The organism is Amycolatopsis sp. NPDC114484 (genome assembly GCF_055633755.1).
Genome location: NZ_JBVKDQ010000037.1, coordinates 1 through 57,671, shown reverse-complemented (window position 1 = coordinate 57,671; position 57,671 = coordinate 1). Strand labels below are relative to the sequence as shown.

49 protein-coding genes and 1 riboswitch (1 of these 50 running past the window's edge) are annotated in these 57,671 nt (G+C 70.1%); of the genes, 31 read left to right on the top strand and 18 right to left on the bottom strand.

Annotation, left to right across the window (positions count from 1 at the left end; all coding sequences use genetic code 11):
• Positions 1-80, bottom strand: the 5' end (the start) of a protein-coding gene (locus ACZ7SW_RS43200) for a MarR family winged helix-turn-helix transcriptional regulator (protein ID WP_470236173.1). It extends 433 nt beyond the left edge of the window; only the first 80 of its 513 coding nucleotides appear in the window; the start codon lies at positions 78-80; its stop codon lies off the left edge, out of view.
• 91 nt (positions 81-171) lie between these two features.
• Here ACZ7SW_RS43200 and ACZ7SW_RS43195 point away from each other — a divergent pair, with 91 nt between their 5' ends.
• From ACZ7SW_RS43195 to ACZ7SW_RS43170, 6 genes are all read left to right on the top strand, one after another.
• Entirely contained in the window at positions 172-1,611 is a 1,440-nt protein-coding gene (locus ACZ7SW_RS43195; protein WP_470236172.1) for an FAD-dependent monooxygenase, read from the top strand.
• Positions 1,612-3,030 (top strand): MFS transporter, encoded by a 1,419-nt coding sequence (locus tag ACZ7SW_RS43190; RefSeq protein WP_470236171.1) that lies wholly within the window; start codon positions 1,612-1,614, stop codon positions 3,028-3,030.
• 126 nt (positions 3,031-3,156) lie between these two features.
• On the top strand, positions 3,157-4,389 hold the full coding sequence (locus ACZ7SW_RS43185; RefSeq protein WP_470236170.1) for a cytochrome P450: 1,233 nt from the start codon (positions 3,157-3,159) through the stop codon (positions 4,387-4,389).
• A 72-nt stretch (positions 4,390-4,461) separates the two neighbouring features.
• A complete protein-coding gene (locus ACZ7SW_RS43180) occupies positions 4,462-5,028 on the top strand; it encodes a TetR family transcriptional regulator (RefSeq protein WP_470236169.1) in 567 nt (188 codons plus the stop codon).
• 40 nt (positions 5,029-5,068) lie between these two features.
• Positions 5,069-5,995, top strand: coding sequence for an aminoglycoside phosphotransferase family protein (locus tag ACZ7SW_RS43175; protein ID WP_470236168.1), 927 nt, complete (start codon positions 5,069-5,071; stop codon positions 5,993-5,995).
• A 130-nt stretch (positions 5,996-6,125) separates the two neighbouring features.
• Complete coding sequence (locus tag ACZ7SW_RS43170; RefSeq protein ID WP_470236167.1) at positions 6,126-6,380, top strand: hypothetical protein; 255 nt, start codon at positions 6,126-6,128, stop codon at positions 6,378-6,380.
• Between the two features lie 19 nt (positions 6,381-6,399).
• Here ACZ7SW_RS43170 and ACZ7SW_RS43165 read toward each other — a convergent pair whose 3' ends face one another.
• Positions 6,400-7,026, bottom strand: coding sequence for a YigZ family protein (locus ACZ7SW_RS43165; protein ID WP_470236166.1), 627 nt, complete (start codon positions 7,024-7,026; stop codon positions 6,400-6,402).
• Positions 7,027-7,588: 562 nt separating this feature from the next.
• Between ACZ7SW_RS43165 and gltB the strand changes: the two genes are divergently transcribed.
• The 4 genes from gltB (at position 7,589) to ACZ7SW_RS43145 (ending at position 15,585) form a co-directional block, all read left to right on the top strand.
• Positions 7,589-12,121, top strand: coding sequence for a glutamate synthase large subunit (gene gltB / locus ACZ7SW_RS43160; RefSeq protein WP_470236165.1), 4,533 nt, complete (start codon positions 7,589-7,591; stop codon positions 12,119-12,121).
• Positions 12,114-13,565 carry a glutamate synthase subunit beta gene (locus tag ACZ7SW_RS43155; RefSeq protein WP_470236164.1) on the top strand — a complete coding sequence of 484 codons (1,452 nt, stop codon included), beginning with the start codon at positions 12,114-12,116 and terminating at the stop codon, positions 13,563-13,565. The genes gltB and ACZ7SW_RS43155 overlap by 8 nt, the downstream gene beginning before the upstream one ends.
• Before the next feature lie 287 nt (positions 13,566-13,852).
• The gene (locus tag ACZ7SW_RS43150; RefSeq protein ID WP_470236163.1) at positions 13,853-14,287 is read left to right on the top strand and encodes a hypothetical protein; all 435 of its coding nucleotides are present in this window, start codon (positions 13,853-13,855) and stop codon (positions 14,285-14,287) included.
• Between the two features lie 137 nt (positions 14,288-14,424).
• Positions 14,425-15,585, top strand: a complete 1,161-nt coding sequence (locus ACZ7SW_RS43145; RefSeq protein ID WP_470236162.1) for a hypothetical protein — start codon at positions 14,425-14,427, stop codon at positions 15,583-15,585.
• On the opposite strand, the gene ACZ7SW_RS43140 is transcribed toward ACZ7SW_RS43145, so the two are convergent.
• Positions 15,569-16,033, bottom strand: coding sequence for a phage tail protein (locus ACZ7SW_RS43140; protein WP_470236161.1), 465 nt, complete (start codon positions 16,031-16,033; stop codon positions 15,569-15,571). The two genes, ACZ7SW_RS43145 and ACZ7SW_RS43140, sit on opposite strands and share 17 nt — an antisense overlap.
• A 366-nt stretch (positions 16,034-16,399) precedes the next feature.
• On the opposite strand from ACZ7SW_RS43140, the gene ACZ7SW_RS43135 reads away from it, so the two are divergent.
• From ACZ7SW_RS43135 to ACZ7SW_RS43125, 3 genes are all read left to right on the top strand, one after another.
• Positions 16,400-17,488 (top strand): sensor histidine kinase, encoded by a 1,089-nt coding sequence (locus tag ACZ7SW_RS43135; protein ID WP_470236160.1) that lies wholly within the window; start codon positions 16,400-16,402, stop codon positions 17,486-17,488.
• On the top strand, positions 17,482-18,123 hold the full coding sequence (locus ACZ7SW_RS43130; RefSeq protein WP_470236159.1) for a response regulator: 642 nt from the start codon (positions 17,482-17,484) through the stop codon (positions 18,121-18,123). Before ACZ7SW_RS43135 ends, ACZ7SW_RS43130 begins: the two co-directional genes overlap by 7 nt.
• A gap of 73 nt (positions 18,124-18,196) precedes the next feature.
• Positions 18,197-18,769, top strand: a complete 573-nt coding sequence (locus ACZ7SW_RS43125) for a DUF4190 domain-containing protein (protein WP_470236158.1) — start codon at positions 18,197-18,199, stop codon at positions 18,767-18,769.
• Between the two features lie 4 nt (positions 18,770-18,773).
• Here ACZ7SW_RS43125 and ACZ7SW_RS43120 read toward each other — a convergent pair whose 3' ends face one another.
• The gene (locus ACZ7SW_RS43120; RefSeq protein ID WP_470236157.1) at positions 18,774-20,252 is read right to left on the bottom strand and encodes a cobyric acid synthase; all 1,479 of its coding nucleotides are present in this window, start codon (positions 20,250-20,252) and stop codon (positions 18,774-18,776) included.
• A 61-nt stretch (positions 20,253-20,313) separates the two neighbouring features.
• Complete coding sequence (locus ACZ7SW_RS43115) at positions 20,314-21,252, bottom strand: cobalamin biosynthesis protein (protein ID WP_470236156.1); 939 nt, start codon at positions 21,250-21,252, stop codon at positions 20,314-20,316.
• Positions 21,253-21,288: 36 nt separating this feature from the next.
• Between ACZ7SW_RS43115 and ACZ7SW_RS43110 the strand changes: the two genes are divergently transcribed.
• From ACZ7SW_RS43110 to ACZ7SW_RS43100, 3 genes are all read left to right on the top strand, one after another.
• On the top strand, positions 21,289-21,894 hold the full coding sequence (locus tag ACZ7SW_RS43110) for a bifunctional adenosylcobinamide kinase/adenosylcobinamide-phosphate guanylyltransferase (RefSeq protein ID WP_470236155.1): 606 nt from the start codon (positions 21,289-21,291) through the stop codon (positions 21,892-21,894).
• 10 nt (positions 21,895-21,904) lie between these two features.
• Complete coding sequence (gene cobT, locus ACZ7SW_RS43105; RefSeq protein WP_470236154.1) at positions 21,905-22,918, top strand: nicotinate-nucleotide--dimethylbenzimidazole phosphoribosyltransferase; 1,014 nt, start codon at positions 21,905-21,907, stop codon at positions 22,916-22,918.
• Positions 22,919-23,510: 592 nt separating this feature from the next.
• The gene (locus ACZ7SW_RS43100; RefSeq protein WP_470236153.1) at positions 23,511-24,266 is read left to right on the top strand and encodes an adenosylcobinamide-GDP ribazoletransferase; all 756 of its coding nucleotides are present in this window, start codon (positions 23,511-23,513) and stop codon (positions 24,264-24,266) included.
• Between the two features lie 24 nt (positions 24,267-24,290).
• On the opposite strand, the gene ACZ7SW_RS43095 is transcribed toward ACZ7SW_RS43100, so the two are convergent.
• The gene (locus ACZ7SW_RS43095; protein WP_470236152.1) at positions 24,291-24,602 is read right to left on the bottom strand and encodes a hypothetical protein; all 312 of its coding nucleotides are present in this window, start codon (positions 24,600-24,602) and stop codon (positions 24,291-24,293) included.
• Positions 24,599-25,030, bottom strand: coding sequence for a DUF7878 domain-containing protein (locus ACZ7SW_RS43090; RefSeq protein WP_470236151.1), 432 nt, complete (start codon positions 25,028-25,030; stop codon positions 24,599-24,601). Before ACZ7SW_RS43090 ends, ACZ7SW_RS43095 begins: the two co-directional genes overlap by 4 nt.
• Before the next feature lie 163 nt (positions 25,031-25,193).
• Between ACZ7SW_RS43090 and ACZ7SW_RS43085 the strand changes: the two genes are divergently transcribed.
• The gene (locus ACZ7SW_RS43085; protein ID WP_470236150.1) at positions 25,194-26,402 is read left to right on the top strand and encodes a hypothetical protein; all 1,209 of its coding nucleotides are present in this window, start codon (positions 25,194-25,196) and stop codon (positions 26,400-26,402) included.
• On the opposite strand, the gene cobC is transcribed toward ACZ7SW_RS43085, so the two are convergent.
• The 4 genes from cobC to ACZ7SW_RS43065 are packed head-to-tail and all read right to left on the bottom strand — an operon-like array spanning position 26,399 to position 31,341.
• Complete coding sequence (gene cobC / locus ACZ7SW_RS43080) at positions 26,399-27,409, bottom strand: Rv2231c family pyridoxal phosphate-dependent protein CobC (protein ID WP_470236149.1); 1,011 nt, start codon at positions 27,407-27,409, stop codon at positions 26,399-26,401. The genes ACZ7SW_RS43085 and cobC overlap by 4 nt on opposite strands.
• Positions 27,402-28,754, bottom strand: a complete 1,353-nt coding sequence (locus ACZ7SW_RS43075; protein WP_470236148.1) for a cobyrinate a,c-diamide synthase — start codon at positions 28,752-28,754, stop codon at positions 27,402-27,404. The genes cobC and ACZ7SW_RS43075 overlap by 8 nt, the downstream gene beginning before the upstream one ends.
• Positions 28,748-29,362, bottom strand: a complete 615-nt coding sequence (gene cobO, locus ACZ7SW_RS43070) for a cob(I)yrinic acid a,c-diamide adenosyltransferase (RefSeq protein ID WP_470236147.1) — start codon at positions 29,360-29,362, stop codon at positions 28,748-28,750. The genes ACZ7SW_RS43075 and cobO overlap by 7 nt, the downstream gene beginning before the upstream one ends.
• On the bottom strand, positions 29,362-31,341 hold the full coding sequence (locus ACZ7SW_RS43065) for a putative cobaltochelatase (protein ID WP_470236146.1): 1,980 nt from the start codon (positions 31,339-31,341) through the stop codon (positions 29,362-29,364). Before ACZ7SW_RS43065 ends, cobO begins: the two co-directional genes overlap by 1 nt.
• Before the next feature lie 70 nt (positions 31,342-31,411).
• Here ACZ7SW_RS43065 and cbiE point away from each other — a divergent pair, with 70 nt between their 5' ends.
• The 7 genes from cbiE to ACZ7SW_RS43030 all read left to right on the top strand — a co-directional run bounded on the left by cbiE (position 31,412) and on the right by ACZ7SW_RS43030 (position 39,266).
• Entirely contained in the window at positions 31,412-32,560 is a 1,149-nt protein-coding gene (cbiE, locus tag ACZ7SW_RS43060; protein ID WP_470236145.1) for a precorrin-6y C5,15-methyltransferase (decarboxylating) subunit CbiE, read from the top strand.
• Positions 32,557-33,318, top strand: coding sequence for a precorrin-4 C(11)-methyltransferase (gene cobM, locus ACZ7SW_RS43055; protein WP_470236144.1), 762 nt, complete (start codon positions 32,557-32,559; stop codon positions 33,316-33,318). Before cbiE ends, cobM begins: the two co-directional genes overlap by 4 nt.
• On the top strand, positions 33,315-34,325 hold the full coding sequence (locus ACZ7SW_RS43050; protein WP_470236143.1) for a Gfo/Idh/MocA family protein: 1,011 nt from the start codon (positions 33,315-33,317) through the stop codon (positions 34,323-34,325). Before cobM ends, ACZ7SW_RS43050 begins: the two co-directional genes overlap by 4 nt.
• On the top strand, positions 34,322-35,050 hold the full coding sequence (locus ACZ7SW_RS43045; protein ID WP_470236142.1) for a cobalt-precorrin-6A reductase: 729 nt from the start codon (positions 34,322-34,324) through the stop codon (positions 35,048-35,050). Before ACZ7SW_RS43050 ends, ACZ7SW_RS43045 begins: the two co-directional genes overlap by 4 nt.
• Positions 35,047-35,706 (top strand): 5,6-dimethylbenzimidazole synthase, encoded by a 660-nt coding sequence (gene bluB, locus ACZ7SW_RS43040; protein ID WP_470236141.1) that lies wholly within the window; start codon positions 35,047-35,049, stop codon positions 35,704-35,706. The genes ACZ7SW_RS43045 and bluB overlap by 4 nt, the downstream gene beginning before the upstream one ends.
• A gap of 18 nt (positions 35,707-35,724) precedes the next feature.
• Positions 35,725-38,814: an arabinosyltransferase domain-containing protein gene (locus tag ACZ7SW_RS43035; RefSeq protein ID WP_470236140.1), complete on the top strand. Its 3,090-nt coding sequence runs from the start codon at positions 35,725-35,727 to the stop codon at positions 38,812-38,814.
• 80 nt (positions 38,815-38,894) lie between these two features.
• Complete coding sequence (locus ACZ7SW_RS43030) at positions 38,895-39,266, top strand: hypothetical protein (RefSeq protein ID WP_470236139.1); 372 nt, start codon at positions 38,895-38,897, stop codon at positions 39,264-39,266.
• On the opposite strand, the gene ACZ7SW_RS43025 is transcribed toward ACZ7SW_RS43030, so the two are convergent.
• The 3 genes from ACZ7SW_RS43025 to ACZ7SW_RS43015 are packed head-to-tail and all read right to left on the bottom strand — an operon-like array spanning position 39,257 to position 42,512.
• Positions 39,257-40,771, bottom strand: coding sequence for a precorrin-2 C(20)-methyltransferase (locus tag ACZ7SW_RS43025; protein WP_470236138.1), 1,515 nt, complete (start codon positions 40,769-40,771; stop codon positions 39,257-39,259). The two genes, ACZ7SW_RS43030 and ACZ7SW_RS43025, sit on opposite strands and share 10 nt — an antisense overlap.
• Complete coding sequence (locus ACZ7SW_RS43020) at positions 40,768-41,391, bottom strand: precorrin-8X methylmutase (RefSeq protein WP_043839036.1); 624 nt, start codon at positions 41,389-41,391, stop codon at positions 40,768-40,770. The genes ACZ7SW_RS43025 and ACZ7SW_RS43020 overlap by 4 nt, the downstream gene beginning before the upstream one ends.
• A complete protein-coding gene (locus tag ACZ7SW_RS43015) occupies positions 41,388-42,512 on the bottom strand; it encodes a precorrin-3B synthase (RefSeq protein WP_470236137.1) in 1,125 nt (374 codons plus the stop codon). Before ACZ7SW_RS43015 ends, ACZ7SW_RS43020 begins: the two co-directional genes overlap by 4 nt.
• A gap of 96 nt (positions 42,513-42,608) precedes the next feature.
• Here ACZ7SW_RS43015 and ACZ7SW_RS43010 point away from each other — a divergent pair, with 96 nt between their 5' ends.
• The 5 genes from ACZ7SW_RS43010 to ACZ7SW_RS42990 all read left to right on the top strand — a co-directional run bounded on the left by ACZ7SW_RS43010 (position 42,609) and on the right by ACZ7SW_RS42990 (position 50,193).
• Complete coding sequence (locus ACZ7SW_RS43010; protein WP_470236136.1) at positions 42,609-43,514, top strand: ABC transporter ATP-binding protein; 906 nt, start codon at positions 42,609-42,611, stop codon at positions 43,512-43,514.
• A gap of 2 nt (positions 43,515-43,516) precedes the next feature.
• Entirely contained in the window at positions 43,517-44,365 is an 849-nt protein-coding gene (locus tag ACZ7SW_RS43005) for an ABC transporter permease (protein ID WP_470236184.1), read from the top strand.
• 6 nt (positions 44,366-44,371) lie between these two features.
• Positions 44,372-44,611 (top strand): helix-turn-helix transcriptional regulator, encoded by a 240-nt coding sequence (locus ACZ7SW_RS43000; RefSeq protein ID WP_470236135.1) that lies wholly within the window; start codon positions 44,372-44,374, stop codon positions 44,609-44,611.
• A 67-nt stretch (positions 44,612-44,678) separates the two neighbouring features.
• A riboswitch (cobalamin riboswitch) is annotated at positions 44,679-44,754 on the top strand.
• Between the two features lie 52 nt (positions 44,755-44,806).
• The gene (cobN, locus tag ACZ7SW_RS42995; RefSeq protein WP_470236183.1) at positions 44,807-48,412 is read left to right on the top strand and encodes a cobaltochelatase subunit CobN; all 3,606 of its coding nucleotides are present in this window, start codon (positions 44,807-44,809) and stop codon (positions 48,410-48,412) included.
• Between the two features lie 560 nt (positions 48,413-48,972).
• Complete coding sequence (locus tag ACZ7SW_RS42990; RefSeq protein ID WP_470236134.1) at positions 48,973-50,193, top strand: chitinase; 1,221 nt, start codon at positions 48,973-48,975, stop codon at positions 50,191-50,193.
• Positions 50,194-50,264: 71 nt separating this feature from the next.
• On the opposite strand, the gene ACZ7SW_RS42985 is transcribed toward ACZ7SW_RS42990, so the two are convergent.
• The 4 genes from ACZ7SW_RS42985 to ACZ7SW_RS42970 form a co-directional block, all read right to left on the bottom strand.
• Positions 50,265-51,371, bottom strand: a complete 1,107-nt coding sequence (locus tag ACZ7SW_RS42985; protein WP_470236182.1) for a dihydrofolate reductase family protein — start codon at positions 51,369-51,371, stop codon at positions 50,265-50,267.
• A 32-nt stretch (positions 51,372-51,403) separates the two neighbouring features.
• Entirely contained in the window at positions 51,404-52,636 is a 1,233-nt protein-coding gene (locus ACZ7SW_RS42980; protein WP_470236133.1) for an aldehyde dehydrogenase family protein, read from the bottom strand.
• A 662-nt stretch (positions 52,637-53,298) separates the two neighbouring features.
• Positions 53,299-54,015, bottom strand: a complete 717-nt coding sequence (locus ACZ7SW_RS42975) for a M50 family metallopeptidase (RefSeq protein ID WP_470236181.1) — start codon at positions 54,013-54,015, stop codon at positions 53,299-53,301.
• A 208-nt stretch (positions 54,016-54,223) separates the two neighbouring features.
• Positions 54,224-55,150: a DNA-3-methyladenine glycosylase family protein gene (locus ACZ7SW_RS42970; protein ID WP_470236132.1), complete on the bottom strand. Its 927-nt coding sequence runs from the start codon at positions 55,148-55,150 to the stop codon at positions 54,224-54,226.
• 167 nt (positions 55,151-55,317) lie between these two features.
• On the opposite strand from ACZ7SW_RS42970, the gene ACZ7SW_RS42965 reads away from it, so the two are divergent.
• Both ACZ7SW_RS42965 and ACZ7SW_RS42960 read left to right on the top strand, forming a co-directional pair.
• Complete coding sequence (locus tag ACZ7SW_RS42965; RefSeq protein WP_470236131.1) at positions 55,318-56,079, top strand: class I SAM-dependent methyltransferase; 762 nt, start codon at positions 55,318-55,320, stop codon at positions 56,077-56,079.
• 37 nt (positions 56,080-56,116) lie between these two features.
• Positions 56,117-57,439, top strand: coding sequence for a M20 family metallopeptidase (locus tag ACZ7SW_RS42960; protein WP_470236130.1), 1,323 nt, complete (start codon positions 56,117-56,119; stop codon positions 57,437-57,439).
• Positions 57,440-57,671 lie beyond the last annotated feature (232 nt).

Sequence of the window (57,671 nt, the reverse complement as noted above, 5' to 3'; positions counted from 1 at the left end):
GCCAGCACGCTCTCGTCGCCGCCGCCGCGCCGGACGGCGTCCACCAGGTCGTCGACCGCGTCCCGCGGCGCTGCGTTCACCGGCACGGACCTTTCTCTCGACATCAAGACAGTGAGAGAATACCTTGACGTCAAGACAGTTCGCTCGGCGAACCTGGACCAAGGGGGAAAAATGGACATCGAGGTCGCGGTGATCGGCGCCGGACCCGTCGGAATGGCGGCGGCGGCGTTCCTGCACCACGCCGGGGTCGCGGTCCGGGTCTTCGAAGCGAATCCGGACCGCGCGGGACAATCGAGGGCGACGACGATCCACCCGCGCACCCTCGAAATCCTCGATTCGCTGCCAGATGCGCGGGGCTCGCTGGCCGCGCGGATGGTCGCGGCGGGAAATCCGGTGCCTGCCACGCATTTCGCGACCCTGCCGAACCGGTTGGACTACACCGGACTCGACACCTCGTTCCCGTTCGTGCTGCTGCTCCCGCAGCCGGAAACCGAACGACTGCTCGCCGAGCATCTCGCCGGCCAAGGCGTCGTGATCGAGCAGGGGTGGAAACTCGCCGACCTGACACAGGACGAGCAAGGCGTCACCATTGTCTCCGAAACCGGCGACACCCAGCGAGCCGGTTACGTCATCGGCGCGGACGGCGCGCACAGCGCGACCCGGCACGCGCTCGGCCTCGCCTTTCCCGGAACTCCCGCTTCCACCATGGGTTTCCTCGCCGACGTCCGCCTGGAACGCCCGCCAGCGCAGCCGCACAACTGGGACTACGAACGCGGCTCGTACAGCGCGCTTCCGCTTCCCGGCGGCATTTACCGCATCTTCGGCCACGAACCCGGCGACACCGGCCTCACGCCCGAGGAAGCCGCGCGCCGCCAGGCGCTGATCCCCGACGAGACCGAACTGCGCGCGACGCTCAAACGGCTCGCCGACGACGATTTCGGCATCACCGAAGTGCTCTGGGCCTCGCGGACCGGCGACGTCACGCGCCACGTCGAGCAGTACCGCGCCGGCCGGGTGTTCCTCGCCGGAGACGCCGCGCACGTCCACCTTCCGGCGGGCGGCCAGGGTCTCAACGTCGGCGTGCAGGACGCGGCGAACCTCGCGTGGAAGCTCGCCGCGGAGGTGCGAGGCCGCGCGCCCCGGCGGATCATCGACGGCCCGCAGTCCTACGACGCCGAACGCCGTCCCATCGCGGCCCGGCTCGCGGCGAACACGCTCGCCCAGGCCGCGCTCATGGTCACCTTCACTCCAGGCGGAAAAGCGTTGCGGGACTTGATGTCCGACCTGATTGGCCGTAACGGCGACACCGCGGACGAACTGCGCGGCTGGCTGTCCGGACTGGACGTTTCCTACGCCGAAGACGGCAGCCTCGTCGGCCGTCGCGTGCCCAACCTTCCGCTCGCCGACGGTCGCACGCTCCACCGCTCGCTGCGGCCAGACCAGTTCACTCTCGTCGCCTTCGGCACCACCAGCGTCCCGGATGAAGAGAACGTCGTGCGCTCAACCCAAGATTGGCAAGGGCTGGCCGCCGTGCTCGTCCGCCCGGACGGTTACGCCGCCGAAGTGTGGACAGCGGGCGAGAAGGTCACCGTCGGCTGGACGGAGCGCTGAATGGGCGTCGACACCGCACGCGGGCGCTTCGGCATTCTCGCGATCCTGTGCTCCAGCATCCTCGTGGTCGCGATGGACAACACCATCGTCAATGTCGCGCTCCCGGTCATCCGCACCGATCTCGACGCGTCGATCAACGGTCTGCAATGGACGATCGACTCCTACACCCTCGTGATCGCCTGCTTCCTGATGCTCGCCGGCGCCACCGGAGACCGGTTGGGGCGCAAGCGAACCTTTATGGCCGGATTGGTCCTTTTCGGACTCGGCTCGCTGCTGTGCAGCGTGGCCCCGTCGATCGGCTGGCTGGTCGCCGCGCGGATCGTGCAGGCGCTCGGCGGCGCGATGCTGAACCCGGTGGCGATGTCGATCATCACGAACGTCTTCGCCGACCCGGGCGAGCGGGCGCGGGCGATCGGGGTGTGGGGCTCGATCGTCGGGATCTCGCTGGGCGTCGGCCCGGTGCTCGGGGGCGTGCTCACCGAAAGCATCGGCTGGCGGGCGATATTCTGGGTCAACGTCCCGGTGGTCGTCGCGGCTCTCGCTTTGACCGCACGTTACGTGCCGGAATCGCGGGCCCCGCACCCGCGCCGCCCGGATCCGGCAGGCCAGGCGCTGGTCGTGGTGCTGCTCGGTTCGGTGGTGACCGCGGCGATCGAAGGCCAGCGGCTCGGCTGGGGTTCGCCGGTGATCCTCAGCCTGGCCGGGCTCGGCGTGCTCGCCTTGATCGCGCTGATCCGCTGGGAGATCCGCCGCCGGGAGCCCTTGGTCGAACTGCGGTTTTTCGGGAGCGCGCCGTTCTCGTCGGCCACGATCAGCGCGGTGTGCGGGCTCGCCGCGTTCGGCACGTTCCTGTTCCTGACGCCGCTGTACCTGCAGGACGTGCGCGGGCTGTCGGCGCTGCAGTCCGGCCTGATGCTGCTGCCGGCCGCCGTGGCCGTGACGATCGCAGCGCCGCTGGCCGGGCGTCTCGTCGCCACGCGCGGCGCGCGGATTCCACTGCTGACCGCTGGGATCTCAATGACCGTCGTTGCCGTCGTGCTGACCACCGCGTCGGACACCACGCCGCTGTGGGTGCTCGCGATCGCGTACGGCGTGTTCGGGATGGGCTTCGGCCTGCTGAACCCGCCCATCACCAACGCGGCGGTGAGCGGCATGCCGCGCTCCCAGGCCGGAGTCGCCGCCGCGGTCGCGTCCACCTCCCGGCAAGTCGGGCAAACCCTCGGTGTCGCCGTCGCGGGCACGATTCTCGCCGCCGCGGCCACCCCGCTCGACGGTTACGCCACCGCCTGGTGGGCGGTCGCGGGCGGGACCACGCTCATCATCGCGCTCGCCGTCCTCGCCACCACCGCCTGGGCACGAGCCGGAGCCGAACGGGTAGCCCGCCGTTTCGCCGACGAGCCGATCGCCGAACCGGCCTAACCGCGGCAGGTGAATCGGGCAGAGCTGTGGTCCTTCCGTCGCCTATCTTGATCGATCGCCCCGCGACGGTGCGGGCGTCTCCAGAGTGGAGGACGCCCGCACCGTCGGAGGAAAGGCGCCATCCGCATGCCCACCCCGCCCGAGACCCCGGCCCTCCCGACCGCCCGCACCCCAGACCTCCCGACCACCCGCCCGGCGGACTGCCCGTTCGACCCGCCCGCCGAGTACGCCGCGTTGCGGGAGAGCGCGCCGGTGTCGCGGATCCGCTGCCCGGCCGGGTTCGAGAGCTGGCTGGTCACCCGCTACGACGACGTCCGCGCCGTGCTCGCCGACCCGGCGCTCAGCTCGCGCGGCGCCTCGTCGGTGCACGTCAAAGCCGATCAGGACCCGTACGCCGAGGTCGACCCGGGTTCGATCATCCAGCTCGACGGGGCGGAGCATTCCCGGCTGCGCAAGATGGTCGTCGCCGAGTTCACCGTCCGCCGGGTGGAGAAGCTGCGCGACTACGTCCGCGAGCAGGTCGACCAGCATCTCGACGCCATGCTCGCCAAACCCGGCCGCGCCGACCTGGTGCGGGACTTCGCGCTGCCGATCCCGTCGCTGGCGATCTGCGAACTGCTCGGCGTCCCGTACGCCGACCGCGGGCTGTTCCAGCGCCAGAGCAGCGTGCTGGTCAGCACCGACCAGGAGACCGAAACCGTCGAGCAGGCGTTTCACGAGCTGTCCGGCTACCTCGGGAAACTGTTCGCCGGCAAGCAGCAGGCCCCCCAGGACGACCTGTTCAGCAAGCTCATCGTCCGGGCCGAGGCCTCCGGGGAGGCGCTCGATCTGGAAGAGCTGATCATGCTCGGGCTCAGCCTCCTGGTCGCCGGGCACGAGACCACCGCCAACATGATCGCGCTCAGTGCCCTGGTGCTGCTGGAGAACCCGGGCCAGCGCTCGCAGGCCCTCGCCGATCCGCCGCGCACGGTCGAAGAGCTGCTGCGGTACCTGTCGGTGGTGCAGTTCGGCGTGCTGCGGTACGCCACCGAAGAGGTCGAGGTCGGCGGCCGAACGGTCGCCGCGGGTGACTGGCTGGTCGCCGCGCTGAACTCGGCCAATCGCGACGAGGACCGGTATCCGCACGCCGACCGGCTGGACTTCGCCCGCGAATCGCCGCGCACCCACGTCGCCTTCGGGTTCGGCGCGCACCAATGCGTCGGCCAGCAGCTCGCGCGGGTCGAAATGCAGGAGGCGCTCACCGCGTTGTTCCGCCGCGTGCCGGACCTGCGGCTGGCGGTGCCGAAGGAATCCCTGGCCTACAAACACAACACGCTCGTCTATGGCCCCGAGGAGCTGCCGGTCGCCTGGTCCGCGTAGTTCGTCCGGCCGATCCGGGACCGTCCGGGTTAACCTCGTCGCGCACCACCGGCGCACACCAGGGGGAACCGAATGGCCGCGGACCAGCCTTCGCGCAAACGCGACGCGACGGCGACGAAGGCCGCGCTGCTGGACGCCGCGGCCGAGCTGTTCGCCGACCGCGGCTTCGACCGCACGACCGTGCGCGACATCGCGAACCGCGCGGGCGTCAACCAGGCGCTGCTGTTCCGGTACTTCGGCAGCAAGGACGCGTTGTTCGAGCACGTGATGGCGCGCGGCGGCCTGGCCCAGGTCGAGACGACCCCGCCGGAGCGGCTGTTCTCCGCCGCGCTGCGGAGCCTCCTCGAACGCGACGACTCGGCGTCGCGCTCCATCGAGACCTACCTGCGGTCGTCCGGCACCGATCGGGCCGACGAGGCGCTGCGCGCGCAGCTGGACGCCGAGTACACCCGCGCGCTGTCCGGGCTCACCGACGAGCCGGACGCCGAACTCCGCGCCGACCTCGCGATGGCCTGGCTGCTCGGCATCGGGCTGGTCCGCTCGATCACCCGCAAGGAGCCGCTCGCCACCGCGCCCGCCGACGAGATCGAACGCCTCATCGGCCCGGCTGTGCGGACCCTGCTCGAACGCAGCAAATAATTCGCTACAGCGGTGGAACACGCGCCGATACGGTCACCGCATGTTCCCGCCCGCCGCCACCGCGGCCGAGTCCGACCAGCTGACCCGCGAAGGCCTGCTGCCCGCCGTACGAGAGCTTCTCCGTTCGCTCGGCGAGCCCGGCGAACCCGTGCCCTTCGACGACGGTTCACTGCCGGTGTACGCCGTCGGCGACCAGCTCGTCCTGAAGCTCTATCCGCCGGTGGACCTCGACGAGCTGACCACCGAGCGCACCATGCTGGAAGTCCTGCACGGCAAGCTCCCCGTCCCGACGCCGGGCGTCGTGCACGCCGGAACGCGCGACGGGTGGGGCTACGTCGTGATGGAACGGCTTCCCGGGCGCACGCTCAAACAGGTCTGGCCGGAACTGTCCACAGCGGACAAACTCGCGCTCGCCCCGAAGATCGGCGAGGCGCTGTCCGCTTTGCACTCCGTGCGCGACCCGGCGTTGTCCGTGCTCGCTCCCCCGGACTGGACCGCGTTCCTCGCCGGGCAACGGGAAAAGCTGGTCGAGCACCATCGCAAGACCACATTGGACGAACACTGGCTCGCCCAGCTGCCGGGGTTCGTCGACGCGGTCGACCTGGGAACGCCGGAAACCGTCCCGTTGCACACCGAGGTCATGCGCGACCACCTGATGGTCACCCGCGAAGGGGACGGCTGGCGGCTGTCCGGCCTGTTCGATTTCGAACCGGCCATGCGCGGTGCGGCGGAATACGAGTTCGCCGCGGTCGGCCTGTTCGTTTCCAGCGGCGACTCGGCATTTCTGCGCGGCCTTCTGCTCGCTTACGGTTACCGTCCGGCCGACCTCGGCCCGGATTTCTCCCGCCGTTGCCTCGCGTACACGCTTCTGCACGTCTACAGCAACTTCCGCTGGTACCTCGACGTGCTCCCGGCGCCGGAAGAACCTACTTTCGTATCCCTCGCCGACGCATGGTGGGGCGCTTGAGGGGTACCCCCAGACTACCTCGCGACATACCCCCGTAAAAAGGAGTGAAATACGCGACAATCCGGCAATCGCGACGGACACTGGAACTGTTCCCGGGTACGTCAGGGGCCGGGACAGAAGGAGGACCGCCGTGACTGCCGAGCTGAACTACCGGGAGCGGGCAACCCTGCGCGCCGTTGCCGGAGGGCACGCGGAAATCAGCTGCAGCTGCGAACCGGACCTGTTCGTGGACGGGCTGAGCTGCTGCGACCAGGGCACAGTCCGCGACCTCGTCCGCAAAGGGCTGATCGCGCCCGCCGGGGACGGAGCGTGCGGCGAGCGCGTACGCGCAGTGCTCACCAAGGCCGGGGCGCGCGCGTTGGACGGAAAGCCCGTCGCGGCTTGATCTTCCGGGCTCGAGCCAGCTACCCGCGCACCCACTCCTCCCCCAGTTCGACCGCGACCGCCTCGCCGCCGGTGAGGTCGGCCAGCCAGCCGCTGAATCGTTCTTCCTCGCCGGGAGCCAGCCCGACCTCGAAGTGCGCCGCCGCCTCGAACCGCGTCTCGTGCAGCACGTACGGCGAAGCGCGGAGATCGTTCTCGAAGCGGCCGGCCCGCGTGTAGTCCATCGTTACGTCGAACAGCCGCAGTCGCTGATACTCCACCAGGCCTACCGCGTCGAGCGCCTCGGACACCGCCTGCCCGTACGCCCGGATCAACCCGCCCGCGCCGAGCAGCACCCCGCCGAAATGCCGGGACACCACCGCGACCGTGTCGGTGACCTCGCGGCGGCGCAGCACCTCCAGCATCGGCACCCCGGCCGTCCCGGCGGGCTCGCCGTCGTCGCTCGAACGCTGGGTGCGGCCGTCCGGACCGAGGACGAACGCGTGACAGTGGTGCCGGGCCGCGGGTTCGGCCCGCCGAAGGGCCGAGATGATCTCCCTCGCGGCCGCCTCGCCGGCGACGGGAGCGAGCGCGCACCGGAACCGTGAACGCCGTATTTCGATCTCGTGCACCCCGGCCGCCGCCACGGACAGATAACGATCAGTCATCGGCGCTCCCCCTCATGACCACCAGTCAACCAGCAGCGGACGCGGGGTTGACACCGGGCAGACAGGCAGGTTTGCGCAGGTCAGCACCCTGACTGACCGCGTGCCGGGAGAGACGGCCCGACATATGGGAGTACCCCGGAGGGCGTCAACGTATGCGTGGTCTTTCCCACGAGAGCGCGATGACGTATGTCGATCACAGCGAATTCACACTATCGTCATAAGACCCGGCGAACCCGGGAGTCACCACCACGCGCCCCGGCTGGCCCCCACCACACAGGCTGACCGACCCCGGCGCGTGCGCCTGTACAGCGACGTGCAGAACTTTTTTCCGCCGCCCATCGCCGTGCGGTGACAAACCATCCGGCACCCGGACCGGTCTGCGACCGGCCGCGGTCAGCCACGCATCGCGACGCAGTGCCGCGCCTCGCGAGAGCGGAGGCACCGGATGGTTTCCCTTCTCGACTGACCATCGCGGTTTCGGACCACTTCGTTAACCGGTTCAGTGATGAACCCCCCTTCGGAGTGAAAGAAACCGCGCCAACGCCTTGGGAGGCGGCCAGCCGTGACCCACCGTTCGAGCACCCCGGCCATTGACGGCCTCTATGACCCCGCTTACGAGCACGATGCCTGCGGGGTGGCGTTCGTCGCGGACCTGACCGGTCGCCGAGACCATCAGATCGTGGCGAAAGCCCTTGTCGCGCTGAAGAACCTGGAACATCGCGGGGCACGCGGGGCGGAACCGGACACCGGCGACGGCGCGGGCCTGCTCATCCAGGTGCCCGACGCGTTCTACCGCGAGGTCGCCGGGTTCGAGCTGCCGCCGGAAGGCAGCTACGCCGTCGGCACCGCGTTCCTGCCGAAGGACGAAAAGCGCCGCGGCCGCGCCATGACCACCATCGAGCGGATCGCCGCCGAGGAGGACATGCGCGTGGTGGGCTGGCGCGAGCTGCCGGTCGACACCGCGCACTGCGGTCCGACCGCGGCGCAGACCATGCCGCACTTCACCCAGCTGTTCCTGGCCGGGCGCAAGAACAATCTCGACGGCCTCGCGCTCGAGCGCGCCGCCTTCTGCGTGCGCAAGCGCGCCGAGCACGAGCTGGTCGAGGACGACGTGTACTTCCCGTCGCTGTCCTCGCGCACGATCGTCTACAAGGGAATGCTGACCGAGCCGCAGGTCGAGAAGTTCTTCCTCGACCTCGCCGACGAGCGCGTGACGAGCGCCATCGGCCTGGTGCACTCCCGCTTCTCCACCAACACTTTCCCGTCGTGGCCGCTCGCGCACCCGTACCGCTACGTGGCGCACAACGGCGAGATCAACACGCTCAAGGGCAACCGCAACTGGATGGACGCCCGCGAGGCGCTGCTGGAGACCGACCTGATCCCGGGCGACCTCAAGCGGATCTACCCGGTCATCACGCGCGGCGCGAGCGACTCGGCGTCGTTCGACGAGGTGCTGGAGCTGCTGCACCTGGGCGGCCGGTCGCTGCCGCATTCGGTGCTGATGATGATCCCGGAGGCCTGGGAGAACCATCAGGAGATGGACCCCGCGCGCCGCGCCTTCTACGAATTCCACTCCACGCTCATGGAGCCGTGGGACGGGCCGGCGCTGGTGGCGTTCACCGACGGCGCGCAGATCGGCGCGGTGCTGGACCGCAACGGCCTGCGCCCCGGCCGGTACTGGGTGACCGACGACGGGCTCGTCGTGCTCGCCAGCGAGGTCGGCGTGCTGGAGCTGGACCAGGCGAAGATCGTCCGCAAGGGACGGCTGGAGCCGGGCCGGATGTTCCTCGTGGACACCGTCGCCGGGCGGATCGTCGAGGACGAGGAGGTCAAGGGCCAGCTCGCTTCCGAGCACCCGTACGACGAATGGGTCGACGCCGGGCTGCTCCGTCTGGAGGAGCTGCCCGAGCGCGACCGCGAGGTCCCGCTGCACGCCGCGCTCGTGCGTCGTCAGCAGGCATTCGGCTACACCGAGGAAGAGCTCGAAACCATCCTCGAGCCGATGGCCCGCACCGGTGCGGAGCCGATCGGGTCGATGGGCAACGATTCGCCGCTCGCGTCCCTTTCGTCGGGTTCGCGTCCGTTGTTCGACTACTTCATCCAGCTGTTCGCCCAGGTGACCAACCCGCCGCTGGACGCGATCCGCGAGGAGCTGGTGACCGCGCTCGGCACGCAGATCGGCGCGGAGCCGAACCTGCTGGCCGCGGACTCGACGTCGTGCCGCCGGATCGTGCTGCCGTTCCCGGTGCTGGACAACGACCAGCTCGCGAAACTGGTGCACGTCAACGACGACGGCGACCTGCCGGAGTTCCAGGCGGTCACCGTCATGGGCCGGTACAAGGTCAACGGCGGCGGAGACGCGCTGCTGCAGCGTCTCGACGAGATCCGCGCCGAGGTGTCCGAGGCGATCGAGGACGGCGCGCGGCTGATCGTGCTGTCCGACCGCGGGGTCGACGCCGACCACGCGCCGATTCCGTCCCTGCTGCTCACCGGCGCGGTGCACCACCACCTGGTGCGGGAGAAGACGCGCACGCAGGTCGGCCTCATCGTGGAGGCGGGCGACGCGCGCGAGGTGCACCACATCGCGCTGCTGGTCGGTTACGGCGTGGCCGCGGTGAACCCGTATCTGGCGATGGCGACCGTCGAGGAGATGGCGCACCGGGGCCTCATCCCGGGCGTGACTCCCAAGCAGGCCACCACGAACCTGATCAAGGCGCTCGGCAAGGGTGTCCGCAAGACCATGTCGAAGATGGGCGTTTCGACGGTGGCCTCCTACACCGGCGCGCAGATCTTCGAGGCGGTCGGCCTCGGCGCCGAAGTGATCGACACCTGTTTCACCGGAACGACTTCGCGGCTCGGCGGCGTCGGCTTCGACACCCTCGCCGAGGAGGTTTCGCAGCGGCACGTGCGGGCGTTCCCGTCCGACGGCGTCCGGGCGAGCCACCGCGAGCTGGAAACCGGCGCGGACTACCAGTGGCGGCGCGAAGGCGAGCCGCACCTGTTCAACCCGCAGACGGTGTTCAAGCTGCAGCACTCCACGCGCGCCGGGAAGTACGACGTCTTCAAGGAGTACACGAAGGCGGTCAACGACCAGGCCGAGAAACTGCTGACGCTGCGCGGGCTGTTCGACTTCAAGTACGGCGACCGCAAGCCGGTGCCGATCGAGGAGGTCGAGCCGGTTTCGGAGATCGTGAAGCGGTTCGCCACCGGAGCCATCTCGTACGGCTCGATCTCGATGGAAATGCACCAGACGCTGGCGATCGCGATGAACCGCCTCGGCGGGAAGTCGAACACCGGCGAGGGCGGCGAGGACCCGGAGCGGCTGTACGACCCGGAGCGCAGGAGCGCGGTCAAGCAGGTCGCGTCGGGCCGGTTCGGTGTCACCAGCGAGTACCTCGTCAACGCCGACGACATCCAGATCAAGATGGCGCAGGGCGCGAAGCCCGGCGAGGGCGGGCAGCTGCCCGGCGGCAAGGTGTACCCGTGGATCGCGAAGACGCGGCACTCCACGCCGGGCGTCGGGCTGATTTCCCCGCCGCCGCACCACGATATTTACTCCATTGAGGACTTGGCGCAGCTGATCCACGACCTCAAGAACGCCAACCCGGACGCGCGCATCCACGTGAAGCTCGTGTCCGAGGTCGGCGTCGGCACGGTCGCCGCCGGTGTGTCCAAGGCGCACGCGGACGTCGTGCTGATCTCCGGCCACGACGGCGGAACCGGCGCCTCGCCGCTGTCCTCGATCAAGCACGCGGGCGGACCGTGGGAGCTGGGCCTGGCCGAAACGCAGCAGACGCTGCTGGCCAACCGGCTGCGCGACCGGATCGTGGTGCAGACCGACGGCCAGCTCAAGACCGGCCGCGACGTCATGATCGCGATGCTGCTGGGCGCCGAGGAGTTCGGTTTCGCGACCGCGCCGCTGGTGGTGTCGGGCTGCATCATGATGCGCGTGTGCCACCTCGACACCTGCCCGGTCGGCGTCGCGACGCAGAACCCGAAGCTGCGCGAGAAGTTCAGCGGCAAGGCGGAGTACGTGGTGAACTTCTTCGAGTTCATCGCCCAGGAGGTCCGGGAATACCTGGCGGAGCTGGGATTCCGGTCCGTCGAGGAGGCCGTGGGACACGCCGAGCTGCTCGACAAGCGCAAGGCGGTCGACCACTGGAAGGCCGCCGGGCTCGACCTGTCGCCGATCTTCCACGTGCCCGAGCTGCCGCCGCGCGCGGTGCGGCACCAGACCGTCAAGCAGGACCACGGGCTGGACAAGGCGCTCGACAACACGCTCATCCAGCTCGCCGAGGGCGCGCTGGCGGCGGGCGACAAGGTGCGGCTGGAACTGCCGGTGCGCAACGTGAACCGGACCGTCGGCACCATGCTCGGCTCGGAGCTGACGAAGAAGTGGGGCGGCGAAGGGCTTCCCGACGACACCATCGACGTCACCTTCACCGGCACCGCGGGCCAGTCGTTCGGCGCGTTCATTCCGAAGGGCATCACGCTGCGGCTCTACGGCGACGGCAACGACTACGTCGGCAAGGGCCTGTCCGGCGGACGGATCATCGTGCGGCCGCCGAAGGAATCGCCGATCGTCGCGGAAGACCACATCATCGCGGGCAACGTGATCGCGTACGGGGCCACGAGCGGCGAGATCTTCATCCGCGGCCAGGTCGGCGAACGGTTCTGCGTGCGCAACTCCGGCGCGCTGGCCGTTGTCGAAGGCGTGGGCGACCACGGCGGCGAGTACATGACCGGCGGCCGGATGGTCGTGCTGGGCCGCGTCGGCCGCAACTTCGCGGCAGGCATGTCCGGCGGCGTCGCGTACGTGCTGGACCTGCCCGCGCACCGGGTCAACCCGGAGATGGTCGACATCGACCCGCTGGACACCGCGGACGTCGACTTCCTCCGCGAAACCATCGAAAAGCATTACAACGAAACCGAATCCGCCGTCGCGCGGGCCTTGCTGGCGGACTGGGACAGTGCGGTCGACCGGTTCGGCAAGGTCATGCCGAAGGACTACAAGCGCGTCCTCGCCGCTCAGGTGGCGGCCGAGCGCGACGGCCGGGACGTGAACGAGGCGATCATGGAGGCCGCACATGGCTGACCCCAAGGGCTTTCTGACCACCACGCGCGAGGAACCCAAGCGGCGTCCGGTGGACCTGCGGCTGATGGACTGGCGAGAGGTCTACGAGGACTTCGCGTCGACCAAGCTGGAAAAGCAGGCCGGGCGCTGCATGGACTGCGGCATCCCGTTCTGTCACCAGGGCTGTCCGCTCGGGAACCTGATCCCGGAGTGGAACACGCTGGTGTGGCGGGAGGACTGGCAGCAGGCGGCGGAACGGCTGCACGCCACGAACAACTTCCCGGAGTTCACCGGCACGCTGTGCCCGGCGCCGTGCGAGACCGCGTGCGTGCTCGGCATCAACGACGACCCGGTGTCGATCAAGCGGGTCGAGATCTCGATCATCGACCGGGCCTTCGAGGAAGGCTGGGTCACGCCGCAGGTTCCGGTCGCGAAGACCGGCAAGAAGGTCGCGGTGGTCGGGTCCGGTCCGTCCGGTCTGGCCGCGGCGCAGCAGCTGACCCGCGCGGGCCACACCGTCGTGGTCTACGAGCGCGCGGACAAGATCGGCGGGCTGCTGCGGTACGGCATTCCCGAGTTCAAGATGGAGAAGTTCCGCCTCGACCGCCGCCTCGACCAGATGCGGGCCGAGGGCACGGAATTCCGGACGTCGGTGAACGTCGGCGTGGACGTCACCGTCGAGGAGCTCCGGGACAACCACGACGCGGTGGTCCTGGCGGGCGGCGCGACGGCGTGGCGAGACCTGCCGATCGAAGGCCGTTCGGCCGAGGGCATCTACCAGGCGATGGAGTTCCTGCCGCCGGCCAACCGGGTCGCTTCCGGCGAACTCGAGGAGTCGCCGTACTCGGCCAAGGGCCTCGACGTCGTGGTCATCGGCGGCGGCGACACCGGCGCGGACTGCGTCGGCACGTCGCACCGGCAGGGCGCGAAATCGGTGACCCAGCTGGAGATCATGCCGAAGCCGCCGGAGTCCCGTTCGGACGCGCACCCGTGGCCGACGTACCCGATGATCTACCGGGTCACCTCCGCGCACGAAGAGGGCGGCGAACGGCTGTACTCGGTCAACACCCAGGAGTTCCTGTCCGATGAGGACGGCCGGGTGCGCGCGCTGAAGCTGGTGGAGGTGCGCAACGAGGGCGGCAAGTTCGTGCCGGTCGGAGGCACCGAGACCGAGCTGCCCGCGCAGCTGGTGCTGCTGGCGATGGGCTTCCTCGGCCCGCAGCGCGAAGGTCTGCTGACCGAACTGGGCGTGGATCTGGACCAGCGCGGCAATGTCGTGCGCGACAAGAACTTCAAGACCACTGTGGACAATGTGTTCGTGGCGGGCGACATGGGCCGCGGGCAGTCGCTGATCGTGTGGGCCATCGCGGAGGGCCGCTCGTGCGCGGCCGGCGTGGACGCCTTCCTGACCGGCCGGGGCGTGCTCCCGGCCCCGATCGCGCCGACGGACCGGCCGATCTCCTGAGAACTCGGAGCAGGCGCGTCAACGTCGCCGCGCCTGCTCCGTTCAGTCTCGGGGCGAGCGCGGCACTGCCGCCGCGCTTCGCTCCGTTCAGTTTCGGGATCGACGCGTCACTGCCGCCGCGCTGGTCCCGGCTGCCGGGCGGGTGTGACAACGGCGTCGCACCCGCCCTTCTTATTGCGCCGTTCGGCCTGCTCGCTGTCCCCTTTTGTGGCGCGTTGGGCGAATGAGGGCACTCAGTGAGTATTTTTCGTTGCGGCACAACGGGTTTTACTGGCTATTCTCTGCTGGTGCTCTACGACTACTTCGTCGCGACGGACGACGCCATGGCCGCGCTTGCGTTCGAGGATCCGGAAAATGCCCGTTGCGCGGGCTACGCCGAACTCGTTGTGAAGGGCGCCGATCCGATCACGGATCTGCTGCCCGTCGAGGCGTCCCTCACCCGCAGGACCACCGCGGAGGTCGAGGCCGAGCCCGACCGCGGCCGGGAGGTCGCGCTCCTCGACGAAGGCGAGGCCGTGGTGCTGTCGCCGGCCGATTCCTTTCGCGACGCACTCGCCACCGCCGACGACGCCGCTCGCCGAGGCGCTGCCGCCGCCTTCGCCGAGCAGCACGAGGAAGACGTCGAGGCTGAGCACATCGTCACGTTCCTCAAGGAACTCGCCGCCCTGGCCGCAGGCGCCAGCGCGGACGGCCACCACCTCTACTGCACGATCTCGCTGTAGCCACCTTTTCGCCCGATCCGGTGACCCGGCGGCCGATCCCGTGCTAGAACAGTGCGGCGATGGGAAAACTGACCCGCCGGGCCCGGGCCACGGCCGACTAGCTCTTCTTCGTCGGCGCCGGGGAATGGCCGGTCGCCGTGTCCGCGCTCGGGGTCGTGCTCGGAGCGGTCACGATCCTGCCGAGCGCGTTCGGCGTCGCGGTGTCGATCGTCGCGCTCCTGCTCGGCCTGCTGACGCTCGGGCGGGACATCCGCTTGCTGCGGAAACGGTGGGCGGGCTACGAGTTCACCGCGATCGCCGCGCCGTTCCCGATCTCGGACACGCCGCCGCCGCGCGCCTATCCCGACGCGCAGTACGTGGCGATTCCCGCCCGTGGCACGGCATTGGTCAGCGACGCCATCGACGCGGCGCTCGCCGAGAACACCTTCAGCATCACGGTCGCCGAGGATCCGTACCGGCTGCCCGCGAAGCTGAAGGCCACCGCACCGCACGTGCTGCCGTTGCGGGCTCGCGGCAGGTTGCTGTTCAACGGCCCGATCGTCGGCATGCGCGGCGAACCGCTGCCGGTCACCGGGGCGCGCCCGGCACCGATCGTCCTGCATCGCGCCCGGTTCTTCGACGCGGTCTGCACCAACGAACTGGCCTCGCTGCGCATCACGAACACCGCCGACGGCCGCGAATACGACCTGCGCCGCGAGGAACTGACCGACTCGTCCGGTGCCCTCCGTACTCTGTCCGCGAGCACGCTCGCCGATCTCGTCGGCGTGTCCACGATCGCGTTCACGTCCGACGGCCTGCTCGTCGTCGTCCGGCAGTCCGCCCGGAACTCGGCCAGCGGGCTGCTGCTCGCGCCGTCCGGAAGCGGCAGCCTCGAACCGCAGGATCTCCTTACCGCGCAAGGAGGAACCCGCCGGACCTTGCACACCGCGGTGTGCGCGGGGATGGAACGCGAACTGTGCGAGGAAGCCGCCGTCCGGCCCGGTGAGATCTCCTCGACGCGGCTGACCGGCTTCGCCCGCTGGCTCGAACGCGGCGCGAAACCGGAATTCTTCGGCGTCACCCAGCTGTCCGTCGACAGCACCGAACTCACCAGCCGCCGGGCGAAGGGCGCGGAACGGCTCTACAGCGCCGGAGTCACCGTCCTGGAAGTCGATCTGGCCGCGCTAGGCCAAGAACTTGCCGACGGCGTGCCGCTGAGCGAAGCGAACGCGCTGCCGTCCCGGCTGCGCGACGACAGCTCCCTGCCGCTCCTGTTGTGCCTGCGCAGCGCCGCGCTTCGGGTCAGTGCTCGTTCTTGATGACGAAGTAGGACCCGCGGATCGTCCCGGCGAGCTTCGACTTCTGGCGCGCGAACTTGAACTTGTCGGCGAGTTCCTCGGGGACGTCCATCCCGTCGGAGAGCTTGAACCCGACGGCGCGCTTGCCGCCGTCCTCGAGGGTGTACATGACGTTGATCGACAGACCGCTCTCGTAGAAGACGTAAGCCATCCGGATGCCGTCGACCTCGAATTCGGTGGCCTCCAGCGGCCGCGAGGAAATAACGAGATCGCGCTCTTCCTTGAGAATCCCGTGCACCCAGTCGATGATCTCCGGGACATCGGCCGCGGGCTCGACGGTGAACACGTGGTCGTACTTGTTCTTGAAGTAGCGAGCCTCGTTGGCCCGCAGCCCGGCGAGCGCGTCCGCGACCGGAGAAGACTCCAGGCCGGCTGTCGACACGGTGGTGAAATCGACGGCGTAGGACATGATCCGCACTCCCGGGCTGGGTTAGGTCGCGACGTCCCGGAGAATACCCCGGCCCGGCCGTCCGGCAACCGCAACGCCTCCCGGCAGCACCCGGTGAAGAGCACGCTTTCCTGGTCCACGGCGGATTACGGGACGACGTGGACGCCACCCGGTGCGGACCCCCGGCCGCCGGATTGCCCTGCCGAAGCCGCGCAGCCTCGCGACCTTCCTGCCCGACCGGCCGGTCGCCGTCGTGGCCGGTTCGAACGAGGCCCACCTGGACGGTCTGCTCGCCTCGATCGCCGCATTCGCCGACCGCTCAACCCGGCGCTTCTTCCCGCACGTCCGCCAAGTGGGGGAATTTCGGGCAGGGCCTACGGTGGCTTGGTGCGCAACCACCTGATCGACCTGGCCGTGGCGCTCGCCGTGCTCGGCCTGACGCTGGCCGGCGACCTGCCGGACGCGGACCATCCGTGGTTCTGGCCGATCGCGGTCGCGGCGACGTTCGTGGCCGTACTGCTGCGCCGCCGGTTCCCGTTGTGCGCGATGCTGGTGTCGGTCGGGGTCGCGCTCGTCACGCCACCCATGTGGGGCACCACGGTCACCCTCTACACGGTCGCTTCGCTGCGCGGGCTCCGCTGGCCGACCGCGGTCGCCGTACTGGCGGAAGTCGGGCTGACCATGTCGTTTTCCCGGCCCCCGCCGGACTGGAAGTCGTTCGGGCTCGCGGTCGTGTTGATGGCCGGGGTCCCGGCGCTGGCCGGACTGTGGATGCACCAGCGCGCGGCCTTGCTCGCCGCCCTGCGCGACCGCGCCGAACAAGCTGAACGCGAGCGCGACCTGCTCGGCGAGCGGGCCGTGACAGCCGAGCGGCGGCGGATCGCCCGCGAAATGCACGACGTCGTCGCGCACCGGGTCAGTATCGTCGCGCTGCAGGCGGGCGCGCTTTCCGTGCGGGCCAAGGACGACGAGACCGCGCAGCTCGCCGAGGTGATCCGCGAATCGAGTTCCGCCGCGCTCAACGAATTGCGCGACATCCTGCAGGTGCTCCGCGACGACGGTCCCGAGCCCCGATCGCTGCCGGAGCAGACGCTGGGCGGGGTCCGCCAGCTCGCCGGCGACCTCGCCGCCGCCGGTGCCCAGGTGCGCGCCGACCTGCCGGATCCGATGCCGGACGTGCCCGATCCGATCGGGCGCGCGGCGTACCGGATCGTGCAGGAGGCGCTCACCAACGCGGCGAAACACGCGCCTGGAACGACAATCGACGTGCGACTGTCCGCTTCCGACGACGACCTGGTGGTCGAGGTGGCCAACCCGCTCGCCGATTCGGCCGGGCTGCCCGGCGCGGGCTACGGGGTGATCGGCATGCGCGAACGCGTCACGCTGACCGGCGGGACGTTCCGCGCCGGTCCGGACGGAGCGGGAAGCTACCGGGTGCGGGCCGCGTTCCCGCTGCGAGCGGAGGAAACGTGCTGAAAGTCCTGCTGATCGACGACGAGGTGCTCGTGCGCAGCGGCATCCGGATGATCCTGGAGTCCGATCCGGGGATCGAGGTGGTCGCGGAGGCCGGCGACGGTCGCGGAGTGCTCGCGCTCGTCCGCGAGCACCGGCCGGACCTCGTGCTCACCGACGTCCAGATGCCCGACGTCGACGGCCTGGAGGTGACCCGCCTGGTGACCGCCGAACCGGACGCGCCCGCGGTGGTCGTGCTGACGACGTTCGACCTGGACGAGTACGTGCACGAAGCGCTTCGCCACGGTGCCACGGGTTTTCTCCTCAAGGACACGCCGCCGCGCGAGCTGGTCAAAGCGATGCACGTGGTGGGCAGCGGCGAGGCGATGCTGTCGCCGTCGATCACCCGTCGGCTGCTGACGCACTTCGCCACCGCCGCCACCCCGATGCCCGCCCGCGCCCGGCTCGAACCGCTGACGCCGAGGGAACGCGAGGTCGCGGTGGCCGTCGCACAGGGGTCGAGCAACGCCGAGATCGCCCGCGGGCTCGGGCTCAGCGAGGCGACCGTGAAGGTCCACTTGGGACGGATCATGGCCAAGACCGAGGCCGCGAACCGCACCCAGGTCGCGATCCTCGTGCACGACGCCGGACTCGCCTGAATCGTTACCCCGCAACGGGTTGCCAGGCCCTATGCTCGACGCCGGGTCGGGGGGCCATTTCCGAGGGGACCCCATGCTGCCGCCGAAACCGACCGGACCGAGCTACGAAGACGCCCCACCGCCGCCGACGGAACCGCGCGGTACCAACGGCTTCGCGATCGCGTCGCTGATCCTCGCCATCCCGGCGTTCAGCCTGCCGCTCAGCATCGCGTTCGGGATCCTCGCGCTCCGCCAGATCCGTGTGTTCGGCAACCCGGGCCGCGGGCTCGCGATCGCCGGGCTGTCGATCAGCGGCGCGTGGCTGGCAGCGCTCCTGATCGGGCTCGCCGTAGCCAGTCCTTCAGCCAGTTCGGACCCGCTCTTCCGCGCCAACCCAGGCGACTGCTTCCGCTCGGGAACCAAGGCCAGTCCCGTCTCCTGCGAGGACGCGCACGACATCGAGGTATTCCACCTGCTGCCCGGCGGCGACGCCGATTCGCTCCGCAGCGCGTGTGCCGCCGAAGCCAAGCAGTACTTCGCCAGCAGCGTCCCGCCGGACTACATTCACCTGGGCGCGCGGCAACCGTCCAAATCAGACTCGCCCGAGCAGCACGCGGTGTGCACGCTGGAAACCGACTTCCCCACCACCGGACGGGTCGTGCACTGACCGGTCAGGGCGCTCCCGGCGGCACGAACGGCAGCCCGCCCGGAGCGCCCGCCTCCGCCAGCGCCATCAGCGTCCCGGTGTCCACTTCGGACTGGATCGCGTCGGCCAGCCGGTCGAGCATGTCCTCCCGCAGGTCCGCGAACCCCGGCGCACCCTCGGCGGCCCGCCATTCGATGCCTGCCTGCGCCGCCGCTTCGGCGAGCCAAGCACGGCGGAACCCATCGTTTTCCCACGCGCCGTGCCACGTCGTGCCCCACACCGAACCGACGCGGTAACCGTCCAAAAACGATTCCGCGTCCGCCGGACCCGCGCTGCCGTGGTGGATCTCGTAAGCGTCCACCCGGTGTCCGCGCCATTCGCCGGTCGGACGGCCGAGCACCTTCTCCCCCGCGAACGTCACGCGGGTCGGCAGCAGCCCCAGCCCTTCGACGAGACCGGCATCCGATTCGACATCGTCCTCAATGGACTCCGCGAGCATCTGGTACCCGCCGCAGATCCCCAGCACCGGACGCCCCGCCGCAGCCCGGGCGGTCACCGCATCCGCCAAACCTCGTGCGCGCAACCACTTCAGATCGTCCACAGTGGCCCGAGAGCCCGGCAGCACGACCAGATCCGCCGCAATAACGGTATCCGGATCGGCGGTCAGACTCACCGTCACGCCCGGCTCGGCCGCGAGCGCGTCCACGTCGGTAGCGTTGGACGCCCTCGGGAAGCGGACCACCGCCACCCGCAACCCGCGTTGAGCGGCTTCGTGCCGCCACCCGGCCGCCGCCAGCGCGTCCTCGGAGTCGATCCACACGCGGTCCAGCCAGGGCAGGACGCCCAGCACCGGCCGCCCGGTGACCTTCTCCAGGCTGTTCAGCCCAGGCCGCAGCAACCCGACGTCACCGCGGAACTTGTTGACCAGCCAACCCGCCACCAGCGCTTGGTCCTCGGCCGACAGCAACGCGAGCGTCCCGAACATCGCGGCCAGCACCCCGCCGCGGTCGATGTCGCCGACCACCAGGACCGGCAGGGAAAACCGCCGCGCGAGGCCCATGTTGACGTAGTCGCCGGAACGCAGGTTGATCTCCGCCGGACTGCCCGCGCCCTCGCAGACGACGAGGTCAAACCGTTGCCGCAACTCGGCAAACGCGCCGAAGGCGATCTCCGCGAGTCCCGCGCGCCCGGTGGCGTACTCCCCGGCTTCGAGGGTCCCGTACGGCTTGCCGAGCGCGATGACGTGACTGCGCCGGTCGCTGCCCGGCTTGAGCAGCACGGGATTCATCGCGGCTTCCGGCTCCACCCGCGCGGCCCGCGCCTGCAGCCACTGCGCGCGGCCGATCTCCGCGCCGTCCGCGCAGACCATGGAGTTGTTCGACATGTTCTGCGCCTTGAACGGGGCGACCCGCACCCCGCGCCGCGCGAACCACCGGCAGATTCCGGCGGTGACCAGGCTTTTCCCAGCGTCGGAAGTGGTCCCGGCGATCAGCAGCCCGCTCATCTCGCCACCGTAATCCCCGCGGCGGCCGGCCCGGCGAACCGCCCCGCGCTCCGCGGTCCGCTCACCGAGCCACCGCGATCCCCGCCGCGACCGCCAACGCCGCCGCCCCCACCAGCCGCGACAACCGCACCGCCCGGCGCAGATCGCGCGGCCCCGGCGGACGACCGTCACCCAGCGTGCCCCGGCGCTCGACCTCGCCGTGATACGTATTCGTGCCGCCGAGCCGGATGTCCAGCGCCCCAGCGAACGCAGCCTCCACCTGACCCGCGTTCGGGCTCGGATGCGCGCTCCCGTCCCGTCGCCAGGCACGCCAAGCCGACCGCGCGTGCCCGCCTGCCAACGGCGCGGCCACCGCCGTCAGCACCGCGCCGACCCGCGCCGGCACCAGATTGACCCAGTCGTCGGCACGCGCGGCGAACCAGCCGAAGTCGCGGTGCCGCGGCGAGCGGTAGCCGACCATCGCGTCGAGCGTGTTCAGCGCGCGGTACCCGAGCAGCCCGGGAACACCCGCGACCGCACCCCACAGCAGCGGCGCGACGACCGCGTCGGAGGTGTTCTCGGCGATCGATTCGGTGGCCGCGCGGGTCAGCTCGGCCGCGTCGAGGCCGGTGGCGTCGCGCGCGCAGAGGTGGCTCAGCCGCTGCCGGGCGGCGGGCAATTCACCCGATTCGAGTAATCGCGCCATTTCGCGCCCCTCCGCGGCGAGTCCGCGGCCGCCGAGGACGACCCACGTGGCCACAGCAGTCAGGACAAATCGGACAGTCAGCCGGTCCCGGGCGGCTCTCTCGGCAAGAAATCCCAGTCCCGCGACCGACCCCGCGCAGACCGCCGCGTAAGCCGCGCCGCGCGGCTTGGAATCGGCCCACCACCAGCGTTCCAGCTGGCCAGCGGCGGTGCCGAAGGCCGCGACCGGATGTCCCCGGCGCGGGTCGCCGAACCACGCGTCGGCGGCGTATCCGGCGATCAGCCCGGCCGCGGTGACGGCTTGTCGGAGTGGCACGTGGCGAACCGTAGCGCTAGGGAGAGAATGCCGGGTATGACCAAGCTGACGCACCGGCTCGCCGGGTCTCTCGAAACCCTGGCGCAGGCCCTCCGCCGGTACGGACGCGACGACGGCAAGGTGCTCGTTCTCGGCGGGGTTCGCTCGGGCAAGTCGAGGCACGCGGAGCGGCTCGTCGCGCACCACCCCCACCTCGTGTACGTCGCTCCCGGGCTGCCCCCGTCGGCCGAGGACCCGGAATGGGCCGCCCGCGTCGAGGCGCACCGGGCCCGCCGCCCGCGCCACTGGACGACGGTCGAGACCACCGACCTGGCGACCGTGCTGCGCAACGCGACCAGCCCGTTGCTGATCGACTGCCTCGGCACCTGGCTGTCGCGGGTGCTCGACGAGGTCGGCGCGTGGACGGGCGAATCGGGCTGGGAGCGCAGACTGGACGACCGGCTCGAGGATTTCCTCGCCGCGTGGAGCCAGGCGCGGGTGCCGATCGTCGCGGTCAGCAACGAGGTCGGCAGCGGTGTGGTGCCCGCAACGGTGTCCGGGCGGCTTTTCCGTGATGTGCTGGGCGCACTCAACAACCGGGTGTCCGCCGACAGCGACCGGGTGTCGCTCATCGTCGCCGGGCGGGCGCTCGACCTTCCGTGAGGAGCTAGCCGTGCCGCGTTTCGCCATCCCCGTCCCGGACGCCGCCGCCCGCGCCACCGCCCTGGAGCGGCTGGACGGCCTGGTCAAACCGGTCGGCTCGCTCGGCAGGCTGGAAGAACTCGCGGCCTGGCTGAGCGCCGCGCACGGCGTGGTCCCGCCGCGCCCGCTGGACGACGTCCGCGTGGTCGTCTTCGCCGGCGACCACGGGGTGTCGGCGCAGTCGGCGTACCCGCGCGAGGTGACGGCGGCGATGGTGCGCGTGTTCCTGGCCGGCCGCAGCGGGGTGACGGTGCTCGCGGCGCAGGTCGGGGCTCAGGTGCGGGTGGCCGACATCGCCGTGGACTGGGACGCGTCGGATGTTCCCTCGGAGGTGACCGCCCACAAGATCCGCCGCGGTTCGGGCGCCATCGACGTCGAGGACGCTTTGGCCCCCGGCGAGGCGCTTGCGGCTTTCGAGGCGGGTCGCGCCATCGCTGCTTCGGAGTCCACTGCGGACGTTCTCATTCCCGGCGACATGGGCATCGGCAACACGACTGTCTGTGCCGCGGTGGTGGCTTCGGTTCTGGGCCTGCCCGCTGGTGAGGTCGTCGGCACCGGCACGGGCGTCTCCGGGGAGGCCTTGGAACGCAAGACCTCTGTCGTCGCCGCCGCTCTTTCGCGACGGACGGTCACCGACCCGTTCGACCGGCTGACCGCCCTGGGCAGCGCCTGCCTCGCCGCGACGGCTGGGTTCCTGGTGGAAGCGGCCGTCCGGGGAATCCCGGTGGTGCTGGACGGAATCTTCTCAGCGACGGCGGCGCTGGTGGCCCGGGACATCGCGCCGGGCGCGGAGCAGTGGTGGCTGGCGGGGCATCGTTCGACGGAGCCCGCGCAAGCGTTTGCGTTGAAGGCGCTGGGGTTGACGCCGATCTTGGATCTGGGCTTGCGGCTCGGGGAGGGCAGCGGAGCGGTGCAAGCGGTGCCGACGCTGCGGGCGGCTCGCGCGGTGATCGCGGAGATGGGCCTGCTGGCGGATCTCGGGTGACGGGTTTGTTCTGGGGGCGGGGTTTGCCGGTGGTGTGGGCCGGGGTTCGGCGCACGGGTTGGGCCGGGGTTCGGCTTGGGTGCTGGGCGACGGTTCAGCGCGGCGGCTGGCTCGCGGCTCGACCCGAGCGGTCGGCCGCAGTTCGGCCCGGAGACTGGCTTACGGTTCGGCGCGGGCGCTGGGCCGTAGTTCAGCGCGCGGGCAGGCTCGCGGCTCGGCGCGGGCGGTGGCCCACGGCTCAGCGCGGCGGCTCGCTCACGACTCGGCGCGAGCGGTGGGCCGCGGTTCAGCACGGCGGCTCGCTCACGACTCGGCCCGGACGTTGGGCCGCAGTTCAGCGCGGGCGCTGGCTCGCGACTCGGCACGAGCAGTCGACCACAGTCCAGCGCGCGGGCAAACTCGCGACTCGGCACGAGCAGTCGACCACAGTCCAGCGCGCGGGCAAACTCGCGACTCGGCACGAGCGGTCGGCCACAGTCCAGCGCGCGGGCTGTTTCAGGGCTCGGTCGGCGGATCGGCTCGAACCTCGGTTCGCAGCGAACCACCCCGCCGGGGCATTCCACGCACCCCACACCGCCTTGGGGCGCAAGTCGTGACCCCGCTGGGCGACGGCCTCCGCCTGGCCGTCGGCACCCTGACCACGGTCCCGGTCCCCGCCCCGCGCAAGATCGATCGGCGCGTGGCGGGGGTCGCGATGACGCTCGGCCCGCTGGCCGCCCTCCCGCTCGCGGCGGTGGCCGGGTTCATCGTGGCCGTTGGAGTCGCGATCGGACTCCCCGCGCTGGGCGTCGCCGCGCTGGCGCTCGGGGCGGTCGCCCTGGGCAGTCGCGGACTGCATCTCGACGGACTCGCCGACACCGCCGACGGGCTCGGTGCCTCCTACGACCGCGCGAAAGCCCTCGACGTCATGCGCCGCGGCGACTCCGGGCCCACCGGCGTCGCGACGCTGCTCTTCGTGCTGCTCGTCCAAACCGGCGCGCTGACCGGCGCGATCGCGCACGGGCACGGGATCGCCGCCGCGGTCCTGTCCGTCCTTTGTGGACGGTGTGTGCTCTCGCTGTGCTGTGCGCGAGGGGTCCCCTCGGCCCGTCCGGAGGGGTTGGGCGCGACGGTGGCCGGATCGGTCCCGGTCGTCGTGTCCACAGTGGTGTTCGTGCTCGCGGCGGGGTGTGCCGCATTGACGCCGGGATTGCCGTGGTGGCGCGGGGTTCTCGCGGTAGCGCTCGGCTACGCGGCCGCGGCGGTGTTGCTGGCCCGGTGTGTCCAGCGCATCGGCGGAGTGACCGGCGACGTCCTGGGCGGTTGCGTCGAGGTCGCGGTGGCGGCGGCGTTGCTGGCGACCGCCTGACCCCGACTCAGCCGCCAAGCGAAGTTACTCCGGAAAGTAAATCGCCGCCGCGTCCGGCAGAGAGGTCGGGGGTTCGTCGAGGTACCAGGCGTATTCCAAACCGGACAGTACGCCTTGGCTGACCCACACGAGGATCTCGCCGCCCCCCTCCACCAAGGCCCGCCGGGGGAACACTCCGCTCAGCTCGCCGTACGAGATCGCGTCCGGCACCGCGAGATCGACGCTCACCGAACCCGGCGACCAGTTCGCGACCACCTCCGCCCAGTCCACCTGCGCGAGCAGCGCCGGATGTCCATTGAGGATTCGGCGCAGAACCGCGCGCTCGTCCGGGTTCAACGGCCGCGTCCTGCGAAGAACTCCGCGATCCACGAACCTTCCGTGCGCACGGATTCCGCACGCACCTTCCGCGCGAAGTCGTCGATCGCCGTGTCGATCTCCGCAGCGGGGCGCACGGCACCGCGCACGATCTGGACCGCGTCGTCGATCGCCTGCCAGCCGCCGGGCGCTCGGCAGATTCGCAGCGACCATCGTTCTTCCAGGGAAAGAGACAGGAACTCGAAGTCAGGCCAGGTCGCTTCCGGGCACGCCTTCCACTTCCGCAATGCCACGGCGAGCTCCGCCACCGGAAACGACTTCCAGGCGCAGAGAACGATTCCGCCGTCCACGACCTCCAGGTCGGCTTCCACGTTGACGAAGACGTCGCCCACGCTCCGATAATGCAGATCCGAGGTGTCGAAACGGGAGTACCCGAACTTCACCAGCACGTCTCCCCTCGCCCCCAACACCATCGCACCGGCAATGCCCGCACCGCAACCGATTTGTCTGGTACGTCTGGCCGATCAGGCAGACCGAACTATCCCAAGCTGCGGCGAAAGCCGGACCCGTGTTACCAAGGACCGGTCCGCGAAGACTGACCGAGAGGACCTCGTGGCATCCAGCTCGCCCGCATCCGCGCGCCTCAACCGGCGTCGCCTTTTTCACCTGGCTGCCGGTCTTTCGGTTCTCGGCACCGCTGCCTGCAGCTCCACCCCGGACAGCCCGGCCCCGGACGCAGCGGCGCCCAAGCCGAACGGAGCGCTCGGGGCGAACTTCAACGCCGACCCGGACACCATGGGCTGGGACGAGCTTCGGCGTTCCGGTGCGAAGTGGGTGCGCGGGTTCACCGCGATGCCCGATCTGGACAAGCACGACGCCACCGAGAACCCGACGATCAAGACTCTCCGGCAAGCGGCCGAGCGCAAGTACGGGACCGTGCTCTCCCTCAAGTTTCCGTACTTTCCCGAGTCGCACCAGCAGATTCCGCGCCCCGGAACTCCGGCGATGCAGGCCGACCTCGCGCGGCTCGACAAAATGCTGCCCGCGGTCATGGACAAGGTCGACATCCTGGTGATCGGCAACGAGCCGTTCATCGAATGCCCGCGGTCCGACTGGAACAACGGCGCCCTCAACGACTTCTACGAAACCGTTGCCGGCCACGTGATCAAGTATCGAGCGCAGCACAAGGGAAAAACCGTCCTGTACCTGGGTGCGCTCAACAATCTCGATGATCCTAAGTGGACTGGCGCGGGCACTGAACGCTGGATGAAGTACGTCCGCGAGACGCCGGAGATCGAGGGCACCGACATCCATCCGCACGTCGGTGCGCCGGAGCAGGTTCAGGCGTTTCTGGACTACGTGATGCCCAAACTGGGCGGCAAGAAGTTCCTCGTCACTGAGTTTTCCCTGGTCCAGCTGTGGAAGAAGCATCTCGCCGACCGGGTCTCAGCCGAGTACGCGGCCAAATACCGCGTGCCGAAGGACACCAAGGTCTGGCAGGTCATCCGCAACGCACTGCAGGAGCCGTTTCCCAAGCCGCGCTGGGACGATTTTCTCCGCACCAGTCCGTGGTTCGAGAACAACAAGAACTTCCTGACCGGCCAGATGACCAAGTTCCGCGCGACCGGCAAGCTCGCCGTCGCCACGTACGGGATCGACCAGGGCATCTCCTCGCTCAAGGGCGCGGACTTCGGGCCGGATACCCCGCCGTGGTTGCTGAACAGCGTGTTCGCCCGGGCGACCGTCCAGAAGAATCCCGACGGGACGATCGCGCCGAATTACGCCTGGCTGGAGGAATTCGCCGCGCTCCAGAACCACTAACCCAGCGCGGCGAGGAAAGCGTCCGTCGTTGCCCGGTCGCGGACTGCGATGCGCAGGTGGTCTGGTCCAAGCCCCGGGAAAGTGTCGCCGCGGCGGACGGCGTAGCCCGCTTCGCGCAGCCGCAATCGGACGTCCGCGCCGCCGGGGACTCTGATCAGCACGAACGGGCCGCGCGGGGTGCCGAGTACGGGGATTCCCAGTGCGGACAGGCCGGATTCCAGGTAGTCGCGGTCGGCTTCCGCGGCGGCGGCCAGCTTTTCGGCTTCTTCCAGGGCGGCGGGGCGGCAGCAGGCGACTGTCGCGACGGCGGCCAAAGTGGACACTGACCAGGGTGGCTGCACCGCACGCAGCCGAGCGAGCAGTGACGGTTCACCGAGGACGTATCCGGCTCGCAAACCCGCCAAGCCCCACGTCTTGGTGAGGCTTCGCAGCACTACGACACCCGGGATTCGTTCTCCGGCAAGGCTTTCGACTTCTCCGGGGACGGCGTCGAGGAAGGCTTCGTCCACCACGAGCGTCCGGCCGGGACGAACCAGCGCCCGCACGGAATCGGCTGGGTGCAGGACCGAGGTCGGGTTGGTCGGGTTGCCGAGGAAGACCAGATCGGCCGAGGCGGGGACCAGCGCCGGATCCAGTCGGTAACCGTCCACTTCGGACAGGATGACGCGGTCGACTGAGTGTCCGGCGGCGCGCAGAGCGGCTTCCGGTTCGGTGAATTGCGGATGGATCACCACCGCGTGCTTGGCCGGAATTGCCGAAACCAGCAGGGTGAACGCTTCCGCGGCGCCGGCGGTCACCAGGACGTCGTCGAACTCCCGGCCGTGCCGTGCGGCAACTGCTTCCGCGGCGCGAGTGGGATCCGGGTAGGCCGCTAGATCGTCCAGGGCGGCAGCGAGTTCCGCGCGAAGCCACGCAGGCGGAGCCGGGAGCCGGACGTTCACGGCGAGGTCGACGAGACCATCGCCGACCTCGCGATCGCCGTGGTGGTGGAGGTCGTAATCAGCCATGGACCGCTGCCAGGGAATGCGCGCGAACCCGGGACGCGAAACGGTCTGCCAGCTCAGGGTGCCCGGCCCAATGGACGTGCAGATACGAAGCGTGCAGCGATTCCGAAGCGAATCCGTCCAGGTTGCGATCCCAGCCCCACGCAGCGGTTTCACCGTGCGCGGGAACGATTTCGGTGCGGTGGAATTCGTGCCCGGTGACCCGTTGTCCGGCCGCTGCGAGCACATTGTCAGCCACCGAGACGGCCCGGCGGTAACCGAGTTTTCCGCGCGCGGTCATGGTCGCGTCCGCGGCTACGGCACCGACCATCGGCAAGCCGTCCAGCGACCGGCACAGGTACAGCAATCCCGCGCATTCCGCGCTCACCGGCATGCCCGCGTCGATCGCCGCGCCGACGGCCGTCCGGAGTTCCACATTGGACGAAAGCTCAGCCGTGTGCACCTCGGGGAAACCGCCGCCGAAGTACAAGCCCGCGCACCCAGGCGGTAAAGCCTTGTCCCGCAACGGATCGATGTCCACGACGTCGATCCCGCGAGCGGCCAGGAGTTCGAGGTTCTCGGCATAGCGGAAGGTGAACGCCGGGCCTCCCGCAGCGGCGAGAGTCGCACGCGGACCCTCGAAAACGGGACCTGGATTCCACAACGGACCGGTGAGGGCGGGAGCGCCGCGCGCCACCCGCACGACGGCCTCGAGATCGACCCCAGCAGCGACCCAGTCCGCCAACTCCGGCAGCATCCGCTGAGACTCCACGGCCCGTTCGGCGGCCGGAACCAGACCGAGGTGCCTGCTCGGCGCGTGCACGTTTTCGTTGCGCCGCAACGCCCCCAGCAACGGAACACCCGTCGCCTCCAGCGCGGTGACGATCTCGTCCTCATGCCGTTGCGAGCCCAGTTTGTTCAGGATCACCCCGGCGAGCCGGACGCGCGTGTCGTACTGCGCGAACCCCAGCACGGTCGCCGCGACGCTGCGCGAGGCCGCCGAGGCGTCGACCACCAGCACGACCGGCGCGTCGAGCAGCCGCGCGACGTGGGCGGTCGACGCGTAGCCTTCGGTGCCCAAAGCGCCGTCGAAAAGGCCCATCACGCCTTCGATGACGGCGATGTCCGCGCACGCGGAACCGTGTCGCAGCAACGGAACCAGCGCGTCCTCGCCCTGCAGGAACGGGTCGAGGTTCCGCGCGGGACGGCCGGTGGCGAGCGAATGGTAGCTGGGGTCGATGAAGTCCGGGCCGACCTTGTGCCCGGACACGCGGTGCCCGGCGGTGCGCAACGCGGCCATGAGCCCGGCCGCGATGGTGGTTTTGCCGTGCCCGGAACCGGGCGCGGCGATGACGACCCGTGCTACCACTCGATCCCCCGCTGGCCCTTCTGCCCGGCGTCCATCGGGTGCTTCACCTTGGTCATCTCGGTGACCAGGTCGGCGGCTTCGATCAGTTCCGGCGGCGCGTACCGGCCGGTGATCACCACGTGCTGGTGCCCGGGCCGGGAGGCCAGTGCGGACACGACGTCGTCCACCTCCAGCCAGCCCCATTTGAGCAGGTAGCTGAATTCGTCCAGGACATAGAAATCGTGCGTCTCGGCGGCGAGCCTGCGCTTGATTTCCGCCCAGCCTTCCTGAGCGTTGGCTGCGTGGTCCTCTTCGGACCCTTGCTTGCGCGACCAGCTCCAGCCCTCGCCCATTTTGTGCCACTCGACCGGACCGCCCTGCCCGGTGTCGTCGTGCAGCTTCCCCAGCGCCTTGAACGCGGCCTCCTCGCCGACGCGCCATTTCGCCGACTTCACGAATTGGAACACGCCGATCGACCAGCCCTGGTTCCACGCGCGCAACGCCATTCCGAACGCCGCGGTGGATTTCCCTTTCATCTCACCGGTGTGCACGGCGAGCAGCGGACGGTTGCGGCGCTGCCGCGTGGTGAGCCCGTCCTTCGGCACGACAGCCGGTTTTCCCTGTGGCATCAGGCAGCCCTTCCCGTCCGTTCGCGCACCGCCGAGGCCAGCGATTCAGCGGCCACATCGGACAGTGGCACGTGCTCAGCCCCCAAGTGCCCGGCCAATTCCGCGGCGAGGCCGAGCCGCATCCGGCCGGTCTCGCAGTCCATCACGATCGTCGTCACGCCGGTGAGCAAACCCGCGGCGGCCTTCGCGCGGGCCACCGCGTCGGAGCCGCTCGTGGCGCGGCCGTCGGTGACGAGCACCAGCAACGGCCGACGTCGCGGATCGCGGATCGCCTCGACCCGCAGCACCCGCGCGGCCTCCAGCAATCCCTCGGCGAGCGGCGTGCGCCCGCCGGTGGGCAAACCGTCCAGCCGGGCGGCGGCGGCTTCGACGCTGATCGTCGGCGGGAGCGCCAGCTCGGCGTCCGCGCCACGGAACGTGACCAGGCCGACCTTGTCCCGCCGTTGGTAAGCGTCCAGCAGCAGGGAAAGCACGGCGGTCTTCACTTCCCGCATCCGCGCCCGCGCGCCCATCGAGCCCGACGCGTCCACACAGAACAGCACCAGATTGCCTTCGCGGCCCTCGCGCAGCGCGAACCGCAGGTCCGGCGACCGCACCTCCAGGCCTGGTCCGGACCGGCCCCGCGCCCGCTGATGCGGTGCGGCGGCCCGGATCGTCGCGACGAGGTGCGGACGTCCGTCCCGCACGCTGGGCGGCTGCACGCCGATCGTCCGCCCGGTGTCGGTGATCGCGCGCGACCGGCGGCCCCGTTCGCCCTCGCCGGTGCCCTTCACCCGGAACACCCGTGCGCGAAACGTATCCCCGGCGCCGACCGTCTTCTGCGGCGAGGACCCATTGCCCGACGGGGCCGGGGTTTCGCCGCGGTCAGCGGGCGGAGCGCCATCAGAAGGGCCGCCGTCCGGAACCGGGCCACCGTCGTCCGGACCGGGGCCGCCCTCGCCAGGACCGTCGTCGTCCGGCCCCTCCGGCGGTTGCGCGTCCTCCAGCGCCTGTTCCAGCTGCTCCTCGGAAATCCCCGGCGCGTCAAACGGATTCCGCCGCCGCCGGTGCGGCAGCGCGAGCCGCGCGGCGACCCGGATGTCCTCCGTGGTGACCTCGCCGCGCCCGGCCCAAGCCGCGTGCGCGACCGCCGTCCGCGCCGTCACGATGTCCGCGCGCATGCCGTCGACCTCGAACGACGCGCACACCTCGGCGATCTGCCGCAGCGCCTCGTCCGGCAGCTTCACCGAGGGCAGAAGCCGTTGCGCCGCCTCGATCTCCGCCGCCAGCGCCGCGTCCGCCGAGGCGTACTGGTCCGCGAAACCGTCCGGATCCGCCTCGTAGGCAAGCCGTCGCCGGACCACCTCGACGCGCTGCTCCGGATCCCGGCTCGACGCGACCTCCACCGTCAGCCCGAACCGGTCGAGCAGCTGCGGCCGCAGTTCGCCTTCCTCCGGGTTCATCGTCCCGATCAGCACGAACCGCGCCGCGTGCGACACGGAAACGCCCTCGCGCTCGACCGTCGCCCGGCCCATCGCCGCCGCGTCGAGCAGCGTGTCCACCAGGTGGTCGTGCAGCAGGTTGACCTCGTCGACGTACAGCAGCCCGCGATGCGCGGCGGCCAGCAGACCGGGCTGGTAGTCGGTGACGCCCTCGGCCAGCGCCTTCTCCAGGTTCAGCGAGCCGACGACCCGGTCCTCGGCCGCGCCGACCGGCAGTTCCACCAGCCGCGCCGGCCGCCGGTGCGCGGGAGCGCCCGCCGCGTGCGGGCCGTCCGGGCACGCCGGGTCCGGACCGGCCGGGTCGCAGGAGAACCGGCAGCCGTCCACCGCGTCGACCCTCGGCAGCAGCCCGGCGAGAGCGCGCACCATGGTCGACTTCGCGGTGCCCTTCTCGCCCCGCACCAGGACCCCGCCGACCGCGGGCGAGATCGAGGACAGGACGAGCGCCAGACGCAGGTCCGGCATCCCGACGACAGCGGTGAACGGATAGGGCTTCAAGAGCACTCCCTCGTGGGTCGGCGTCCGGCCGATCATCGCACAGCGAAGCTCTCGCTTAGGGTGGGAAATCGTGCGCGAAGAATCACGCCTGACGGTGGTCGGGATCGGGGCCGACGGGTGGGCCGGGCTCACCCCCGCGGCCCGCGACGCCGTGCGGCGGGCGGACGTCGTGCTCGGTTCGGAACGGCAGCTGGCGACCTTGCCCGAAGGCGTCCGTACGAGGCCCTGGCCCAGCCCACTGCTCCCCGCGCTCGACGAGATCATGGCCGCGCAGACCGGCCGGGTTTGCGTGCTGGCCAGCGGCGATCCGTTCCTGTCCGGTATCGCCACCACCCTCCGTGACCGCGGCTACGCGCTCGACGTCCGTCCCGCGGTTTCGTCGGTGACACTGGCCCGCGCGCGGCTCGGCTGGTCGTACGAGGAAACCGAGGTCGTGACGGTCGTCGGGCGCGCCGTCCACCGCGTCGCGCGAGCGCTGGCGCCCAACCGGAAACTGCTGGTCCTGGGCGGCTCCGCGGCGGAACTGCGCGAGCTGCTCAAAGCCCGCGGCTACGGCGATTCCGCCCTTACCGCCTTGGAAAACCTCGGCGCGGACGACGAGCGCATCGCCGACGGCTGGACCCACGACCCCGGCCCGCTCACCGTCTTCGCCGTGCTCTGCAACGGCCCCGGCCTCCCGCTCATCGGGCTCCCCGACGACATCTTCGAACACGACGGCCAGCTCACCAAACGCGACCTGCGCGCGTCCGCCCTCGCCCGCCTCGCGCCAGCCCCGGGCGAACTCCTGTGGGACGTCGGCGCGGGCGCGGGCAGCATCGGCATCGAATGGTCCCGTGCGCATCCGCTGAACCGCGCCATCGCGATCGAACGCGATCCGGCGCGCGCCGAACGCATCCAGCGCAACGCCAATACCCTTGGTGTGCCGGAATTACAGGTGGTCACCGGCCCGGCTCCGGAAGCGCTGGCCGAACTCCCCCGCCCGGACGCGATCTTCATCGGCGGCGGGTTGACCGTGCCCGGTGTCCTCGACCAGTGTGTCGAAACCGACGCCCGGATCGTCGCGCACGGTGTCACCCTCGAAGCCGAGCAGATCCTGGCCGCCGCGTACGCCCGGCACGGCGGGGAACTGCAACGGATCTCCGTGGAGCACGCGAAACCGCTCGGCGGGTTCACCGGATGGACGCCGTCCCGAGCAGTCACGCAGTGGAGCTGGAAATGACCGTTTACTTCATCGGCGCCGGACCGGGCGCGGCCGATCTGATCACCGTGCGCGGCCGCGACCTGCTCGCGCGCTGCCAGGTCTGCCTGTACCCGGGCAGCATGACGCCGACCGACCTGCTCGCCTACTGCGCGCCGGACGCCGAACGCGTCGACACCGCGAACCTCAGCCTCGATCAAATCGCCGCGAAGCTGATCGACGCGCACCGATCCGGGCATGACGTCGCACGGCTGTGCTCGGGTGATCCGTCGCTGTACAGCGCGGTTGCCGAGCAGGTGCGGCGGCTGGAACCGGAAGGCGTGCCGTACGAGATGGTGCCCGGGGTTCCGGCGTTCGCCGCGTCCGCCGCTGTGCTCGGCCGCGAACTGACGGTTCCGGGAATCGGGCAGAGCCTCGTGATCACGCGCGCGCAGGCGAGGTCCACTGCGATGCCGGACACCGAAACGCTGGAGAATTTCGCGCGCACCGGCACGACTCTCGCGCTGCACCTGGCGATCAATCACATCGAGCGGGTCACCGAAGAACTCGCCGGGCACTACGGCGAGGACTGTCCCGCCGCTGTCGTCGCATTGGCCAGCCAGCCCGGGGAAACGGTGGTGCGCGGCACCCTCGCCGACATCGCCGGTCAAGCGCGGGCCGCCGGAATGAGCCGCGCGGCCACGATTTTCGTCGGCCGGGTCCTCGCCGCGGGCGGATTCCCGGACAGTTTCCTGTATTCGAGCACCCGCGATCGGGCGAGCCAACCGGAGTCGTTGTGACCGAACTGCGCTGGGGCCTGCTGGCCACCGGGACCATTGCCGCCGAATTCGCCGCCGGCGTCGAGCAAAGCCGCCACGGCGTGCTCGCCGCGGTGGCCTCGCGCACAGCCGAGCGAGCACGCGATTTCGCGGCCAGGTACGAAATCCCGAAGGCATACGGCAGTTACGAAGAACTCCTCGCCGACCCGGACGTCGACGCGGTCTACATCGCCACCCCGCACGCCCGGCACGAGGAATGGGCGATCCGCGCCGCCGAAGCGGGCAAGCACGTGCTGTGCGAGAAACCGCTCACGCTCGCCGCGCCCGACGCGGAGAAAGTCATCGATGCCGCGCGGCGCAACGATGTTTTCCTCATGGAAGCGTTCATGTACCGGCTGCATCCGCAGACGCGGCGGTTGATCGAGCTGATCGAATGCGGCGCGATCGGCGAGGTCCGGGCCGTGGACGTCACGTTCAGCTTCGATTCCGACGAGAACGACGCGGCCCGCCTCGGCGACCCCGCGCTCGGCGGCGGCGGAATCCTCGACGTCGGCTGCTACTGCACCTCGCTGGCCCGGCTGGTTTCCCAAGCCGCGACGGGAATTCCGGCAGTGGAGCCGACGCGGGTCACCGGCATGGCGCGGCTCACCGAAAGCGGCGTCGACGAGTTCGCGATGGGCCTGCTGCGGCTGCCCGGCGACATCATCGCCCAGCTGTCCTGCGGCTATCTGCTCACGCAGGACGACCACATCCGGATCTACGGCACCACCGGTCAGCTGTACGTGCCGAAGCCCGCGTGGATCCACGAATTGCGCACGCCGGGCGTGTCGACGATCGTGCTGACTCCCTCGGACGGCGAGCCGGAAGTCATCGAAATCGAAGCCACCCAAGGGGTTTACGCCCGCGAAGCGGATTACGTCGCCGCCCATGTCGCCGAACGGCAAGGCCCGGAGCTGACCTGGGCGGAGACGCTCGCCAACATGCGCACGCTCGACCGCTGGCGCACCGCCGTCGGATACGGGCGATGACCGTCCTGATCCTCGGCGGCACCGCGGAAGCCCGCGACCTCGCCGCCCAGCTGCACGAACGCGGCCTCCCGGTGGTCTCCTCGCTGGCCGGGCGCGTCACGCGACCGCGGCTGCCGGTCGGCGAAGTGCGAATCGGCGGATTCGGCGGCGTCGAAGGCCTCACGACCTGGCTGCGCGAGAACGGTGTGCGGGCGGTGGTCGACGCCACCCATCCGTTCGCGGAACGCATCGGCGCCAACGCTTTCCACGCCACCCGCGCGGCGGCTGTCCCCTTGCTTCGGCTCGCGCGCCCGGGCTGGCAGCCGACCGGCGACGACCGTTGGCATTGGGCCGCTGACCTCGAAGACGCCGCCGCGATCCTGCCCGGCCTCGGCTCCCGCGTGTTCCTCACCAGCGGCCGCCAGGGTCTGGCCGCGTTCGCCGATCTCGACCCGCTGTGGTTCCTGATCCGCTGCGTCGACCCGCCTGCCCAGCCGCTGCCCCGCCGGCACGAAGTGGTGCTCGACCGCGGCCCGTACTGCCTCGACGGCGAACGCGCGCTGATGACCGAGCACGACATCGACGTCCTGGTCACCAAGGACAGCGGCGGCGCGATGACCGCCGCGAAGCTGACCGCCGCGCGGGACCTCGGCCTGCCGGTGGTCGTCGTGCGCCGTCCGCCCCGACCGTCCACTACGGAAACCGCGGACGTAGCCGCCGCTGTCGAATGGGTGCTCAACCAATGAACGAACTGTTCTACGACGTCCTGCACCGCCGCCGCGACGTCCGCGCCGAGTTCACCGGCGAGCCGGTCGACGACGCCGTCCTCACCCGGGTGCTCGAGGCCGCGCACGCCGCGCCGAGCGTCGGGATGAGCCAGCCGTGGGACTTCGTGCTGGTCCGCGACCCCGGCACCCGCGAGGAATTCGCCCGGCACGTGCACGAGGAACGCGACGTGTTCGCCGCGTCCCTCGACGGCGAGCGCGCGGAGACGTTCGCCAAGATCAAGGTCGAGGGCATCCGCGAATCGAGCCTCGGCATCGTCGTCACCTACGACGCGCAGCGCGGCGCCCCGGCCGTGCTCGGGCGGCACGCGATCGCCGACGCCGGGCTGTACTCGGTGTGCCTGGCGATCCAGAACCTGTGGCTGGCCGCGACCGCGGAAGGGCTCGGCGTCGGGTGGGTGAGTTTTTACCGCGAACCCGCGCTCGCGAAGCTGCTCGGCATCCCGGCCGGGATCCGCCCGGTCGCCTGGTTGTGCGTGGGCCCGGTCACCGCGCTTGCCGAGGTCCCGGACCTGGAACGGCACGGCTGGCGCAGCCGCGCGCCGCTGGCCAGCGCGTTACACCACGAGCGCTTCACCCCGCGCGACGAGGGGTCCGCGCAACGGCGTCAACCATGACCCAATAGATTTCCTCTAATGCGTCCGATTGCCGTAGTGCTGGGGTTGCTTTCGGCGCTGTGCGCCCTGGCCTATCCCTTCCTGCCGGTAGTGCAGGACACCGCGGAAGTCGTCTGGCCCGCCGCCTCCGACACGCGTTCCGTCAACGCGCCCTTGACCGGGTACTGGGCACAGGACCTGAAGGCCGAACTGCCCTGCGAGACGATCCGCTCGCTCGACGCGCGCACGAACGGCCCCGCGCTGCTGTTCTCGACCGTCCCGGACGGGCGCACCGGCAAGCACGCGGCCAACGGCGTCGGGCTGCAGCTGCGCGTCGACAACGGCGTGCTGCTCGCGTCGAGCCAGGGTCAGCAGATCTCGCAGCAGCCGCTCCCGCAGACCGGCTGCTCGGTCACGCTCGACTCGGACGCGACCCAGATGACGCTCTTGGTCGGCGAGACCCCGATCTTCCACACCACCGGCGACGTCCGGCCGCGCGTGCTCGGCATCTACTCCTCGATCACCTCCGCGCGCGACCCGATCGCCGGGCTGCACGTGTCGGTCGTCCCGGACACCCGCTACCAGACCTCGCCGACCACGCTGAAGCTCGTCGTCGGCATCCTCGCCGCGCTGTCGTTCCTCGGCTGCCTGATCGCGGTGTGGCGGATGGACTCCGGCTTCGCCCGCCGCGCGCCGCGCTGGGCCCCGGTCGGCTGGTGGCGGCTCACCGGCCGCGACGCGACGGTGTTCGGCGTGCTCGGCGCGTGGGTCTTCATCGGGCCGGTGACCTCGGACGACGGCTACATCCTCACCATGGCCCGGGTCACCGAGGCCACCGGGTACCTCACGAACTACCACCGCTGGTTCGGCGTCGCGGAGGCCCCGTTCGGCTGGTTCTACCACCTGTACGAGCTGATGACGCACGTCAGCACGGTGCCGCCGTGGATCCGGCTGCCCTCGTACCTGCTCGGCGTGATCAGCTGGCTGCTGATCAGCCGCGAGGTGATGCCGCGGCTGGGCACGCAGGTCCGCCGCAGCCGCGCGGCCGGCTGGGCCGCCGCGGCGGTGTTCCTGGTCTGGTGGATGCCCTACAACAACGGCGTCCGGCCGGAACCGGTCGCCGCGCTCGGGTCGCTGCTGGCCATCTGCGCGGTCGAACGCGCGCTGGTCACCCGACGGCTGCTGCCGCTGTGCCTCGGCCTGACCGCGGCCGCGTTCACCCTCGCCGCGACGCCCACCGGGCTGATCGCGGTCGCCCCGTTCCTGGTGGCCGGGAAACCGCTGTTCAAGCTGGTCCGGCAGCGTTCGGCGAGCGGCTGGCTGCCGATGCTCGCGCCGATCCTCGCGTCCGGCTTCCTGGTGCTCGTGGTGATGTTCGCCGACCAGACGTTCGCGACGGTCCAGGAGGCCACCCGCATCCGCACCGCGGTCGGCCCGAACCTGTCGTGGTTCCAGGAACTCGCGCGGTACCAATTGCTGTTCGAGAACCTGCCGGACGGCTCCGCGCCGCGCCGGTTCCCGGTGCTGCTCGTGCTGCTCTGCACGGTCACCTGCCTGGTGGTGCTGCTGCGCCGCGGCCGGATCCCCGGTGCGGCGCTCGGGCCGAGCCGCCGGCTGATCGGCACCACGGCGCTGTTCTTCCTGCTGCTCGCGCTGACCCCGACGAAATGGACGCACCACTTCGGCGCGTTCGCCGCCGTCGGCGCGTCGATGGCGGCGCTCACCGCATTGGCGACCAGTTCCACCGTGCTGCGCTCCAACCGCAACCGCGCGGCGTTCCTGGCGGTGCTGCTGGTGGTCGGCGCCCTCGCCGCGACCGGGCCGAACACGTACTGGTTCGTCTCCCGGATCGGGGTGCCGTGGACGAACGGCGCGCCGTCGATCGGCGGCGTCCCGCTGTCGACGATCCTGCTCGGAGCCGCCGCGGTCGCCGGGATCTACGCGTTCGTGGAGAACATCCGGGCGCACCGGCCAGGCCCGGCGCCGCAGGAGGGCCGGAGCCGGTCGCTGCGGCTCGGTTCGCTGTCGCTGGTCGTGGTGTGCGGCCTGGTCGCGGCGGGCGAGATCTACACGATGGGCGCGGCGATCTACTTCCAGCGCGACAGCTACAGCCTCGGCGCGGCCGACATCGGGCACCTGTTCGGCAAGAGCTGCAACCTGTCCGACCACGTGATGGTCGAGCGCGACGCGGCGAAGAGCATCCTGCACCCGCAGCCCGACCAGAGGACCGTGCCGGAAAAGCCGGTGACGCAGAACCCGCCGAACCCGCTGCCGAACCCCGACCAGGACAACGGCCGCGTCCGGACGGGCTTCCACACCAGCCCGGTCGACGACAAGGACCCGCTGGCCGAGCCGCCGCACGGGTTCAAACAGGACCAGGTGCCGATGTGGAGCAGCTACCTCGACACCCAGACCCGCGCCGGACGGCTGCGCAGCGACTGGTACGCGCTCACCGACCGCACCGAGAACGGCCAGATCGTGGTCGCCACCGCGAGCCAGCCCCGGCGGCCGGCGTCGGTGAGCCTGGAGTACGGCGTGAACACCCCCGAGGGCGTGCGCGTGCTGCGCAGCCAGTTCGCGCTCCCGCCCGGCGCGGGCACCGGCGGCTGGAACGACACCCGGATCAACCTGCGCGACCTCCCGCCGGAAACCACGTCGGTGCGGATCGTGATGGTGGACAACGACCTCACCGAGGACGGCTGGATCGCCGCGTCCGCGCCCCGCGTGCCGACCTTCACCACCCTCACCGACAAGCTCGCGGGCAAATCGGTGTACATCGACTGGCCCGCGTCGTTCGTGTACCCGTGCGCGAACCCGGTCACCTCGCACGACGGCATCTCCGCGATGCCGGACTACCGGATCACCCCCGGCCAGCTCGCCGACGAGGCGAAGTGGGCGTCCAGCACCAACGGCGGCCCGAACGGCTGGCTCGAGGAGATCGCGGACGAACCCGAGGTGCCGAGCTATCTGAACGGGCAGCCGTACCAGTCTTGGGGACAGCTGCTGCAGATCGAGCCTTACACGACCGGGGTGGCCCCGACGGTGCGGCACGGCGAGAAGACCGTGTGGGGCTGGTGGTCGCCTGGGCCCGGGCCTTCGCAGCCGAACGGCAAGGACCCGACGCGGTAGCGGTCGTGCGCGGCAGGTTCTCACCGGGATCGCCGCTCACGAGGGCTCTCGCGCTGCCGTCGCTGGTGGAGGGTCGTTCAGTGACGTTCGTGGCGCAGCTGTGCGGCTTCGCGACCGCACTCTCCCTGCGTGAGATCGCCCTGACCAGCACCGGAAACACCGGCGCGGAGCAGGTCAACGCGGGAGAGCTGGCGGTGGCCGAGGACGTCTCGCGCAATCCGGGCTCGACGATCAGCGACGTGACCCGCCGGACCGGACTGGCGCAGAGCCTCGTCTCCCGGATCACGCACCAAGGCTGGAGATCGAACCGTCCGCACGCGCGAGGTTCCGCACCCGCGCGGCCGGTTCGATCTCCTCAGCCGCACGCACCGAAACTCAGTGCCGCGCAACGGAAACAACTCACCCACCAACTCGCGGAGGCGAAACGGCTGCTGCGAGAAGGTCAGGAATAGCTCCGCGGCGTCCACACGATCGACTGCCCGTCCGGCCCTTCCTCCACCACCGTGCGCGAAGAACCCACGATGAGCAGGCAGCGCATGTCCACTGTAGACGGATCAAGCCCGCCGAGCGTGGTGACCCGGACGTCCTCCTCCGGTCCGCCGACATCGCGGGCGACGACCACCGGAGTCGCCGGGTCCCGGTGCCGCAGCAGGACTTCCCGCGCGTTTTCCAGCTGCGTCACCCGAGTCCGCGAAGCCGGGTTGTACAGCGCCAGCACCAAATCCGCCGCACCAGCCGCGTCTAGCCGACGTTCGATGATCTCCCACGGCTTCAACCGGTCCGAAAGGGACAGCACGCAATAATCGTGCCCCAACGGCGCACCGACCCGAGACGCGGCCGCCTGCGCCGCCGTCACCCCGGGCACGATCCGCACTCGCGCGCCAGCACCGTTCCCCGCCGAAACCTGTTCCAGCACTGCCGAAGCCATCGCGAACACACCCGGATCGCCAGACGACACCACGGCCACCCGCGCACCCGTCGCGGCCAGCTGCAGCGCCTCGACCGCCCGGTCCGCCTCGACCCGGTTCCCCGACGCGTGCCGCTGCTGCCCCGCCCGCTGCGGAACCCGCGCGACATACGGTCCGTAGCCGACGATGTGGTCCGCCGCCGCCAGTTCCGCCGACGCTTCCGGCGTCAGCCACTCCGGCCCAGCCGGACCGAGCCCGACGACCACGACCTCGCCGCCTTCCGCGGGCGCCGAAGCGGCCGGAACGGCAGGCTCACCGTCCACACGCGACTTATAGGCCGGACTTGGCAGCAACGCCAAGGAGAAATACGGCACCGACTCCGGATCGACATCCGCGAACGGCTCCACCCGCTGCTGTCCCCAGGTCGCTCGCTCGACGTACCAGGCGTCGTCGAGCTTGCCCGCCTCCGCGAGCGCTTCCCGGACAGAACCGAAGGTACGGCCCAACTTCAGCACCGCCGCCGCTTCGGTGTCCGCCAACCGCCGCGCCAATTCGGGCGCTGGCAACGTTCCCGGCAGCACAGTGAGCACTTCGTCGCGCTGCACCAACGGACGGCCGAGCACCGACGAAGCCGCGCTCACCGATGTCACGCCCGGCACTACCTCGGCCTCGAACCGTCCGGCGAGCCGCTCGTGCATGTACATGTAGGAGCCGTAGAAAAACGGGTCTCCCTCGCACAGCAGCACGACGTCACGCCCGGCGTCGAGGTGCTCGGCGAGTTTTTTCGCGCTCAGCTCGTAGAAATCGGCGATCGCGCCTTCGTACCCGCCGGGATGGTCGGTGGTCTCGGTGGTGACCGGGTAGACCAGCCGCTCTTCCAGCTGTCCCTCGCGCAGGTACGGCTCAGCCACCGACCGCGCGATGCTGCGCCCGTGCCGCGCGCTGTGATAGGCGATGACGTCCGCCTCGCCGATCAGCCGCGCCGCCTTGACCGTCATCAGTTCCGGATCGCCCGGGCCCAGCCCGACGCCGTACAGCCGCCCCGTCATTCGACCGCGCTCGCAATCGCGTTCACGGCGCCGACGGCCATCGCACTGCCGCCGCGACGGCCGTGCACGACCAGATACGGCGCGGGCGCCCGCTTCGCCAATTCCACTTTGGACTCGGCCGCGCCGACGAACCCGACCGGCACGCCGATGATCGCGGCCGGTGCGCCGACGCCCTCGTCCAGCAGCTCCAGCAACCGGAACAACGCGGTCGGCGCGTTCCCGATGGCCACCACCGAACCGGGCAGCCGGTCGCGCCACAGCTCCAGCGCGGCGGCCGACCGCGTGGTGCCCAGCCGTTCGGCCAGCCCGGGCACGCTCGGGTCGGCCAAAGTGCACACCACGTCGTTCGCCGCGGGCAGCCGTTTGCGCGTGATGCCGCTGGCGATCATCTTCGCGTCGCACAGGATCGGCGCGCCCGCCTCCAGCGCGGCGCGGCCCGCCTCGACCACGTCGAGGGAGTAGCGCAGGTCGTCGACCAGGTCGACCATGCCGCAGGAGTGGATCATCCGGACCGCGACGCCGGCGACGTCGTCGGGCAGGATCGCCAGATCCGCCTCTTCGCGGATCGTGGCGAACGAGTGCCGGTAGATCTCGGCCCCGTCCCGCAGGTAGTCGATCACGAAGGTCCCTTTCTCGCCAACGCATCCGCCAATTCGGACGCCGGGGTCCAGCGTCCGTCGACACGGTAGCCGCCGCGTTCGGCGACAACGTCGCGGTGGGCCCCGGACGGCCGCCCGCACCGCCGTGCACAGCCCGAGACGTGCACGCGCGCCCCGTCCGCGACCAGTGTCGCCGCGTCCGCGCGTACGTCGGCGAGAGACTTCGCACACCCCGGCGCGCCGATGCAGGCGCTAAGCTCCGCCGTCGCCGGATCCGTCGACAGCCCCGCCGCGTGCAGACGCTCGACCTCCGCGCCACCGGGCAAGAGCACCGAACGCCGCGGCGTGACCACGGCATCGCCGAAGTCCGCGAGCGTGCGCAGTTGCGCGGCAGACAGCTGACCGAATCTCGGCGCGACCCCTACCGCCTCGCCCCCGTCGTCGCGCCGAATCCGGCCGACTGTCGGGTCGATCCGCGTCGGCAGCAACTGCTGCGTTTCCCGCGGGCCATCCGGCAGCAGCGCCGAGGGATCGGCCACTTCCCCGATCCGCCATGCCGAACCTCGCGTGCGCGCAAACGTTTCCGCCACCGTGAGCAACGCGGGCACCGCCTCGTCGCGCGACACCAGCCAGCCGGAATCAGCGCCCGCCAACAGCACCACACCGGTCATCGGCCCGATCGCGCGCCAGCACACATCCGTGCCCACCACGTCGCCGCGACCGTCGTCGAAGCCGAACAGGAACCGCCCCGGCAACTCCGCGAGTTCCGGCCGCGCGCACAGCTCGCGATCCAGCGTCGCGGAAAGCCCCCGGACGTCCGCGAGCCCGCCGCGCACCCCGCTCAACGGCGAAGCCAGCACGTTCCGCACGCGTTCGTGGCTGAGCGAGGGAAGCAACCCGGCTTCGGCCAGCCGTCCAGCCAGGCCCGGCCGGCGCACTCCGCGCAGCTGGACGTTCGCCCGTGAGGTCAGGTGCACGTCGCCGTCACCGAGGTCTTCCGCAGAGGTTGCCAACGCGCGCAACCGATCCGCGGTCACCACGCCGCCGGGAAGCCGGACCCTGGCGAGCGGCCCGTCCGCCGCGTCGTGCGTCGCGAAGACTCCGGGACAGGCGTCGGCGCGCACGCGGGCAGGGCTGGACATGGCGCTCACTGTAACCCGCGGCCGATTCAATAGGTTTGCGATCATTTGTAGTACATCTGCTACATTCGATCGCACAGGCAGGATGGGGGTCATCCAATGAGAGATCAAGCGGACACCGTGCTCCGCGTCGAAGGCTTACGCATGCGCTACGGCGCGAACGACGTCCTGCACGGCACGTCGTTCACCGCGCACCGCGGCGAGGTGCTGTGCCTGCTCGGCCCGAACGGGGCGGGCAAGACCACGACGATCGAAATCCTCGAGGGGTTCCGCATGCGGTCCGCGGGCGAGGTGTCGGTGCTGGGCACCGATCCGGCACGCGGCGGCGAGGACTGGAGGGCGCGGCTGGGGGTCGTCCTGCAGTCCTGGCGCGACCACGGCAAATGGCGCGTGCGCGAACTGCTCGACCTGCTCGGGTCGTTCTACTCGCCGTACTCCACCGACCGGATCCGCCGCCCGTGGGACACCGACGAGCTGATCGAGGCGGTCGGGCTCTCCGAGCACGCGGGCAAGAAGATCCGGATGCTGTCCGGCGGGCAGCGGCGCAGGCTGGACGTGGCGATCGGCATCGTCGGCCGTCCCGAACTGCTGTTCCTGGACGAGCCGACAGCCGGGTTCGACCCGCAGGCGCGGCGCGATTTCCACGAGCTCGTGCACCGGCTCGCCGACGACGCCACCACGATCCTGCTCACCACGCACGACCTCGACGAGGCCGAGAAGCTCGCCGACCGGCTCCTGATCCTGAGCGGCGGCCACATCGTCGCCGACGGGTCGCCGGACCAGCTGAGCAGGCAGATCGCCGGCGAGGCCGAGGTGCGCTGGACGCTCGACGGCCAGCGGTTCGTGCACTCGACCACGGAGGCGACGAAGTACGTGTACGAGTTGTTCAAGCAGCACGGCGAGGCGGTCGCCGACCTGGAGGTCCGGCGCGCGTCGCTGGAGGACACCTACCTGACGCTCGTGCAGCGCGCGGAGTCCGGGCTGCTCTCGGCAGGTGCGCGATGACGGTGTCGGCGCAGCGAACCGCGGCGCGGGTGGGGCTCCGCCGCGGATTCATCGAATTCCGCCAGCAGTGGACGAACCGGGACGACCTGATCGGCCAGCTCGTCTGGCTGGCGATGATCTTCGGCACGCTGTTCTTCATGCGCGGCGCGCAACTGCCGGGCACCTCGTTCTCGCTGGGCGCGGCGACGGTGCCGAGCGTGATCGGCGCGGGCCTCGTCTTCAACGGGATGTCCAGCGTCGCCGGGGCGCTGATCATCGAGCGCGAGGACGGCACGCTGCTGCGGGCGAAGGCGACGCCGAACGGGATGTTCGGCTACCTCGTCGGCAAGATCACGACGTTCTCGATGGTGCAGGTCGCGAGCATCATCGTGATGCTGGTGCCTTCCCTGTTCCTGTTCGACGGGCTGGCCCCGGACGGGTTCTTCTCGATCCTGAACCTGGTGTGGGTGCTCGCCGCGGGCCTGGTCGCGACCATGCCGATCGGGGCGGCGATCGGTTCGCTGGTCCAGGACTCGCGGATGATGGCCCTGGTCATGCTGCCGATGCTCGGGCTCGGCGCGATCTCCGGGATCTTCTACCCGATCACCGCGCTGCCGGTCTGGCTGCAGGACGTCGGACAGGCGTTCCCGATGTACTGGCTCGGCCTCGGCATGCGCTCGGCACTGCTGCCCGACCAGGCGGTCGTCGTCGAGATCGGGCAGTCGTGGCGGCCGTGGGCGACCCTGGGGGTGCTGCTCGCGTGGGCCGTGATCGGATTGGCGCTGGCCCCGATCCTGCTGAAGCGGATGGCCCGGCGCGAATCGGGGTCGTCGGTGGCGGCGCGACGGGAAAGGGCACTTCAGCGTGTGTGAGGCGCGGTGAGCGAGAACGTCTACAACCGCATCGCGGTGCTGCGCGCCGAACGCGGCATCTCGCGGCGGCAGCTCGCGGACGCGCTCGGCGTGCACTACCAGACCATCGGGTACCTGGAGCGCGGCGAGTACAGCCCGAGCCTTTACCTGGCGCTGCGGATCGCGGAGTTCTTCGAGGTCGCGGTGGAGGTGCTCTTCTCCACCGCGCCTTTCCCCCGGATCGGGGGCGAAAGCAAGCCCGCGTGAGGGTCTGCTCACCTTGACGGCACCGGTGCGCCCGGCGAGAGTGAGAGCGCACACGCGTCGGCACGCGGAGGAACCCGGTGGAAATCCGGGGCGGTCCCGCCACTGTGACCGGCGGCCCCGCGGCCGCCGGCAGCCAGGAACTCCCGCCGGCGTGCCCGACGACCCGGGGCGCGGACACCCCGAGTGAGGAACGCCGTGATCCTGCTGCTGTCCACTTCGGACACCGACCTGCTCAGCGCCCGGGCCAGCGGCGCGGACTACCGGCTCGGCAACCCGTCCCGGCTGCCGCTGCCGGAGCTGCCCGGTCTGCTGGAAGGCGCGTCGATCGTCGTCGTCCGGATCCTCGGCACGCCGCGGACCTGGCAGGAGGGCCTGGACACGCTGCGCGCGTCCGGTGCGCACGTGATCGTGCTCGGCGGCGAGCAGACGCCGGACGCGGAGCTGATGAAGCTCTCCACCACTCCGGCCGGGATCGCCGCGCAAGCGCATCTGTACCTCGCGCAGGGCGGTCCGGAGAACCTCGCGCAGCTGCACCGGTTCCTGTCCGACACCCTGCTCCTGACCGGCGAAGGCTTCGAGCCGCCCGCCGAACTGCCGTCGTGGGGCGTGCTCTCGCGGCCGGCGTCCTCGAATGACGGCCCGGTCATCGGGATCCTCTACTACCGCGCGCACCACCTGTCCGGGAACACCGGCTTCGTGCACGCTTTGGCCGACGCCGTCGAGTCCGCGGGCGGCCGGGCGTTGCCGATCCACACCGCGTCCCTGCGCACGCGCGCGCCGGAGATGATGGCTGAGCTGGGCAAGGTCGACGCCCTGCTGGTCACTGTGCTGGCGGCGGGCGGCACCCGTCCGTCGGAAGCCGGGGCGGGCGGGGACGACGAATCGTGGGACGTCGCGGAAATGGCCGCGCTGGACGTGCCCGTGCTGCAAGCGCTGTGCCTGACCAGCGACCGCGAAACCTGGGCCGCCAGCGACGACGGCCTGTCGCCGCTCGACGCGGGCAATCAGATGGCGGTACCGGAATTCGACGGCCGGATCATCACCGTCCCGTTCTCCTTCAAGGAATTCGACGACGACGGCCTCCCGCGCTACCTCGCCGACACCGAACGAGCTTCCCGCGTCGCCCGCATCGCTCTCGCGCACGCCCGGCTCCGGCACACCCCCGCTTCCTCGCGCCGAATCGCGCTGATGCTGTCCGCCTATCCGACGAAACACTCGCGCGTCGGCAACGCCGTCGGTCTCGACACCCCCGCTTCGGCGATCAAACTCCTGCGCCTGATGCGAGACCGCGGCTACGACCTCGGCGCTGAGGCTTTCCCCGGCGTCGACCCGACCGGCACCGACCAGCCGGACGGCGACGCGCTGATCCACGCCCTGATCGCTGCGGGCGGCCAGGATCCTGAGTGGCTCACCGAAGAACAACTCTCCGGCAACCCGATCCGCGTGCCCGCCGCCCGCTACCGCTCGTGGTTCGCCGAGCTTCCCGCCGAGCTGCGAGAAGCGATGGAAGAACACTGGGGCCCCGCGCCGGGTTCGCTGTATGTCGACACGTCGGCGAACCCCGAGGGGGACATCGTCCTGGCGTCGCTGCAGTCGGGCAACGTCATCCTGATGATCCAGCCACCGCGCGGTTTCGGCGAGAACCCGGTCGCGATCTACCACAACCCGGACCTGCCGCCGAGCCACCACTATCTCGCCGCGTACCGCTGGCTGGAAGAGGAATTCGGCGCCCACGCCGTCGTCCACCTCGGCAAACACGGTTCGCTGGAATGGCTGCCCGGAAAGACGGCGGGACTCTCCGCCTCCTGCGCCCCCGACGCCGTACTGGGCAATCTGCCTTTGGTGTACCCGTTCCTGATCAACGACCCCGGCGAAGGCGCGCAAGCGAAACGCCGCGCGCACGCGACCATCGTGGACCACCTGGTCCCGCCCATGGCCCGCGCCGAGTCGTACGGAGATCTGGCCCGCCTGGAGCAGTTGCTGGACGAACACGCCAATATCGCCGCGATGGACCCGGCGAAACTCCCGGCCATCCGCGCCCAGATCTGGACGCTCATCCAGGCCGCGAAACTCGACCACGACCTAGGCGTCGACGAACGCCCGCACGACGCGGAATTCGACGACTTCCTGCTGCACATCGACGGCTGGCTGTGCGAGGTGAAGGACGCCCAGATCCGCGACGGCCTGCACATCCTGGGCGAGGCCCCGGTCGGCGAGGCCCGCGTCAACCTGGTCCTCGCGATGCTCCGAGCCCAGCAAATGTGGGGCGGCAAGCAAGGCGCCGTCCCCGGCCTGCGCTCCGCCCTCGGCCTGAAGGAAAACTCGGACGCGCCACTGTCCGAAGTAGACGCCATCGAAGCCACCGCTCACACGCTGGTCTCCGCCATGGAAGCCCAGTCGTGGTCCCCCGCCTCGGTTTCTTCGGTCGTCACCGACGTGCTGGGATCCCTCGACGCCGAAGTCGCCCGCGTCCTGACCTTCGCCGCCACCGAAATCGTCCCCCGCCTGGCTGGCACCTCGTCCGAAGTAGACGCGGTCCTCCACGCCCTGGACGGCGGCTACATCCCCGCCGGCCCCAGCGGTTCCCCCTTGCGCGGCCTGGTCAATGTCCTGCCCACCGGCCGAAACTTCTACACGGTGGATCCGAAGGCCATCCCCAGCCGCCTAGCCTGGGAAACCGGCCAAGCCCTGGCGGACTCCCTGCTCCGCCGCTACCGCGAAGACACCGGCGACTGGCCACGGTCCGTCGGCCTCTCCGTCTGGGGCACCTCCGCCATGCGCACCTCCGGCGACGATGCCGCGGAAGTCCTGGCACTGCTGGGCATCCAGCCAGTCTGGGACGAAGCCTCCCGCCGAGTGACCGGCATCGAACCCATCCCGCTGTCCGAACTGGGCCGCCCCAGAATCGACGTGACAATCCGCATCAGCGGCTTCTTCCGCGACGCCTTCCCGCACGTCATCACCCTCCTGGACGACGCCGTCCGTCTGGCCGCCTCCTTGGACGAACCGGAATCCTCCAACTACGTCCGCGCCCACGTCGCCGCGGACCTGGCTGACCACGGCGACGACCGCCGAGCCACCACCCGTATCTTCGGCTCGAAACCAGGCGCCTACGGAGCCGGTCTGCTCCCCCTGATGGACTCGGGAAACTGGCGCGACGACAAGGATCTAGCCGAGGTCTACGCAGTCTGGGGCGGCTTCGCCTACGGCCGACACCTGGACGGCCGTCCGGCTCGCGAGGACATGGAATCGTCCTACAAACGCATTGTGGTGGCCGCGAAGAACACGGACACCCGCGAACACGACATCGCCGACTCGGACGACTATTTCCAGTACCACGGCGGAATGATCGCCACCGTCCGAGCCCTGACCGGCTCCGCCCCAGCTTCCTACGTCGGCGACTCCACCACTCCCGACGCAGTCCGCACCCGCACCCTGGGCGAAGAAACGGCCCGCGTCTTCCGCGCCCGAGTAGTCAACCCACGATGGCTGTCCGCCATGCGCCGCCACGGCTACAAGGGAGCCTTCGAACTCGCGGCAACCGTGGACTACCTCTTCGGTTTCGACGCGACAGCTGGCGTAGTCGGCGACTGGATGTACGAAAAGTTGTCGCAGTCGTATGTTCTGGACGAGGAAAACCAGCAATTCTTGCGAGACGCGAACCCATGGGCTTTGCGGGGAATCATCGAACGCCTAACGGAAGCCGCGGACCGAGGCCTGTGGGAAGAACCGGATCCGGAGTTGCTGGCCCAGATGCGCGAGGTATACCTGACCCTGGAAGGCGACCTGGAGAACGACTAACGGACGGCTTGCCCTTCTCACCGGGTTCGCTTCGACCGGAACTTCGCCAACCCCGCCGCCCAACTCTCCCGACGCACGCAGGCACCCACACCACCACCCCCGCACCCCGATACGAAGCCAAAATGCGGTCTGGGGTTGCTTGTCAAGGCATCTTTCCCGCCTTGACAAGCAACCCCAGACCGTCATCACAATCAAGCTTCGGGGTGCCCCACGCCGGATCGAGCGCAATGTCGCCGCCAGGCGACGAGCCCGCCCCCACCTCACCCACACCACCACGACTCCCGCCACCACCCTCGCTCCCCAGCCGACCACCCCGCAGCCCCTCACTCTCCCCCCGCCAAACCGCCCCTCACCCCTCCCCAACAGACCACCCGCCCCACCGGTCCTCCCCCCTTCGCCCAAACCCACTGCCCCACAAGGGTGAACCCCCCAACCCAAATCCCGGCATACCCCCCGAACCCACCCCCCACCGGACAACTACAACCCCCCGCACCTTGACTTCACAATGGTCTAGTCCAATGCTTACCGCATCAATTCCCCGCATGTTCGCCGGAGGACAGATGCAGCGAAGCAGACTGGCCGCCACACTCGTCGCCGCCGCTACCGTGGCCGGAGCAGCTGCCGTCGTGGCCGCGACCGCCCACGCGCAGACCGGGACGTCGACCGGCCTCGACAACAACTGGTACGCCGCCGCGCCGTACCTCATGCCGCAGAGCAACAACCCTCCCGACCCGGTGACCGTCATGAACGCGACCGGGCAGAAAGCGTTCCAGCTGGCCTTCATCCTCGCGCCCAAGAGCGGCGGATGCAGTCCCACCTGGGACGGCACCACGCCGGTTTCCTCGGACACGACCGTCGGCGACGCGATCAACCGCATCCGCGGCAACGGCGGCGACGTGTCGGTGTCGGTCGGCGGTTACGGCGGCACGAAACTGGGCCAGACCTGCGGCACCGTCGACGCGACCGCTGCCGCCTACCAGCAGGTCGTGGCGAAATACAACCTGAAAGCCATCGACTTCGACCTCGAGGAACCCGAGTACGAAGACACCGCAGCCATCGCGAACGAACTCGGCGCCGCGAAGAAACTGCAGGCGGACAACCCCGGGCTGTTCGTCTCGGTGACCATGCCGGGCACCGCCGCGGGCACCGGCTGGTTCGGCACCCAGTTGCTGGACCAGGCGAAGTCGATCGGCTTCTCCCCCAACAACTTCTCGATCATGCCGTTCGACGGCGGCTTCACCGGCGGCGGCGCGTCGCAGGTGTCGGCGCTGGAAGCGTTCCACGGCCTGCTCCAAAGCCATCTCGGCTGGGACAGCGACACCGCGTATTCGCACGAGGGTTTCTCCGGAATGAACGGGAAATCCGATTCGGCGGAAATCTTCAACGTTTCCGATTTCCAGACCGTGTACGACTACGCGACCAGCCACCACCTCGGCCGGTTCACTTTCTGGGCAGTGAACCGCGACCGGCACTGCACGACGACGACCGACAACAGCGTCTGCTCGAACGTCCAGCAGAACGACTGGGACTTCACGAAGTTCACCACCCGGTTCGCCGGCGCGACCCCGCCGCAGACCACTCCGCCGACGACCCCGACCAGTCCGACCAGCAATCCCCCGGGCACCTGTTCGGCACCGGAATGGCAGAAAACGCAGGTCTACACCGGCGGCACCGTGGTCGCGCACAACAGTCACAAATGGACCGCCAAATGGTGGACCCAGGGCGAGGAACCCGGCACGACCGGCCAATGGGGCGTCTGGACCGACAACGGAGGCTGCTGACCGGCTAGGTTTCCCGATCGGGCGCTGCGGATTCCACGCCGCAGCGCCCGATCGTCAGCTGCTTTAAGAAATCAGGGACGAACGCCCGGCAGATGCGTATTGGCCCGGCGCACTTCCGAAGCCAACGCGGGCACCTCGATCACCCGGCGTCCGGCCGCGACCAGCCGCTCGACCCCTTCGGCCTCGACGAACAACGACGGTTCCCGCCAGGCCATCACCACCCGCGGAATGGCCGTTTCGAGGATCAGCTGAGTGCAGCTTTTGGGATGGGACGCGCGATCGCTGCACGGTTCGAGCGAGCTGTACATGGTCGCGTCGGCGAGCCGCGGGTCCTGCGGATCGAGCTTCGCCAGCGCGGACTCTTCCGCGTGGTTGTGCGGATCGCCCTCGCCCGAATGCCCGGTGGCGAGCACCGTCCCGTCGGGCAGCCCGACGACCGCGCCGACCCGAAACGTCGAACTCGGCGGACACTCGTCGGCGAGCTCGATGGCCTGACGCAACCGCAGCAGATCGAGCGACGACGGTTCGGCCGCGGCGCGATACCGAAGCACCGCGACGTCTCCGAGCCGCCGCATTTCCGTCAGCTCCAACGGCCGAGGGAACGCACCCGGCCCGAGAAACCGCGGCGCGCGCGGGTCGCCGACCATGATCGGCGCGATCGCGAGCCGGAGTTCGTCGGCGAGCCCGGCGTCGAGGAACTGCGTGTGCACCGCCCCGCCGCCCTCGACGAGCAGCGTCCGGATCCCTCGCGCGCCGAGGTCGTCCAAGACGCGCTCCAGCCGTGGAGGACTGCCGACATCCACCACAGTCGCGACTGTGGTGAGACTGTCCGCGCTGCCCCGCGGCGCGTAGACGAGCTTCTCGGTGTCGCCGACGGTGAAGAACCGCGACGCCGGATCCAGCTTGCCGCTGCTCGTGACCGTCACTTTGACCGGTTGCTCCGCCAGCCCCGCCGCGACGCGCTCGCGACGCAGTTCGGCGGAGCGCACGAGAAGCCGCGGGTTGTCGGCTCGCACCGTGCCCGCGCCGACGAGGATCGCGTCGGCCTCGGCACGGAGCCGGTCGACCTCCGCGAAGTCGTCCTCGTTGGACAGGAGCAGACGGGTGCTGCCGGCGTCGTCGAGGTAGCCGTCCAGCGATTGCGCCGCGGACAGCAGGACGTGCGGCCGCCCGGTCATCGTGCCCATCCGCTCATCGTGCTCCGGCCAGGTCAGGCAGGCACCACGGCGTACTGGCGGACGTACAGGTCGGTGTAGGTCACCGGTCCGCGCGGACCCGGCACCCGGTCGAGGTTGATGCCGGTTTCGGGCACCGCGAGCAGTTTGAAGCCGTCCAGCAGACGGGTCGGCGCGTTCCAGAACACGCCCGTGCCGGTGTAGCCGTCGAAGAACTGCTCCGCGGCCGCCGGGTCCTCGGTCGCGATCCCCGCGGCGAGCCCGGACGTGCGCTCGTTCGCGATCTCGACCGCGTCGACGAGCCCGCCGACCTTCTCCACCGTGACGGTCGCCTCCCGCTCGGAGTCCAGCGCCCACTCGTAGCCGATCGGATGCTCGTGCGGCGCGAGCGAAGGCGTGACGCCACGCTCGGCCAGCGCCGACTCGATCTGCGGCCAGACGGTGTCGTACACGCCCTCGTGGATCAGCAGCAGGTTCAGCCGGTTGCAGACGCCGAGCCGGTCAAGGCTCGAGAACACGAGGTCACGGACCTTGGCCGCATCCGCCGCGGCGTCGACGTACAGCACTCCGCCGCCGTCGGCATGCGCCAACGTGCGCACCCCGTGCACCGCGGCCTCAGTCGCCAGCGCGCGAGTGCTGTCGCCACTGCCGCGCAGGATGACGAGCGGCACGAGCCCAGGCAACCGAACCAGCGCCGACGCCGCTTCCCGCTCCACACGCGGCACCAGCTGCACGACGTCCGGGTCGATCCCAGCTGCCTCGAGCGCGGGCGCGATCACGACGTCCCGCAACCGCTGCGCAGACCCCAGCGCGGCCGACCCAGTCCGCAGCACGCCACCGTTACGCGACTTGACCAACTGCGACGCCACATCGACCGTCACGTTCGGCCGCGCCTCATAGTTCGCACCGATGACACCCACCGGACGCCGCCGCTCGACCAGCCGCAGCCCACCGTCCAACGTGGACACCGGAACAGACCGCTCCTGGTGCGGCGCGCCGGCCAGCAGCCGCAGTTGTGCGGCCATCCCGTCAAGCCGCTCGGGCGTGATGGTGAGCCGGTCGAGCAGACCAGCGCTCATCCCGTCGGCCGTAGCCTTGGCAACGTCGGCCCGGTTGGCGTCCAGCACCTCGTCCCGGTGCGCGACGAGCCGCTCCGCCATCCCGACGAGCGCCGCATCCACCGCCTCGTCCCCGGCGGCAGCCAACGACGGCGCAGCCGCCTTCGCCGCCCGCGCACACTCCTCGACGGCCTTCGCGACCTCGTCCATCGCCTGTCTCCCTCCGGCGGCTCAGCAGACGTCCAGTCTGCCGTACCGCCCACATGGGGAGACGACGGGCTCAGCCCTCGGGACACTCGCGACACCAGTCTCCTGGTGGACCACATGGTCGACAACGCCGCCGCTCACGACCGCTGCGCACTATCCGCGGTCTGCCGCCGTAGGCGGGGACAGGGACGCGCCCGGGCCAGCCACCGGCGCCTGCTGGTCTACGGCCGTGCCAAGGCCCGCGATCGCGTCCTCGCGCCGCCACGCCGTCCACCGCCGCGCGCTGTCCACCGCTGTCACGCCGTCCGCAGCTGTCACGCCCTCCGCCGTTGTCGCGCCGTCCGCGGCTGTCACTCCGTCCGCCGCTGTACCGCCCCGCCCAGCTCGCCAACCGCCGCGAACTCATACGGCGATCCGGCCAGCAGGCAAGCCGCGCAACCCAACCACCGGTCTCGCGCCGCAACCCGATGTCCACGGACGTCGCCGCCAGACCACCGACCGCTCCGCCCGCAACCCAGCGACCCCGCGCAGTCACACGATGCGACCAGCCCAGCAGGCCCGCGCAGTCACACGACACGGCCAGTCCAGCGGCCCCGCGCGGTCCCGCCGCGCGCCCAAGCCACCAGCCCGCGTCAGCTCGCCGCGAACCAGCCTCAGTAACCGCGTCACAACGCCAACGGCTGCAGCAACCACAACCCGCCCGCGATAACGCAGCTCACCGTGAGCACGCTGAACACCAGCACCCACAAGACCGCGGGCACAGCGGTCAACCGGCTCAGCTGATCGGCGTCGGAGTCCCGCGCCTGGCCACGCCGCCGTTTGAGCTGAAGCTCCACCACCGGCCGGACCCCGCCGAACAGCAGGAACCAGGTCAGCAGATACACGAACGGCGCCTGCACCACCTTCGGGGCGACCAGAGCCACGAGCCCGAGCACGACGGCGCTCGCCACCACTGTGAACACGCCATAGGCATTGCGCACCATGATCAGCACACCCAGCAGCAGCAACGCGACCAGCACGAGCACCGCGGTGATCAGGTCAGCCCCGACCAGGCTCGCGAACAGCAGCCCCAAGACCGACGGCGCGACATACCCGGCCAATGCCGTGAACGCCATCCCCGGCCCCTCCGGCTTGCCGCGCGACACGGTGACCCCGGAGGTGTCCGAGTGCAGCCGGATCGACCGCAACCGCCGTCCGACCGTCACCGCGGCCAGCGCGTGTCCGGCCTCGTGCACGATCGTGATGACGTTGCGGGCGAACCGCCACGGCGTCCCGCCGGCGAGTACCACCAGCAACGCGATACCGCCGGTGACCAACGTGATGACGCTCGGCGTGTTCGCCTGTTCCAGCGCCGCACCGACTGTCCCAGTGCCCGCAGCCATGGCCGCACCAGAGATTTCTCCGGTGCCCGGTCGAGCACTGAGCACAGTCGAGACGGCGAGTGCAGGCGTAGTCACGCGGACACCTCACCACAGGCGCTATTTGGCCCCTGTGAGTGCCCAGGCGACAACCGTCGACCGCGATTCGGTATGGGCCGCGGCCTCACTCCATAACGTCTCCCTCCTGTCGATCCGCGACTTCAAGCAGCGCTCAGTCCGCCACCTCCCCGGACACCGACGCCCGCAGCCGATCGAGCCGGAACAGATGAGCGACCCACGACCGATACGGACGCCAGTCCTCAGCCAGCGGCTCAAGCTCGTCCGGTGGCGTGTCGGGCGGCAACGCGTACTCCGCGCACAGAATCTGGTGGAGCTGGGTGTCCAGGCGAGGAAAGAGGTCCGGATGTCCCGCGCCGTGCAGCAGGATCTGCTCAGCTGAGAACGCTCCGATGCCCGGAATCGCGCACAGTCGCGTCATCGCGTCGGAGATCGGCATCGCTAGCAACTCCTCGGTGTCGAGACGGCCGTCGGCTGCCGCTCTGGCGACAGCTCGGAGCCGCGCGAGCCGGAACGGTCCGACTGACGGTTCGTCACCCAGCTCGGCCAGAATCTGCGGTGAGGGAAAGGAAAACGGCCCGTCGTCGCCCACCTGGCGGCCGTGTCGCACAACGAGCTGTTCTCGCAGCCGCATTGCCTGCTGTACCCGCATTCCTTGCGTCAGCACGGCCCAGCAGGCCGCTTCGTACGGCGACGAATGCAACACCGGGCGCGCTCCGCTATGGCGAGCCTGCAGCCGACGGACCACGGAGTCGCGGCTCGCGACCTCGGCGAAACCGGATTCGTCGATATCGAGCGAGAGCATCCGGCTCACCTGAGCGACCACCCGCGCGGCAATCTCCACCGGCGCCGCCACGCCGACTTCGACCGTGGCCGGGGATCTCTGCCGGATCGCGGCCCCGGCATGGGTCCAGGTCCCGTCCACCGGGAACGCCAACCGCAGCACGCCCGGTTCGGCTGCGAAGGATCCCACCGGGCCCGCCCCGGCGAGCCACTGCGACGCGGCACTCAGGTCGAAGGCCCCGTGCACGGCGATTTCACCGGTGGGCAGGTCGATCGGACGCAGGATCGGTGCGGTCATCAGACAGTCCTCCTCGCTGGCCTCCGCGGGTCGGAGACCATGCGGACGACGTTAGGAACAGGCACCGACAATGCCGGGCCTCGAACGCTTGATCGGGCCGATCTTCACTCGAATGAGTTAGCCACTGATGCCGCATACTGCCGGTATCCCCCACCGAGAGGACCCCCGTGCCCCACCACAGCACCCAGCAACGGCTCACCGACCTGCTCAGCGAACCGGCCACGACGGTCGACGGCTTCCTCGACACGCTCGGCGACGCTGCCCAAGCCGGCCCGCCAACCGGACTCACTCAGCGGCTCATGCGCACCACGCTGCTGCCGCAGGTCTACGAACGCTATTGGCGGCCAGTGCTCGGCCGCGTGCTCAAAGGCCTCAGCGGCCCGAGCATGGCCGACGAGGTCGCCCTGGCCGCCGAACGTCTCGCACTGCAGCCAGGTCAAGTCGTCCTCGACGTCGCCTGCGGGACCGGCCGGTTCACCCGCGCGTTCGGGGACGCAGTAGGACCGGAGGGGCTCGCGATCGGCCTGGACGGCGCACGCAACATGCTTTCGCGCGCGGTCGAAGAGACTGATTCGCCAACGGTGACTTACCTTCGCGCCGACGCGGTCGAGCCACCGCTGCTTTCGTCCACTGTGGACGCCATCTGCTGTTTCGCCGCGCTGCACATGTTCGCCGAGCCGGAACGCGCACTTGATTCGTTCGCCCGGATTCTGCGGCCCGGCGGCCGAATCGTCCTGCTCACGAGCGCTCGCCGCGACTGCCAGGTGACCCGGATCGCCGACACCGCAGGAGGAATCGTCAGCGGACAACGCATGTTCGACCGCGGGGAGATCGCGGCCGGCCTGCGCGCGCGTGGCTTCGACGAGGTGCGCGAGCAGTACTTCGGAGTCGCCCAACTCGTCTCCGGTCGGCTGCCTGACGTGCAGTGATCCATTTCTGTCGGGGTTCGGGGATAGCATTCCCCGCATGACCCACGCCGCGCCTGTCCCGCCCGACGACAGCCACCTCCGTTCCCTCCTCGAAGCCACCGCCGATGCCGTGGCCGCCGCCGAACCGCTCGCCTCCGATCACGCCGGAGCCGACGCGGGAACCCGTGCTGCGGTTGAAGAAGAAGTGCGCTCGCTGGCCGACGAACTCGTCGCGCTCAGCCAGGATCTGCACGCACATCCGGAGGAAGGGTTTGCCGAACACCGGTCAGTCGGCGCGCTCGCCGAGTTGCTGCGTGCGCACGGACATGAAGTCACCGTCGGGCTCGGCGGGCTGGATACCGCCTTGCGCACTGGAACTCTGGACAACGACGGGCCGCACATCGCAGTCCTGTCCGAGTACGACGCGCTGCCCGGATTGGGGCATGGTTGCGGGCACAACGTTATTTGCACGGCCGGAGCCGGCGGCTTCCTCGGTGCGGCAGCAGTGGCCGAACGACTCGGCGGCCGTGTGTCGCTGGTGGGCACTCCCGCAGAGGAAGGCGGTGGCGGCAAGGAAACGCTTGCGCGCGCTGGGATCTTTGACGATGTCGACGCGGTGATCATGCTGCATCCGTTCAGCCACGACATCGCTCTGCATCCGTTCCTCGGCAGGCGACAACTGGAGATGGTGTTCCACGGCGTCGGCGCGCATGCTTCGGCGCAGCCGTTCATGGGACGCAATGCGCTCGACGCGGCGGTAGCGGCCTATCAAGGAGTGTCCGCGCTGCGGCAACAGTTGCCGTCGAGCGACCGCGTGCACGGCATCTTCACCGACGGCGGCGCGCGCCCGAACGTGATTCCCGCCCGCGCGGCTCTTTTGTTCTATCTCCGGTCGGCGAATCCGGAGACGCTGCGCGACCTGGCCAACCGGATGACCGCGATCGCCCACGGCGCGGCAGAAATGACGGGCTGCGGAGTGGAACTGCACTGGGACGAGCAGCCGGCGTACCTGCCGATCCGGTTCAACACCACGCTGGCCGGCCGGTGGTCGGTCAACCAAGAGGGCACCGGGCGGAAGCCGCTGCCGCCGGGCATCGTGCCGGAGTTCCTGACCGGGAGCACGGACCTCGGAAACTTGTCTTTCCGAATGCCCGCGCTGCACCCGATGATCGCGGTGTCCGGCCCGACGGTCGCGTTGCACACCAAGGAATTCGCCGAGGCTGCCGGGTCGCCGACGGGTGATCAGGCAGTCGTCGACGGTGCGCTGGGCCTGGCACTGACCGCCGCCGACTATCTCGCCGACGCGGACCTGCGCAAAGCCGTGCACGACGAGTTCGAGGCATCGGGAGGGGCGCTGGACGTGCCGAGTTTCTTTGACTGACAGGTGGTGGGAGAGCCGGAGAAGCGGGGGTGACAGCAGGCCGCAAGGCTGGAGAGAGGAGGTGCGTTGGCCGGTTCGATTGGTTGAGCTGGGCTGACGGCTGCAGCAGTGGGGGGTGTCTGTGGGCTCATGTCGCGACGGCACGGCACGGCACGGCACGGCACGGCACGGCACGGCACGGCACGGCACGGCACGGCACGGCACGGCACGGCACGGCACGGCACGGCACGGC

What these genes read in the sequence shown, in the direction of transcription:
- ACZ7SW_RS43195 (WP_470236172.1), top strand. Translation starts at nt 172, where the DNA reads ATGGACATCGAGGTCGCGGTGATCGGCGCCGGACCCGTCGGAATGGCG.
- ACZ7SW_RS43190 (WP_470236171.1), top strand. Translation starts at nt 1,612, where the DNA reads ATGGGCGTCGACACCGCACGCGGGCGCTTCGGCATTCTCGCGATCCTG.
- ACZ7SW_RS43185 (WP_470236170.1), top strand. Translation starts at nt 3,157, where the DNA reads ATGCCCACCCCGCCCGAGACCCCGGCCCTCCCGACCGCCCGCACCCCA.
- ACZ7SW_RS43180 (WP_470236169.1), top strand. Translation starts at nt 4,462, where the DNA reads ATGGCCGCGGACCAGCCTTCGCGCAAACGCGACGCGACGGCGACGAAG.
- ACZ7SW_RS43175 (WP_470236168.1), top strand. Translation starts at nt 5,069, where the DNA reads ATGTTCCCGCCCGCCGCCACCGCGGCCGAGTCCGACCAGCTGACCCGC.
- ACZ7SW_RS43165 (WP_470236166.1), bottom strand. Translation starts at nt 7,026, where the DNA reads ATGACTGATCGTTATCTGTCCGTGGCGGCGGCCGGGGTGCACGAGATC.
- ACZ7SW_RS43155 (WP_470236164.1), top strand. Translation starts at nt 12,114, where the DNA reads ATGGCTGACCCCAAGGGCTTTCTGACCACCACGCGCGAGGAACCCAAG.
- ACZ7SW_RS43140 (WP_470236161.1), bottom strand. Translation starts at nt 16,033, where the DNA reads ATGTCCTACGCCGTCGATTTCACCACCGTGTCGACAGCCGGCCTGGAG.
- ACZ7SW_RS43125 (WP_470236158.1), top strand. Translation starts at nt 18,197, where the DNA reads ATGCTGCCGCCGAAACCGACCGGACCGAGCTACGAAGACGCCCCACCG.
- ACZ7SW_RS43120 (WP_470236157.1), bottom strand. Translation starts at nt 20,252, where the DNA reads ATGAGCGGGCTGCTGATCGCCGGGACCACTTCCGACGCTGGGAAAAGC.
- ACZ7SW_RS43110 (WP_470236155.1), top strand. Translation starts at nt 21,289, where the DNA reads ATGACCAAGCTGACGCACCGGCTCGCCGGGTCTCTCGAAACCCTGGCG.
- cobC (WP_470236149.1), bottom strand. Translation starts at nt 27,409, where the DNA reads ATGGCTGATTACGACCTCCACCACCACGGCGATCGCGAGGTCGGCGAT.
- cobO (WP_470236147.1), bottom strand. Translation starts at nt 29,362, where the DNA reads ATGCCACAGGGAAAACCGGCTGTCGTGCCGAAGGACGGGCTCACCACG.
- cobM (WP_470236144.1), top strand. Translation starts at nt 32,557, where the DNA reads ATGACCGTTTACTTCATCGGCGCCGGACCGGGCGCGGCCGATCTGATC.
- ACZ7SW_RS43045 (WP_470236142.1), top strand. Translation starts at nt 34,322, where the DNA reads ATGACCGTCCTGATCCTCGGCGGCACCGCGGAAGCCCGCGACCTCGCC.
- bluB (WP_470236141.1), top strand. Translation starts at nt 35,047, where the DNA reads ATGAACGAACTGTTCTACGACGTCCTGCACCGCCGCCGCGACGTCCGC.
- ACZ7SW_RS43035 (WP_470236140.1), top strand. Translation starts at nt 35,725, where the DNA reads ATGCGTCCGATTGCCGTAGTGCTGGGGTTGCTTTCGGCGCTGTGCGCC.
- ACZ7SW_RS43025 (WP_470236138.1), bottom strand. Translation starts at nt 40,771, where the DNA reads ATGACGGGGCGGCTGTACGGCGTCGGGCTGGGCCCGGGCGATCCGGAA.
- ACZ7SW_RS43015 (WP_470236137.1), bottom strand. Translation starts at nt 42,512, where the DNA reads ATGTCCAGCCCTGCCCGCGTGCGCGCCGACGCCTGTCCCGGAGTCTTC.
- ACZ7SW_RS43010 (WP_470236136.1), top strand. Translation starts at nt 42,609, where the DNA reads ATGAGAGATCAAGCGGACACCGTGCTCCGCGTCGAAGGCTTACGCATG.
- ACZ7SW_RS42990 (WP_470236134.1), top strand. Translation starts at nt 48,973, where the DNA reads ATGCAGCGAAGCAGACTGGCCGCCACACTCGTCGCCGCCGCTACCGTG.
- ACZ7SW_RS42985 (WP_470236182.1), bottom strand. Translation starts at nt 51,371, where the DNA reads ATGACCGGGCGGCCGCACGTCCTGCTGTCCGCGGCGCAATCGCTGGAC.
- ACZ7SW_RS42980 (WP_470236133.1), bottom strand. Translation starts at nt 52,636, where the DNA reads ATGGACGAGGTCGCGAAGGCCGTCGAGGAGTGTGCGCGGGCGGCGAAG.
- ACZ7SW_RS42975 (WP_470236181.1), bottom strand. Translation starts at nt 54,015, where the DNA reads ATGGCTGCGGGCACTGGGACAGTCGGTGCGGCGCTGGAACAGGCGAAC.
- ACZ7SW_RS42970 (WP_470236132.1), bottom strand. Translation starts at nt 55,150, where the DNA reads ATGACCGCACCGATCCTGCGTCCGATCGACCTGCCCACCGGTGAAATC.
- ACZ7SW_RS42960 (WP_470236130.1), top strand. Translation starts at nt 56,117, where the DNA reads ATGACCCACGCCGCGCCTGTCCCGCCCGACGACAGCCACCTCCGTTCC.